This window comes from Vibrio sp. B172a (genome assembly GCF_030248355.1).
GTDB lineage: Bacteria > Pseudomonadota > Gammaproteobacteria > Enterobacterales > Vibrionaceae > Vibrio > Vibrio owensii.
Genome location: NZ_JAHGAC010000027.1, coordinates 115344 through 173014 on the forward strand (window position 1 = coordinate 115344; position 57671 = coordinate 173014).

Annotated in this window: 43 protein-coding genes, 1 pseudogene and 1 riboswitch (1 of these 45 only partly in view); of the genes and pseudogenes, 21 read left to right on the forward strand and 23 right to left on the reverse strand. The window is 46.6% G+C overall.

Annotation, left to right across the window (positions count from 1 at the left end; genetic code table 11):
• Positions 1-154 precede the first annotated feature (154 nt).
• From KIT90_RS21820 to mrdA, 4 genes are all read right to left on the reverse strand, one after another.
• Positions 155-604: a beta-galactosidase subunit beta gene (locus tag KIT90_RS21820; RefSeq protein ID WP_009707487.1), complete on the reverse strand. Its 450-nt coding sequence runs from the start codon at positions 602-604 to the stop codon at positions 155-157.
• A 3-nt stretch (positions 605-607) separates the two neighbouring features.
• Complete coding sequence (gene ebgA / locus KIT90_RS21825) at positions 608-3706, reverse strand: beta-galactosidase subunit alpha (RefSeq protein ID WP_285378690.1); 3099 nt, start codon at positions 3704-3706, stop codon at positions 608-610.
• Positions 3707-4046: 340 nt separating this feature from the next.
• Positions 4047-5033 (reverse strand): transcriptional regulator EbgR, encoded by a 987-nt coding sequence (gene ebgR, locus KIT90_RS21830; RefSeq protein ID WP_264403625.1) that lies wholly within the window; start codon positions 5031-5033, stop codon positions 4047-4049.
• 241 nt (positions 5034-5274) lie between these two features.
• Positions 5275-7173 (reverse strand): penicillin-binding protein 2, encoded by a 1899-nt coding sequence (gene mrdA / locus KIT90_RS21835; RefSeq protein ID WP_020193936.1) that lies wholly within the window; start codon positions 7171-7173, stop codon positions 5275-5277.
• Between the two features lie 453 nt (positions 7174-7626).
• Here mrdA and galE point away from each other — a divergent pair, with 453 nt between their 5' ends.
• From galE to galM, 4 genes are all read left to right on the forward strand, one after another.
• Entirely contained in the window at positions 7627-8646 is a 1020-nt protein-coding gene (gene galE, locus KIT90_RS21840) for a UDP-glucose 4-epimerase GalE (RefSeq protein ID WP_285378693.1), read from the forward strand.
• A 95-nt stretch (positions 8647-8741) separates the two neighbouring features.
• Positions 8742-9794, forward strand: coding sequence for a UDP-glucose--hexose-1-phosphate uridylyltransferase (locus KIT90_RS21845; RefSeq protein ID WP_265988168.1), 1053 nt, complete (start codon positions 8742-8744; stop codon positions 9792-9794).
• A gap of 111 nt (positions 9795-9905) precedes the next feature.
• Entirely contained in the window at positions 9906-11066 is a 1161-nt protein-coding gene (galK, locus tag KIT90_RS21850; RefSeq protein ID WP_285378697.1) for a galactokinase, read from the forward strand.
• 52 nt (positions 11067-11118) lie between these two features.
• A complete protein-coding gene (gene galM / locus KIT90_RS21855) occupies positions 11119-12177 on the forward strand; it encodes a galactose-1-epimerase (RefSeq protein WP_285378699.1) in 1059 nt (352 codons plus the stop codon).
• A 182-nt stretch (positions 12178-12359) separates the two neighbouring features.
• Here the strand turns inward: galM and KIT90_RS21860 are convergent, their stop codons facing one another.
• Together KIT90_RS21860 and ptsG are read right to left on the reverse strand one after the other, a co-directional pair.
• Positions 12360-13358 (reverse strand): substrate-binding domain-containing protein, encoded by a 999-nt coding sequence (locus tag KIT90_RS21860; RefSeq protein ID WP_285378701.1) that lies wholly within the window; start codon positions 13356-13358, stop codon positions 12360-12362.
• Between the two features lie 260 nt (positions 13359-13618).
• Positions 13619-15028 (reverse strand): PTS glucose transporter subunit IIBC, encoded by a 1410-nt coding sequence (ptsG, locus tag KIT90_RS21865; RefSeq protein WP_285378703.1) that lies wholly within the window; start codon positions 15026-15028, stop codon positions 13619-13621.
• 380 nt (positions 15029-15408) lie between these two features.
• On the opposite strand from ptsG, the gene KIT90_RS21870 reads away from it, so the two are divergent.
• The 3 genes from KIT90_RS21870 to KIT90_RS21880 all read left to right on the forward strand — a co-directional run bounded on the left by KIT90_RS21870 (position 15409) and on the right by KIT90_RS21880 (position 18374).
• Positions 15409-17178: an SgrR family transcriptional regulator gene (locus KIT90_RS21870; protein WP_285378705.1), complete on the forward strand. Its 1770-nt coding sequence runs from the start codon at positions 15409-15411 to the stop codon at positions 17176-17178.
• A gap of 121 nt (positions 17179-17299) precedes the next feature.
• Positions 17300-17632, forward strand: coding sequence for a tRNA-binding protein (locus tag KIT90_RS21875; RefSeq protein WP_005436572.1), 333 nt, complete (start codon positions 17300-17302; stop codon positions 17630-17632).
• Positions 17633-17777: 145 nt separating this feature from the next.
• A complete protein-coding gene (locus KIT90_RS21880; RefSeq protein WP_009707477.1) occupies positions 17778-18374 on the forward strand; it encodes an outer membrane beta-barrel protein in 597 nt (198 codons plus the stop codon).
• Positions 18375-18412: 38 nt separating this feature from the next.
• On the opposite strand, the gene KIT90_RS21885 is transcribed toward KIT90_RS21880, so the two are convergent.
• Positions 18413-18964: a gamma-glutamylcyclotransferase family protein gene (locus KIT90_RS21885; protein ID WP_009707476.1), complete on the reverse strand. Its 552-nt coding sequence runs from the start codon at positions 18962-18964 to the stop codon at positions 18413-18415.
• A 200-nt stretch (positions 18965-19164) separates the two neighbouring features.
• Here KIT90_RS21885 and KIT90_RS21890 point away from each other — a divergent pair, with 200 nt between their 5' ends.
• A complete protein-coding gene (locus tag KIT90_RS21890) occupies positions 19165-20349 on the forward strand; it encodes an NnrS family protein (protein WP_285378708.1) in 1185 nt (394 codons plus the stop codon).
• A 320-nt stretch (positions 20350-20669) separates the two neighbouring features.
• On the opposite strand, the gene mltC is transcribed toward KIT90_RS21890, so the two are convergent.
• The 5 genes from mltC to KIT90_RS21915 form a co-directional block, all read right to left on the reverse strand.
• The gene (gene mltC, locus KIT90_RS21895) at positions 20670-21782 is read right to left on the reverse strand and encodes a membrane-bound lytic murein transglycosylase MltC (protein ID WP_005436579.1); all 1113 of its coding nucleotides are present in this window, start codon (positions 21780-21782) and stop codon (positions 20670-20672) included.
• A gap of 178 nt (positions 21783-21960) precedes the next feature.
• On the reverse strand, positions 21961-23520 hold the full coding sequence (glpD, locus tag KIT90_RS21900) for a glycerol-3-phosphate dehydrogenase (RefSeq protein WP_045480425.1): 1560 nt from the start codon (positions 23518-23520) through the stop codon (positions 21961-21963).
• A 179-nt stretch (positions 23521-23699) separates the two neighbouring features.
• The gene (locus KIT90_RS21905; RefSeq protein ID WP_039840211.1) at positions 23700-24491 is read right to left on the reverse strand and encodes a DeoR/GlpR family transcriptional regulator; all 792 of its coding nucleotides are present in this window, start codon (positions 24489-24491) and stop codon (positions 23700-23702) included.
• 190 nt (positions 24492-24681) lie between these two features.
• A complete protein-coding gene (glpK, locus tag KIT90_RS21910) occupies positions 24682-26199 on the reverse strand; it encodes a glycerol kinase GlpK (protein ID WP_005436582.1) in 1518 nt (505 codons plus the stop codon).
• 58 nt (positions 26200-26257) lie between these two features.
• Positions 26258-27112 carry an MIP/aquaporin family protein gene (locus tag KIT90_RS21915; protein WP_005436583.1) on the reverse strand — a complete coding sequence of 285 codons (855 nt, stop codon included), beginning with the start codon at positions 27110-27112 and terminating at the stop codon, positions 26258-26260.
• Between the two features lie 872 nt (positions 27113-27984).
• On the opposite strand from KIT90_RS21915, the gene glpT reads away from it, so the two are divergent.
• From glpT to KIT90_RS21935, 4 genes and pseudogenes are all read left to right on the forward strand, one after another.
• The gene (glpT, locus tag KIT90_RS21920) at positions 27985-29352 is read left to right on the forward strand and encodes a glycerol-3-phosphate transporter (protein WP_005436584.1); all 1368 of its coding nucleotides are present in this window, start codon (positions 27985-27987) and stop codon (positions 29350-29352) included.
• 53 nt (positions 29353-29405) lie between these two features.
• Positions 29406-30461, forward strand: a complete 1056-nt coding sequence (glpQ, locus tag KIT90_RS21925; protein WP_285378712.1) for a glycerophosphodiester phosphodiesterase — start codon at positions 29406-29408, stop codon at positions 30459-30461.
• Positions 30462-30945: 484 nt separating this feature from the next.
• Positions 30946-31119, forward strand: a pseudogene (locus KIT90_RS21930) (YqaE/Pmp3 family membrane protein); the annotation flags it as partial.
• Between the two features lie 93 nt (positions 31120-31212).
• The gene (locus KIT90_RS21935) at positions 31213-31860 is read left to right on the forward strand and encodes a hypothetical protein (RefSeq protein ID WP_285378715.1); all 648 of its coding nucleotides are present in this window, start codon (positions 31213-31215) and stop codon (positions 31858-31860) included.
• 73 nt (positions 31861-31933) lie between these two features.
• Here the strand turns inward: KIT90_RS21935 and dapD are convergent, their stop codons facing one another.
• The 5 genes from dapD to KIT90_RS21960 all read right to left on the reverse strand — a co-directional run bounded on the left by dapD (position 31934) and on the right by KIT90_RS21960 (position 36745).
• Positions 31934-32974 (reverse strand): 2,3,4,5-tetrahydropyridine-2,6-dicarboxylate N-succinyltransferase, encoded by a 1041-nt coding sequence (dapD, locus tag KIT90_RS21940; RefSeq protein WP_285378717.1) that lies wholly within the window; start codon positions 32972-32974, stop codon positions 31934-31936.
• 324 nt (positions 32975-33298) lie between these two features.
• Positions 33299-34282: a GGGtGRT protein gene (locus KIT90_RS21945; RefSeq protein ID WP_285378719.1), complete on the reverse strand. Its 984-nt coding sequence runs from the start codon at positions 34280-34282 to the stop codon at positions 33299-33301.
• Positions 34283-34305: 23 nt separating this feature from the next.
• Positions 34306-34998 (reverse strand): iron-sulfur cluster assembly scaffold protein, encoded by a 693-nt coding sequence (locus tag KIT90_RS21950; RefSeq protein ID WP_005427365.1) that lies wholly within the window; start codon positions 34996-34998, stop codon positions 34306-34308.
• Positions 34999-35130: 132 nt separating this feature from the next.
• Positions 35131-35206: riboswitch (Fluoride riboswitch) on the reverse strand.
• 156 nt (positions 35207-35362) lie between these two features.
• Positions 35363-35662 (reverse strand): YebG family protein, encoded by a 300-nt coding sequence (locus KIT90_RS21955; RefSeq protein ID WP_012128748.1) that lies wholly within the window; start codon positions 35660-35662, stop codon positions 35363-35365.
• 165 nt (positions 35663-35827) lie between these two features.
• Positions 35828-36745, reverse strand: a complete 918-nt coding sequence (locus KIT90_RS21960; RefSeq protein ID WP_005427361.1) for a LysR family transcriptional regulator — start codon at positions 36743-36745, stop codon at positions 35828-35830.
• A 112-nt stretch (positions 36746-36857) separates the two neighbouring features.
• Between KIT90_RS21960 and KIT90_RS21965 the strand changes: the two genes are divergently transcribed.
• Positions 36858-37832, forward strand: coding sequence for a TDT family transporter (locus KIT90_RS21965; protein ID WP_038866047.1), 975 nt, complete (start codon positions 36858-36860; stop codon positions 37830-37832).
• 255 nt (positions 37833-38087) lie between these two features.
• On the opposite strand, the gene KIT90_RS21970 is transcribed toward KIT90_RS21965, so the two are convergent.
• Entirely contained in the window at positions 38088-39911 is a 1824-nt protein-coding gene (locus KIT90_RS21970; RefSeq protein WP_285378722.1) for a DUF3413 domain-containing protein, read from the reverse strand.
• A 365-nt stretch (positions 39912-40276) separates the two neighbouring features.
• Between KIT90_RS21970 and recC the strand changes: the two genes are divergently transcribed.
• From recC to KIT90_RS21990, 4 genes are all read left to right on the forward strand, one after another.
• Positions 40277-43750: an exodeoxyribonuclease V subunit gamma gene (gene recC / locus KIT90_RS21975; protein WP_285378724.1), complete on the forward strand. Its 3474-nt coding sequence runs from the start codon at positions 40277-40279 to the stop codon at positions 43748-43750.
• A gap of 290 nt (positions 43751-44040) precedes the next feature.
• Positions 44041-47679, forward strand: coding sequence for an exodeoxyribonuclease V subunit beta (recB, locus tag KIT90_RS21980; protein ID WP_285378726.1), 3639 nt, complete (start codon positions 44041-44043; stop codon positions 47677-47679).
• The gene (gene recD / locus KIT90_RS21985; RefSeq protein WP_285378727.1) at positions 47679-49856 is read left to right on the forward strand and encodes an exodeoxyribonuclease V subunit alpha; all 2178 of its coding nucleotides are present in this window, start codon (positions 47679-47681) and stop codon (positions 49854-49856) included. Before recB ends, recD begins: the two co-directional genes overlap by 1 nt.
• Positions 49857-50016: 160 nt before the next feature.
• Positions 50017-50397: a hypothetical protein gene (locus tag KIT90_RS21990; protein WP_285378728.1), complete on the forward strand. Its 381-nt coding sequence runs from the start codon at positions 50017-50019 to the stop codon at positions 50395-50397.
• 40 nt (positions 50398-50437) lie between these two features.
• Here KIT90_RS21990 and KIT90_RS21995 read toward each other — a convergent pair whose 3' ends face one another.
• Together KIT90_RS21995 and argA are read right to left on the reverse strand one after the other, a co-directional pair.
• Positions 50438-50623, reverse strand: a complete 186-nt coding sequence (locus tag KIT90_RS21995) for a hypothetical protein (RefSeq protein WP_009707458.1) — start codon at positions 50621-50623, stop codon at positions 50438-50440.
• A 253-nt stretch (positions 50624-50876) separates the two neighbouring features.
• Positions 50877-52214, reverse strand: coding sequence for an amino-acid N-acetyltransferase (gene argA, locus KIT90_RS22000; protein ID WP_285378731.1), 1338 nt, complete (start codon positions 52212-52214; stop codon positions 50877-50879).
• 164 nt (positions 52215-52378) lie between these two features.
• Here argA and KIT90_RS22005 point away from each other — a divergent pair, with 164 nt between their 5' ends.
• The 4 genes from KIT90_RS22005 (at position 52379) to csdE (ending at position 55591) form a co-directional block, all read left to right on the forward strand.
• A complete protein-coding gene (locus tag KIT90_RS22005) occupies positions 52379-52834 on the forward strand; it encodes a DUF2850 domain-containing protein (protein WP_005436607.1) in 456 nt (151 codons plus the stop codon).
• Between the two features lie 282 nt (positions 52835-53116).
• Positions 53117-54229, forward strand: coding sequence for a murein transglycosylase A (gene mltA, locus KIT90_RS22010; RefSeq protein ID WP_285378733.1), 1113 nt, complete (start codon positions 53117-53119; stop codon positions 54227-54229).
• Positions 54230-54331: 102 nt separating this feature from the next.
• The gene (gene tcdA, locus KIT90_RS22015) at positions 54332-55141 is read left to right on the forward strand and encodes a tRNA cyclic N6-threonylcarbamoyladenosine(37) synthase TcdA (RefSeq protein ID WP_005427322.1); all 810 of its coding nucleotides are present in this window, start codon (positions 54332-54334) and stop codon (positions 55139-55141) included.
• A gap of 21 nt (positions 55142-55162) precedes the next feature.
• Positions 55163-55591, forward strand: coding sequence for a cysteine desulfurase sulfur acceptor subunit CsdE (csdE, locus tag KIT90_RS22020; RefSeq protein WP_285378734.1), 429 nt, complete (start codon positions 55163-55165; stop codon positions 55589-55591).
• A 99-nt stretch (positions 55592-55690) separates the two neighbouring features.
• Here the strand turns inward: csdE and csdA are convergent, their stop codons facing one another.
• The 3 genes in view from csdA to panE are tightly spaced (each overlapping or abutting the next) and all read right to left on the reverse strand, a layout consistent with a single transcriptional unit that may run on beyond the window.
• Positions 55691-56902, reverse strand: a complete 1212-nt coding sequence (gene csdA, locus KIT90_RS22025) for a cysteine desulfurase CsdA (protein WP_285378735.1) — start codon at positions 56900-56902, stop codon at positions 55691-55693.
• Entirely contained in the window at positions 56902-57501 is a 600-nt protein-coding gene (locus tag KIT90_RS22030; protein WP_005436618.1) for a DJ-1 family glyoxalase III, read from the reverse strand. Before KIT90_RS22030 ends, csdA begins: the two co-directional genes overlap by 1 nt.
• On the reverse strand, positions 57498-57671 hold the 3' end of the coding sequence (panE, locus tag KIT90_RS22035; RefSeq protein WP_285378736.1) for a 2-dehydropantoate 2-reductase. 717 nt of this gene lie beyond the right edge of the window; 174 of the gene's 891 nt are visible here — the last part of the coding sequence; its start codon lies beyond the right edge, outside the window; it ends in the stop codon at positions 57498-57500. Before panE ends, KIT90_RS22030 begins: the two co-directional genes overlap by 4 nt.

Genomic DNA, 57671 nt, shown 5'->3' on the forward strand with positions numbered 1-57671 from the left:
ACTATTGACCGTTTTATCATCCTTGGGCGAATATTATTCGTAATCGCATGGGATTGCTGAGGTCTACAACTGATCTGTGATCTGAATTACTTTGGGTTTATTTAATTATTTTGTTGTTAGGCCAGACGCGTTGTCTGGCCTTGCCTGTAAGCCGTTATTTATTTAGGAAATAGCCATCTTCGATGGTCACTTTGAGCACCACTTTTCTTACTCGGTTGTCACCGTGGAAGCGGTACGCTTTATCGTTATCAAAAATTGCAACTTGGCCTTCGCAAAGCTCACGAGTCTCACCTTGACCGGAGAGAAATTCGCGGTCAGTTTCATCACGGTATGCTTGCTCTAGGCGTAAATCGGATTTGTCGGCGAACTCCACTGTTTCGCGACCTTCTAGGTAGTAATGCACGTCGAAGTAGCGGCGGTTCCCTTCAAACAGGTCGGTTTGTTTTGTCCCGTCTTCAATCATGTAAACCAGAGAGTCACCAATCGAATACATCACGCCGTCTTTGATGTTGGCGATGTTCTCAATCGCTTCCACGCAGCGGTTCCATTTACGACCGTCGCGGTACACGACTTTGAATTGTTCTAAGTTGTCTAACACGATCATGGATTACGCCTCGTTTGCTGTTTGAGTATTTGGTTGAGTGAAGAACGCATTGTCGAAATCATGGTTTGCCATGGCTTGCGCACTGCAATCGCCTGCTTGAAGTGGCATCAGTGTTAGGCCATAACGGAACTCGTCCATGTACACACGGTATGAATCAAGCACTTCGCTGCCCCATGAGTTCGAGCCCAGTCCCATCACTTGATGGTCAAGGTTGAGCGTGATGTAGCCGCTCTTCTCTAGCTCAATGGTGTGTTGCGCTTCGTGCAGGTTTTGGTTGGTGTAGAACCAAGCGCTGAAGTTGATTTCTTGCTGTGGTTTCACCAACAACCCCGTGCCATGGCGATTCGTCAGTGATGCCCAACGAACGTGTTGGCGGTTGCCGTTGTTTTGTGGGAACGGGTAGTTCTCAAACATGTCGGCTACTGTGCTGTGGTAGACATCAATCAAGTTCGCTTGGCGACTGTCTTGGTAGTTTTCTTCAGGGCCACGACCGTAGTAACTCACTTGGTCAAAGCTGCCGTTGATGCCCAAATCCAAGCCAATCACAGGGATTACGTGCGGGTAATCGCCATAGCGTTCACCACTCAGTTCCACATTCAAATGACCTTGTGTGTTGATTTGGTAGCGGTAGGTACAGCGCATGCCAAAATCGAACACCGGTGGCGCAATGATGCTGGTGGTCGTAATCGAAACCGAGTCGTCCGTTGCTTCGACTTGTAGCGTGCGGAAGTGCTCCTGCATGATTTGTAAGTGCGCTGGGTGCCACAAACCTTCGTACTCTTGTTTGTGGTTATCAATCATTGGCTTGAAGAAGTTCAGTCTAGGCTCAGATTGAATCAGCTCTTCACCATTGACGCGCCAAGAGGTCAGCTTGCCGTTGACTTTAGAGAAAATTAGCGTGAAGTTGTGGCCTTCAATCACATGTTCCAAGCGGCTTTCTGAGGTGACTAACGTTTGTGCATTGTGGCTAACAAATTCGGCTTCGCTTGCTGTGTTCTCTTTCAGTTGGAATTGGTACACCGCGATGTCGTGGTTCGCTTCGCTGTACAAAGTGCGGCTGTCTTTACGCACGGTGAAGTTGATAAAGGCTTCACGCTCGTCCAGTTCTGGCAGATTAATTGTGATTTCACGCGCGCTGTTTGCAGCAAGTTCTTCGACCTTAAACTGCACGCTGCGCAGCGTTTCACCTTCCGCTCGGATATCCGCTGTGATGGTGTAATCATCAAGGTTGGTAAACCACAATTTGTTCTCTACGGTGAAGGTGTTTGTCGTACCTTCTACGGCTTGAATTTTCACTGGAGCGATGACTTGTTTGTACTCTTTCAAGCCCGGTCCAGGTGTTTGGTCTGGGTAAATCAAACCATCCATACAGAAGTTGTAGTTATTCGGGTAATCGCCGTAATCACCGCCGTATTTGTAAAACTCTTGGCCGTTTTCATCACGTGCTAATACGCCGTGATCACACCATTCCCATACGTAGTGACCTTGAATGTGGTCGTGCGCATAGAACACGTTTTGGTATTCCGTTAGACCGCCAGGGCCATTACCCATCGCGTGTGCGTATTCACAAATGATGCGTGGTTTCTCGTGTGGGTGCTCACCAAAGTGATTCATGAGCTGCGCACGTGAGTACATGGTTGAAATCACGTCGACAACTTCTGCATCACGGTCTTCTTCGTAATGCACCAAGCGGGTGTCATCAATCGCTCTGGTTGCGTCGTACATTGCGCGGATGTTGCAGCCGTAACCGGACTCATTACCCAGTGACCACATGATGATGGAAGGGTGGTTCTTTTGGGCGTGAACGTGGCGTTCTGCGCGGTCTACAAACACACTTTCCCATGCGGCATCGTTGGTTATGCGGCTTAGATCGCCAACGTTCGCGAAGCCGTGGGTTTCTACGTCGGTTTCTGCCATTACGAATAAGCCGTAAATGTCACACAGTTCGTAGAAGCGTGGGTCGTTAGGGTAGTGCGCGGTGCGAACTGAGTTGATGTTGTGTTGCTTCATCAAAATCAGATCTTTCTCGACACGCTCCATGCCAACTGCACGACCTTTTAGGTGGTCGTTGTCGTGGCGGTTCACACCGTGCAGCATTACGTATTGGTTGTTGATGTAGAACAGACCATCACGCACTTTGATGTCGCGGAAGCCAACGCGCTGAGGGATCACCTCAATTACATTGCCTTGTGCATCTTTTAACGTGATGAACAGTTGGTATAGGTATGGATTTTCCGCGGTCCAGTGGGTTGGGTTTACTACATCAATGGCAAAGTTTGTTTGGCTGTTGTCTTGGATAGTCAGTGCATCACATTGGCCACTAGCAATCACTTTACCTTTGTCTTGTAGTGCGTATTCCAGTGTGTAACCAGACGCAGCCGTAGTAGACAGGTTTTCTAGCTCAACTTGGCAGCTTAAGGTGGCACTTTGGTAATCGTCGGCGAAATCAGTACGAACAGTCAGATCTTGGACGTGAACGTGCTCTTTTCCGACAAGGTAAACATCACGGAATATACCCGCCGTCCACCACATATCTTGGTCTTCAATGTAAGTCGAATCTGCCCATTGCATAACGCGTACAGACAATAAGTTCTCGCCTTGTTGAACGTAAGAAGAAATGTCGAACTCAGCGGTTAAGCGACTGCCTTTGCTAAAGCCAACGTAATGACCGTTTACGTAAACTTCGAAGTAAGTTTCAACGCCATCAAATTTGATGATGGTTTGTTTGTTGTCCCATTGCTGGCCAAGCGTGAAAGTGCGTTGGTATGCGCCAGTTGGGTTGTCGGTTGGGACAAACGGTACGTCGATAGGGAATGGGAAACCTTCGTCAGTGTATTGAAGGTCACCGTGGCCTTCCATTTGCCACATGTTCGGAACGGTAATGCGTCCCCAATCTTCCATTTTTTGAGAGTAAAACGCTTCAGGCACCAAAAGCGGGTTAGTGAAATAGTTGAATGTCCATTGACCACTCAGCAGTTTAAAGCGGCTGCTCAGCTCGCGTTGGAACGTTTGTGCGTTTTTAACTGAATCGTATGAGAAGAAGTAAGCACGTGGTGCCATACGGTTCTCATGTAGGTGAAGGAAGTTTTCCCAGTTGTTCACGTTTGTTCTCCCCTCGGCTTAGCTTGGTCATTTGACGCGGTATCGTCAGCGTCGAATCTGCCCAAAAGAAATGCAGCCGATGTATTGTGAAAAGGCTTATTAGTTATCTGGGAAAGATATTAGTAAAAGTTTTACTAAAATAAATTAGTGAAAACGTTTAACTTTAACTTGATCACGTTTTAATACGTGATTGGTGAGCAAGATGTGATCAGCGTAAAGGAATAGCATCCCAAGCTTATTTGCTGGGTAAAACGAGTAAAAAATAACGGGGATTTAGAGAAAGGAAATAAAAAAGCACTGAGGATTCAGTGCTTTATAAAATAGGAGTTAAGAGGGAGAACTACTTAGTCGTGCCGCGCAGTTTGAGTTTGCTTGGTACGTGAACTTGCAATGGCAGCGCACGACCATCGCGGTATTTTTCTACCAATAAGTTTACCCCTTGTATGCCCATCATCTCTGAGTGAATGCGCACAGTAGAGAGCGGTGGGAAGGTAAAGCGCGCGGTTGGAATGTCATTCACGCTGATCAAGGCAATGTCTTGTGGAATGTTTAAACCGAACTCATGGATGGCACGTAAAACCCCAATCGCAATCGAGTCTGATGCGATAAAGAGTGCTGTCGGAAAGTCGCCTTTTGCCAACATCGCTTTGGCTAAGTCGTAACCCGATAGGCTAGAAAAATCGCCGCGGTAAATGTCGTTCTCTGATACAACACCTTTTAGGCTGCCGTATTCTACAAACGCGTTTTCACGAATGTCCGCTGTGTTGGGTTCGTCTTGTCCGCCAATAAAACCAATGCGCTGGTAACCTTGTTCGACGAAGAAGTCGACAACTTGCTTACTGATGCGAGCAAGATCGATATCAACACTGTCGTACATGCTGTCGCTGTCTGAGAAGTCGATATAACAAATGCTGTCTGCGAGGCGCTTAGGTAGTTTATTGATGATCGCTTTATCGGTTTTACCAACCAAAAGGATACCGGTGATCTTTTGCGTTTCGACATCAATGACACTGTCGTAGCAGTTGGTTAATGTAATGCCCAATCTATCGCACTGGGTTTCAATCCCGTGACGAATCGACAAGTAGTAGGGGTCATTCACCTCTGCTTCTTGCTTGTAGTTGTACAAGGCTAAAAAGTGGTGTTTTTGTTTCGCTTCTTTGGTGGCTTTTTTCGAACTGCTGGTGCGGTACTCCAGCTTTTCAGCAATCTCTAAGATGCGGTGTTTGGTTTCTTCTTTTACGCTCAGAGTCGGATCGTCATTCAACACGCGTGAGACGGTTGCAAGTGAGACGCCCGCTTCTGTAGCGATATCTTTTAGTGTTGCCATGTTCACTTCCCGTTGGCAAAGCTCACTGTCCCAGTGAGATAAGCAATAATCCCACCATTGTAAACAGCTACTTATGGATGCACAAATTTTTAGTAAAACTGTGCGAGGAATGAAATGAAGCGATCACCGCGAGAAGCGGAATTTTTAAGCAAACAAAAGCCCGAACGGCTAGGACAATCCGTTCGGGCTTTGTTATTTATCATTACCACTTAACACGAGTGGTAGGGCGATAAGGTTAAACCTAAGACTTTTTACCTTTGGTTTTATCTGGGTCGACAAGCAAGTGATCAAACACATGGCGAATGAATGGTGCCCCGACTTTTGAACCACCGTTACCGTGCTCAATCACAACGGTCGCTACGTATTTTGGATGGTCGTACGGTGCAAAGGCAGTGAACAACGCATGGTCAAGCAGGTGGTTAGCAAGCTTTTTCGAGTTGTAGACTTCGTCTTTACGCAAGCCAAATACCTGCGCCGTCCCCGATTTACCACCGCTGCTGTACTCTGCGCCCTTAAATGCTCGGCGGCCAGAACCATGTGCGCCATTGTTTACCAAGCGCATCGCGTTGATTGGAATGTCCCAGTATTTATCTGGCACACCTTCAATTGGCGGCAGATCTTTCGGTGCAACGTCGACTTGGTTTTCAAACTCTTCACCATGTTCAATTACAGCTTTAAGTAGGTGAGGTGCTTTCATTTCACCATGGTTGATAAGGAACGAAGTTGCTTTGGCGATCTGCATTGGCGTCGCTGTCCAATAGCCTTGACCAATACCGATAGGTACAGTGTCTCCCTGATACCAAGGCGTGCGGTGGCGTGCGACTTTCCACTCACGGGTCGGCATGTTCGCACTGCTTTCTTCATAAATATCGATGCCGGTTGGCAAGCCAAAGCCGAACTTGTTCATCCATTTCGAGATGCGGTCGATGCCAAGGTCAAAGGCAGTTTGGTAAAAGAAGGAGTCCACGGATTCTTCAATCGCTTTGGTGACATCAACATTACCGTGACCCCAACGTTTCCAATCTCGCCATGCTTTTGAATTCGGTTTCGAGCCAGGAATACGCCAAGAGCCGTGATCGTTACGCACCGTCGTTGGCGTAATCACATGTTCCTCAAGCCCCGCCACTGCCATGAATGGTTTCACGGTGGATGCCGGAGGGTAAACACCAAGCGTAGTGCGGTTTACCAAGGGGTGAGCAGGATCGTTCAATAGTGATCGGTACGCTTTGCTGGAAATGCCGTTCACAAATGGGTTGGGGTCATAGCTTGGGCTAGATGCCATTGCGAGTACGCTGTTGTCTCGTGGGTCGAGCACCACAGCACTACCTTGGCGATGGTCGAGCTCTTTGTAGACGTATTCTTGTAACTCGATATCAAGGTTTAGCACGATGTCTTTACCCGGAATCGGCGGTACGTATTTGATGGTGCGAATGACACGGCCGCGGCTGTTTACTTCGACTTCTTCATAGCCCTTAGTGCCATGGAGAAGGTCTTCGTAGTAGCGCTCAACACCCAACTTGCCGATGTTTTGCGTTGCTTGATAGTTCTGCGCTTTGCCTTCTTCATCAAGGCGACGCAAATCTCGATCGTTGATGTGAGAAACGTAACCTAGGACGTGCGTCAGCTTTTCACCGTAAGGATAAAAACGCTTAAGGTCGGCAGTCACAAACACGCCATTAAACTCATGCTGATGAACAGAAAAGCGTGCGACTTGTTCGTCATTCAGCTCATTCATGATGGTGACAGAACGAAAGCGGCGAGTGTGCTTGTAGCGTTTTTTAAAAGCGTCGACTTGTTCTGGGGTGATGTCGACGTAATGACGCAACTTTTCAATTAGCGCATCCGGATCGCCTGCTTGCTCTGGGATCATGTCAAGGTTGTAAACCGGGCGGTTCTCCGCCAGCAGTACGCCATTGCGGTCGTAGATCAAGCCGCGTGTTGGCGCGATAGGCAGGATTTTGATTCGGTTGTCGTTAGAGCGAGTCTGATAATCTTTAAAGTGGTTAACCTGCAAGTTGTACAGGTTCGCGACCAATCCACCCAGCAAAATAACCATGCCGAGGAAGGCAACGATGGCACGGTTCTTAAACAACCGCACTTCTTGGTTGTGGTCTCGAAATTCATTTCGCTTGCGTAACATGAGGGCCCTTCAGATTTGTTTTTGTTCTTTGCATGCCCCGATAAAAGGAAAAGACGCGATTCGAGTCTTGTTACAAAAGGTTACATTTGGGGCGGGGCTACTGTAGCGGGCTTTATCTCTCGTTTTGTAAGAGCAATGTCAGGTATCGATTGCGGAAAATCATCTTTCTGGTTTGCGTGAATCACCGTGTTTTTCTTACATTGTGTAAACGTTTATACATGTAAGTGTCATAAATCTTTCTCATTTTTCTAGTTCAACACAACTTTCTTTATTTTTATTGATTTTAAATCGTGATGTAATTTTGTGGAAACGTTTACACTATTTGAGTTTGATCACGGATCTGGATCGGTTTTGATTGGTAGACTTTTAGCCAGTTAAGAGATGAGCGAATTTGCTTGGTGAGCAGGCTCAACCAATTTCCAAGCATCGAGCAGCAAAAGTGGAGAAGCAAAAGTGAAAGTTCTTGTCACAGGCGGTATGGGGTACATCGGCAGTCACACATGTGTCCAGATGATTGAAGCAGGTATGGAGCCAATCATTGTCGACAACTTGTGTAATGCCAAAGTGGAAGTGTTAAGCCGCATTGAAGCGCTAACCGGTAAGCAACCGGCTTTCTACCAAGGCGACATTCGTGATGAAGCCTTTTTGGACTCAGTATTTGCCAAGCATGACATTCAAGCTGTGATTCACTTTGCTGGCCTGAAAGCGGTGGGCGAATCTGTCGCGAAACCATTGGAATACTACGACAACAATGTGAATGGCTCATTGGTGTTGGCGCGCAGCATGCGTAAAGCGGGCGTGAAAAGCATTGTATTTAGCTCATCGGCAACGGTTTACGGCGATCCTGACATTGTGCCGATTACGGAAGACTCTCCAACGGGGGCGACCACTAACCCATACGGTCGCAGCAAGTACATGGTGGAAGAGTGCTTGAGCGATTTGTTCAATGCAGAAAACGACTGGAGCGTGACTTTGCTGCGCTACTTCAACCCAGTTGGTGCGCATCCATCGGGCACTATGGGTGAAGACCCTCAGGGCATCCCGAACAACTTGATGCCGTTTATAGCGCAAGTGGCAGTAGGCCGCCGCGAAAAACTGTCGGTATTTGGCAGCGACTACCCGACGCCGGATGGCACAGGCGTGCGTGATTACATCCACGTGATGGATTTGGCTGATGGCCACATCGCAGCGCTGAAATCGGTAGGTGAAAAAGCTGGCTTGCACATTTACAACCTAGGCACGGGCAAAGGCTCTAGCGTGCTTGAGATGGTAGAAGCGTTCGCAGCGGCTTGCGGTAACCCAGTGCCTTACGAACTTTGTCCTCGTCGTCCAGGTGACATTGCAGAATGCTGGGCAAGTACAGATAAAGCGGAGCGAGACCTTGGCTGGAAAGCGACGCGCAGTGTTGCGGAAATGACGGCAGATACGTGGAAGTGGCAGTCAAACAACCCGCAAGGCTATTCCCCTGCGTAATTGAAGCTGCAGCGTTGTTGATTGACCGCCTAGCTGCAACTCCAATTTCATTGGGAAATGCAGATGAAAGAAATTTTAAAAGTTGAGTAAGTAAGATGTCGAATGTTGAATTTAACCCAGTGGATCACCCACACCGTCGTTACAACCCACTAACGGGTCAGTGGATTTTGGTGTCACCGCATCGTGCAAAACGCCCTTGGAGTGGTGCTGACGAGAAACCTGCGATTGATGAGCTACCAAGCTACGACGAGAAGTGTTTCCTTTGCCCAACCAACGAGCGTATTTCTGGTGATGTAAACCCAGATTACCAAGGCACGTACGTGTTCCAAAATGACTTCGCCGCACTGATGGTGGACTCTCCAGATGCACCTGAGTCAGACAACCCTCTGTTCAAAACGCAAGGTGTGCGCGGTTTGAGCCGAGTGATTTGTTTCTCGCCAGATCACAGCAAAACCTTGCCTGAACTACCGGTCGACAAAATCCGTGGCGTGATTGACACGTGGAATGATCAAATCGAAGAGTTGGGTAAAGACTACGTTTGGGTTCAAGCATTCGAGAACAAGGGTGAGACCATGGGTTGTTCTCAGCCTCACCCGCACGGTCAAATCTGGGCAAACAGCTTCTTGCCAAACGAAATCGAGCGCAAAGAACACAACTTAAAAGCGTACTACCAAGAGCATGGCAGCAACTTGCTGGTGGATTACGTGCAAGCTGAACTTAAAGATGGTTCACGCACCGTGGTTGAGACTGAACATTGGGTTGCTGTTGTGCCTTACTGGGCGGCGTGGCCATTCGAAACCATGCTACTGCCTAAAACGCACATTCGTCGAATGAGTGAGCTAACCGATGAGCAACGCGATGACCTTGCGGTTGCAATCAAAAAGCTAACTAGCCGTTACGACAACCTATTTCAATGCTCTTTCCCTTACTCAATGGGCTGGCATTACGCGCCGTTCTTTGAAGAAGGTGCCGATATCGACCATTGGCAACTGCATGCGTTGTTCTATCCGCCACTGCTACGTAGTGCAACGGTTCGTAAGTTCATGGTTGGTTATGAAATGTTGGCAGAAAGCCAACGCGACCTAACCGCAGAACAAGCGGCGCAGCGTCTGCGTGACCTAAGCGATGTGCATTACAAAGAGCAATAACGCCTCAAAGTAGACTGATAACGAATAACGGGATAGCGCGACTTTACAGATAGAAAGTTAGGCTCAACGCGCTATCCCAATACCAAATTTATAATTTAAGAGAACGTCCCTATGTCTGATCTAATCCAAAATGTGAAAACCTCTTTTGAACAAGTGCTGGGTTACGCGCCAAGCCACATTATTCAAGCCCCTGGTCGTGTAAACCTGATTGGTGAGCACACTGATTACAACGACGGTTTTGTACTGCCATGTGCGATCAACTACCAAACCGTTGTGGCGGCAGCGAAGCGTAAGGACAACCTAGTACGCGTCGTTTCTGTGGATTACGGCAACGCCGTTGATGAATTCGACATCACGCAAGAAATCACATTCCAACAAGACAAAATGTGGGCGAACTACATTCGCGGTGTGGTGAAGTGTCTTCTTGCTCGTGGTTACCAATTCTCTGGTGCGGATATTTCTGTTAGCGGTAACGTGCCTCAAGGTGCGGGTTTAAGCTCGTCGGCAGCGTTGGAAGTCGTGATTGGTCAAACGTTCAAAGTGCTGTTCAATCTTGAAGTCAGCCAAGCGGAAATCGCGCTAAACGGCCAACAAGCAGAGAACGAATTCGTTGGTTGTAACTGCGGCATTATGGACCAAATGATTTCGGCAGAAGGTCGTGAAAACCACGCGATGCTGTTGGACTGTCGTAGCCTAGAAACTGAAGCGGTATCAATGCCGGAAGACATGGCGGTGGTGATCATCAACTCGAACAAAAAACGTGGCTTGGTAGACAGTGAATACAACACGCGCCGTGAGCAGTGTGAAGAAGCGGCACGCATTTTCGGTGTGAAAGCACTGCGTGATGTGACCATTGAACAGTTCAACGAGAAAGTCTCTGAACTTGATGAGCTAGTTGCAAAACGTGCTCGTCACGTAATCACAGAAAACGACCGCACGGTAGAAGCAGCACAAGCACTTCGCGCGCACGACATGAAGCGTATGGGTGAACTGATGGCCGAGTCTCATGCTTCTATGCGTGATGATTTCGAAATCACAGTTAAAGAAATCGATACGTTAGTTGAGATGGTGAAAGAAGTGATTGGTGAGCAAGGCGGCGTGCGCATGACAGGCGGCGGCTTTGGTGGTTGTATCGTTGCTATTGTACCGCCAGCGTTGGTTGACGAAGTGAAAGCAACGGTAGAAGCGAAGTACCAAGCAGCAACGGGCCTAAAAGAATCCATCTACGTGTGCCAAGCGAAAAACGGCGCTGGTTTAGTCGAAGTACTTTAAGTGCAAAATTGCTTTAAGTTCAAAGTGCTTTGAGACGCAGTAGGAGCGAGAGATGACTGAGCCATTAACTATCACGATGACACAGCAGGCCGCCTTTGATGGCGCGCCTGCCAACGTGGTCGAACTGAAAAATAACACAGGCATGAGCGTTGCCTTTATGGATATTGGCGCGACATGGCTGAGTTGTCGTTTACCTTTGGCGAATGGGGAGTTGCGTGAAGTGCTTCTCGGAGTGGGGACGATGGGGAGTTTCATGCAGCAACAGTGTTACATGGGTGTCACTGTTGGTCGCTACGCAAACCGCATCGCCAATGGTCTTTTTGAAGTGAATGGCGAAGTATTTCAAGTGTCTACTAACCAAGCGGGCAACTGTCTGCATGGTGGTGAAGAAGGTTTTGATAAACGTCGTTGGAAGATTGAGTCTCACTCAAATCAACAAGTGACGTTCTCTTTATTGTCTGAAGATGGCGACCAAGGTTTTCCGGGCAATCTAGAAGTGCAAGTGACGTATACGCTGACTGATGATAACCAAGTGAGCATTGCGTACTTCGCTAAGACAGATAAAGCGACACCGATCAACTTGACCAACCATGCCTACTTCAATTTGTTGGGGGCAGAAGCGGACTTAGATTGTCGTTCGCATCGCTTAACCATCGTTGCAAGCCAATACTTACCAACCTCTGAGGTCGGTATTCCGCTGGGTGAATTGCAATATGTGAAAGGCACTGGATTTGACTTTAGAAGTGAAAAACCAGTTTCAGAGCACTTCCTACAAGATGAACAGCAGATTGCCGCCAAAGGGTATGATCATAGCTACCTATTTGATGCTCATCGTGATGTTTCAAAACCGGTTGCGCTGGTGGTTTCGCCAGATGAAAAAGTGCATCTTTCAGTGGTAACAAACAAGCCTGCGATGCAATTGTACACGGGCAACTGGTTAGCTGGCGCACCAAATCGCCGTGGCGGTGAATATAACGATTACGCGGGTCTGGCGTTAGAAACGCAGTTTTTACCAGATTCGCCAAACCATGCTGAGTGGGCGCAGCCAAGCTGTATTCTTGAGCCTGAACAAGAGTACCGCTTCTGCACCACTTATCAGTTTGCTTTCTAGTTAAACTGAGCATTTTCGAGCTTTTGGGTTGCCGTAGGCTTTTTGCTCACAGTAGGTCAAAAGCTCATCGAAAGTTGGCAAAATAACGCTCTCTACAAACACCCCAAAAAGAAAAAGCTCTGTCACTTCGGTGGCAGAGCTTTTACTTTGTAACCTTTCTTGGCACTGAATAGCGCGATATCTTAAAGGCGATCCACCGAGTTACGGCGCACTAAAGTTGGGCTAAAGATGATGGTGTCATCTTCCACTTGTTCATCACGCGATAACGCTAATGCCAAACGCGCGGCACGCTCTGCCATCATTTCGATTGGGTAACGAATCGTGGTCAAACTTGGATTGACGAAGCGAGCAATTAAGCCATCGTCGAAGCCAACCATGGACACTTTATCTGGTACGTCGATACCATTTTGGTCTAACGCCGCCAGCGCACCTGCTGCCATGTAGTCGTTGTATGCCACCACGCCAGTGATTGCGAGTGATTTGGTCAGCAGATTGGTCATGGCTGTTTCGCCGCCGTCACTGTTTGGTTCACCATATTCGACATAGCTTTTTGATAGCTCGATATCGTGATCTTTCAGTGCCGCTTGGTAACCTTGTAAACGCTCGTCGGTATCTTCGATGTCATGGGATGAGGCGATACACGCGATCTTAGTGTGCCCATGACGAATCAAATATTCCGTCGCTAAGTACGCGCCCTTGCGGTTATCAAGAGAGATACAACGTTCTGCCAATTCTGGGATATGGCGGTTGATCAACACCATGCCTTTGACTTCTTTGGCGTAGCCGATCAGTTCTTCATCTGATAGACCTTTAGAGTGAATCACAATGGCTTCACAACGGCTGTTGATCAGAAGTTCTAGCGCTTGGCGTTCGTCTTCTGGGTTGTGGTAGCCATTACCAATCAGAATGTGTTTGCCGTTTTCACGCGCCACGTTATCTACCGACTTCACCAGTGTGCCGAAGAACGGGTCTGAGACATCACCCACAAGCACGCCCATGGTGTTGGTACTTTGGCTGACGAGTGCACGCGCTGCTGCGTTTGGACGGTAGCCCAGTTTGCTCATCGCTTGCGTCACTGCGTCGATAGAAGATTGGCTCGCTTTCGGTGATTTATTGATCACGCGAGAGACGGTCGCGACCGATACGCCGGCTTCTTTCGCGACATCCTTGATTGTTGCCATGAGGGACCTTTCGTGGGCTAAAATACGTTAATTGGAGTATTAAACACCCATTGTGTAATAAGTGCAATCAACACCATTTTTATATTGCGATGAATTTGTTCTTACTCTATGAATTTATTGAATATATGTGATGTGTAAACGTTATCTTAGGTAGAGCATTGTTTAGTCGCATGAAAACAAAAAATCGCGGTCATTGATGTGACCGCGATTTGTCGTTTCTATTTTCTCGTTACAGGCCACAGAGAATGGCGCTCAGAAAGCTAGTTGTTGTTCATCCAATCAACCATTTGGGTTTTGTACACATCGCTGTTGCCGCCAAAGATAGCTTGTACGCCTGTACCGACTCGCACCACACCCGCTGCACCAAGTGCTTTCAATTTCGCTTCGTCGACCTTGTCTTGCTCTGCGACTTGGATTCGTAATCGAGTGATACAAGCATCGGTGCTCAAGATGTTTTGTTTGCCGCCAAACGCGCTAACCAACTCACTGGTAAACTCTGAACTGGTGTCATTGACGGCTTTGCTGCTGTCTTGATCTTCACGACCTGGTGTTTTCAGATCGAACGTTTTAATGAACCAAGTGAACACTACGTAGTACAGCGCTGCGTATGCCAAACCTAGTGGGATGATCATCCAGCCTTTGGTCGAAATACCAAAGAAGGTCACGTAGTCGATAAGACCTGCACTAAAGCTGTAGCCATGTTTAACGCCAAGCATGATACACAGTGGGTAAGCTAAACCCGCAATGATCGCGTGAATCACGTAAAGCACAGGCGAGATGAATAAGAACGCAAACTCGATAGGCTCAGTGATACCAGTTAGGAACGATGTTAGTGCAGCTGAGATCATGATGCCCATAACTTTAGTGCGGTTCTCTGGTTTTGCTGCACGGCCAATCGCAATTGCCGCCGCAGGAAGACCAAACATCTTGAATAGGTAACCACCTGCTAGGTTGCCCGCATTTGGGTCGCCAGCGAAGAAGCGAGGGATCTCACCGTGGAATACTTGGCCAGCAGCGTTAACAAACTCACCGGCTTGAAGCTGGATAATTACGTTAATCACATGGTGCAGACCAAATGGGATCAGAGCACGCTCTGCGGTGCCGTAAGCCCAGAATGCCACCAATGGGTTTTGCTCGGTTGCCCATGTGCCGAACCAATCAATGCCAGAGCCAATTGGTTGCCAAATAAAGGCAATCGCAATGCCCAAAAACAGCATAGAAAATGACGTCACGATCGGGACAAATCGTTTACCCGCGAAGAAGGCCAAATAAGCTGGCATCTTAATGGTGTAGAAGCGGTTAAACATATACGCACCAACTGCACCGGAGATGATGCCGCCGAGCACACCTGTGTCGATATGGTCCACACCTAGCACGCCAGCCATGACTTTTAGCGTCGCGACTAATACGTAATAACCAATACCTGCCGCAACCGCACCAACACCATCATTGTTGGTAAATGAGATAGCAACGCCAAGCGCAAAGATAAGCGGCAGGTTACCAAATACCGCACCACCCGCTTCTGCCATCAATTCAGAAACGACGGGTGGAATAAACCCAAATTGAGCCGAGCCAATACCCAAAAGGATACCCGCCGCGGGCATCGAGGCTATAGGCAACATGAGCGCCTTACCGACCTTAGAAAGGTTGGCAAAAAAGTTAGCAAACATAAAAATACTCCAACTTGTTAGATAAAAATCTTGAGTGGCGCAGTCATGAATAAACTGTGGGAAGCGGGGAGATTAGCGATAGCATCGTGATTATGGTTTGCGGGGGTTGGAGCATAAACATAAAAACTGGTTGCTATCGCTAAAGCTTTATAAGTGGTGTGCTGAGCTAAAAATAGAGGGCCTTAACCAATTGAAGGGCACTGTCTCGATCGCTCAAACATAGGACTGCGTCAGAATCTAAGAGTATTTTGGATAAAAATAAGGCATGAAAAAACAGAGTGAATTTTGTTTTTCTTGTTCCTGATAACTAAGTTTTTAGACCTTTTTGCTTGAATGAAGACATTAAACGCTAATATAAGGAACAGAATTTTAGTTGTGGAGTGCCTGTTTTGGAGAGTATTAATCTTTTTCGCTACTACGAACGTGTAGAGAGTTTTGAGCTGCGAGAGGAATACGCGGTGACGCTTGCCGAGATTGCAGACAAGATGTTCACCAGCCCAAGGCATGCCCGAGCTATTCTCAAGCAGATGAATGCGCTCAACTGGATCGCTTGGATACCCAGAGTGGGGCGTAACCAACGTTCGACCTTAATTCGTAACATCGATCGTACAGAGGTGAAGCGCTCTATTGCTCTGGAGTGGATCAAAGAGAGCAAATACGACCGGGCACTTGAGTTTCTTGACTTCGACCAAGTCGTGTTTGAGCAACTGCTAAAGCAAACTTCCGGCGCCCAAGTGACAGAAGGCAAAGTCAGTGTGCAACTCACCTATAACCGCTCTTTTGCTACGCTCAATCCAATCAAACCACAACGAAATAGCGAGCGTTTCTTAATTCGTCAAATTCACGCTTGCTTGGTTTCTATGACACCTGAAGGTGAGTTAGTCGGAAACATTGCGCATCATTGGCAAGCCGATGAAGAGTGGCGAACTTGGACGTTTTATCTTCGTCCTTCCGTTTGCTTTCATCATGGCGGTAAAGTGGATGCAGAACTAATGGTGAAGCTACTAAACCATTGGCAGCAGCTTCCATATTATCAAAATGAACTCGATCACCTTGAAGCGGTTTCTGTTGAGTCGCCTTATCGATTTTCCGTTCAACTTACTCGGCCAGACAAAGGCTTCGCTGCATTGTTGAGTGATCTAAAATACTCTTTACAGCCTGTCGAGCAACTCAATAACTTATCCTCCGACAGCATCGGCTGTGGCATTTTCTCTCTGGAATCGCACACGAACAATAAGCTTACCTTGGTGGCGAATGAGCGCTTCCACGGATTTCGCTCCCTCACTGATAGAGTAACCATCTGGTCGTTAAACAGTGACAAGAAGGAAGGTGCAAAGGCTTCCAACTACCCCCACGATTTACCTAAGACAGAGCAGTACTCGAAAAAGGTCATCACCAACTCTCCAGATGAAGAAGTGAATGAGCGCATCATTGATGCCAAACACACAGCATCGAAAGATCGCGTGGAAGAAGGATGTTTGTTTATGATTTTCAATCACAATCATCCTAACTTATCACACGCTCAGAGACGTTGGCTGAGTGATGCCTTGAGTGGCGAGAACATTTGGCAGCAGTTAGAACGCAACGAAACCACCTTCGGGGCTGAGATCGCACATAACTTTTTCCCCTTCTGGCACAACGTCAAATACCTGAGAAACGATGAAGTAGCGCTACCGAGTTCAATCCGAATCGCCTGTTATTCCCATCTTGGTATTCAACGTAGTGCGAGAGCCGCTGAGCAAATCTTGATGGGGCATGGCATCAAGGTTGAAGTGAACGTTTATTCGTTTGAAGCATTCATTGAAAAAGCGTCTGGAGAGGGCTTTAGTGAAGAGATTGTCTTAAGCAGTTTTAACTTGGATGACAACCGACAAATCTCGGCTTTACTGTTTTTCCTCAGCGATCCCATTTTGCACGCCACGATCGGATCTGACGTCAGCGACTGGCTGGTGGCTGAGATCAACCAAATTCGACAGTTTAGCGCTCCGGAAGATTACCTCACTAAGTTAGAGCAACTTGGCTCCGTGCTGATCTATGAAGGTGTGGTCAGCCCTATGCTTCACCACCGACAAACACTTAGCTTTCAAGACATCTTCAAAGGTGTAGAGATCACGGCGTGGGGGTGGCCGAAGTTGAGTGAGATTTGGTAAAGGGCGATTGTAACCAGCACGATCTTTGCTCATCAAAATGCGATCTTCACCTCTTGTATTTAAAGTACTAACTGATAATGTAGAGTTTGTTTTAGTAAAATTTTACTTGAGGTTTTAATTAATGGAAACGATCGCTTACTCAGACTTCGCAAAACTAGAAATTCGCACCGGAAAAATCATCGAAGTAGCTCGTCACGAAAACGCAGATAAGCTGTATATTGTGCAGATCGACATCGGTGAGAAAACACTACAAACCGTCACCAGCTTGGTGCCTTACTACACAGAAGAAGAGTTGATGGGGAAACAAGTGGTGGTGCTGTGTAATCTTGCGAAAGCTAAGATGCGTGGCGAAACCTCTGAGTGTATGTTGCTTTGTGCCGAAACCGATGATGAATCAGAAAGTGTTCTGCTAACGCCTGAACGCGCGATGCCTGCTGGTGTGAGAATCGTTTAGTATCTAGTCATATATTGTTTATATAACAGTTATTTATGTTTTAGATCTCATTTTATAAATGAATCAATAGAATCATATTCACCTTTATTTATAATCTCCGCGCTTTTAAAAGCTGTCTAACAGCATGAAAAATTAGGAAATTATAATGAAAAAAGTATTGCCATTATTGGCTTTAGGTGCAGTGGTTGCTTCGGCGTCGGTTCAGGCGGAAGGTAATTGGTACATTGGTGCGGATATTTTAAGTTCAGACCTTAAAGTTGAAGGCGACTCGTCAAGCTCTTCAGCAACGGGTCTTGGTATTGCAGTAGGTAAAGAGCTGCAATACTCAGAAAACTTCAAACTGGCACTAGAGGGCGAATACGTCTACTACGGTAGCTTTGAAGAAAAAGCATCAGGTTCAGGTAACTGGGCAAAAGTGACTGTTGATGGTTACGGCTTCAACCTAAATGCAAAACCGAAATACCAATTCTCTGGTACTGGTTTTTATGTTGGTGCAGTTGCAGGTCTTGGTGTGATGGGTGTAGATTTTGAGTCTAAATCAAACCTTGCAAACCTTAATGTGAAAACTGACGGTAGTGATGTTGGTTTCAACTACGGTGCAGAAGTGGGTTACGAGTTCGCTTCAGGTCTAATTATCTCTGGTGGTTACCGTGTTTCTACAGTAACGATCGATGTTGAAGGCGGTGGTGATATCGACTTTGATTTCGACAGCCTATACGCTGGTATTGATTACAAGTTCTAATCTCACACAAACAGAACATGAATAGCAAAAGGGAGCCACTAGGCTCCCTTTTTAATTAGATTATCAATTAACTCATAATGATGATCTTGTACGCCCGCTAAGTTGCCGTATTTTGGCTGGTGGCGATCGTTTTCTTTGGCATGATGCCAACCAACGGTATGGCGAACGAAGTGCTCAGCAAAGGCATGGGAGACTTCCAAGCATCCAGCGAGGACTGTATCAACATAGCTTTGCATGATGGGACTGAGCGAGCAGGGTGGTAACGGATCGTTTTTCACATAAACCCAAATGCTGTGCTCAGAGTTAAAAGTGGCCTCTGTTTCAATCTGGTCAGGACGGATTTGAATGCGATGGTAGCCACGTTCGCGTCGGTCAAACTCCGCTAGCGCTTGATCGTCGACTTCAAGCAGTACGCCATTGACTTGCCCTTCGCCTTCATTCACAACCAAGGGTGACAAGATATAGCTGTCGTCAACTTTGCCCCAATAGCGCACCAGACCATGAGCGATGACTGGGATGGCTTCTCCCGTTTGACCCGTTAACTTGCGCGAGGCGGCATTGATTAAACTGCCGTAGCCAAATATATACATCTCGATTGCTTCCCTTACTTCGACGAAATCACTGTTACCCGTTATACCTAAACACTACCAACCAAGCAACGCATGAAGCATAGGTTTTACCTCGAAAGGATAGTTTGATTTTATAACATGTATTTTTTATGCATGTTTGTGTTAATATCGAACGCGTAGAATTTTTGAACGGTATCAAATGGGTACTTAAGGGCATCACAATGCTGAATATCACCGATAAAAAAGTGGAAGAAAAAATCCCTGCATGGCTGCGATTAGGGTTTAGACCGTTTTTCCTGTTTGGCTCTATTTATGCCGTTGTCGCAATTGCGGTATGGGTATGGATGTTCCAAACCGGACAGCCAAGTGCGTTGAGTGTTCCGGCGTTGTGGTGGCACGTTCATGAAATGTTGTTTGGTTTTTCAATGGCAATAGTGGTGGGCTTTGTGCTGACTGCAGTGCAAAACTGGACGGGCATTAACGGCACGAAACACTACACCTTGTTAGCGATATTTACATTGTGGCTTGCACCGAGAATACTGCTTTGGACACCAGCACCACTTTGGTTAACCAGCAGCATTGAAGCGCTGTTTTTGCTGTCTGTGGCGTACGAAGTGGGCATTCGTGTTTACCGCGCGAAAGGTTGGCGGAATCTGTTTTTTGTGCCGTTATTCTTGCTCGCCATCTTTGCCAACTTTGCCAGTTACGCAACGGTGAAAGGCATGCCGCCATTTACCTCGTCTGCGGTATGGCAAGCGATGCTTTGGTGGTTCACTCTACTGCTTTCCGTCATGGGTGGACGAGTGATTCCATTTTTCACAGCCCGTCGCTTTAACTTCGAAAAAGCTCAGCCGTTACTGTGGTTGGATTGGCTAGCAAACCTACCTTTGGTTATGTTGTTTGTGTTGAGCTTCTTCCCTGTGACATTTGCAGAACTTGGTCAGCCACTTATGTTGTTTGCCGGAGTGGCGCAGTTGGTTCGATTCCTGCGTTGGAAGCCTTGGCTGACGCTTAGCGAGCCGTTGGTGTGGTCGTTACATGCGGCTTATTTGTGTCTGCCTTTGAGTCTGATTTTACGTGGAAGTTGGGATAATGCGTTTGCGAACCACAACTTAATTCATCTGTTTGCTATCGGCGCATTAGGTGGATTGATCTTAGCGATGATTGCTCGAGTGACTATGGGGCACACAGGTCGCATGATTTACAAAGGCCCAAACATGAGCATCGCTTTTGCTGCCGTGATTGGAGCGGCGTTAGCAAGAAGCTTCGGCGTGATTTTTGACCCTTCACACATGTTACTTTGGATTGATGTCAGTGCAGCCTTGTGGATTCTGGCTTTCGGTATGTTCGTATGGCGATTCGGAATGATGCTGATGAAACCAAGAGTGGATGGTCATCCCGGATAGTCACAGTTCAGAATTGATAAAAGAAGGGCTCAACCAACGGTATGAGCTCTTTTATTTGAGCTTGCTTCCGCAAAAGACCCATAATTAGTAAGGTAATTGTTAAGAATGTGAAAAACGTTGAATTCTAGAGTGGGATTTGAGCGTGCTAGAAGAGCTGGACTCCGCTACTCTGTAGGTGTTATTGCTCGTATGCACATGAGTGATTAACTAGCCAATTGACGTTTTAGACCCATAGGTGTCTTTTCGTGTAATTACATGGCCGCTTAGTTCTATACCTCCGTGGAACTAAGCGGCGTTTTTCGTTTTGTGGCTAGATAAAATTAGATATTCCCTTCGCTGAAGTCTTTTTGGAAATACAGCACTTTCTGTAGGTAGCGCCTTGCTTCCCCTTTTGGGTGTTGAGTGGTCAACGCATCATAAACCTGAGTCGGGTTAAGGCTATTAAGCTCATTCATCGCTCGTTTTCGGTCACTATCGAAGGTAGAAAGCACGCCGCCTGTGCCGCCGTTATAAGCTGAAATCATACTAAAGTGTTTCGAAGTAGGATGTTTTACATCTCGTAGGTAGCGATTCTTCAAAATATAGAAATACGCAGCTCCGGTATCAATGTTATTGGCAGGATCGAACAAGTACTCTTTGGTTGGAATACCCGGTTTGTTTTTCACCAAATTAAATACATCAGCACCGGCGGTTTTTGGGATCACCTGCATTAAGCCGTAAGCCCCAGCATGAGAGACCGCATAAGGGTTAAAGCTGCTTTCGGTTTTGATCACAGCGAAGATTAGATCTTCAGACAAGCCATATCGTTTAGCTGCATCACGTACCAAGCCCGCGTATTGGTATTCTCGCTGCTCTAGGTGATCTTTCACCATGTTGATTTCGACATAATAAGCACTGCCGCGTTTGATGGCTTTCTTCTGCAGTTTATTGTCGAGCAGGTAGTCCGCGTAGCGATTGGCACGCCACTCCCATTCAATCGGCTTTCCATCGTGATCGAGAACTTGCCCCAATAAGAACGGCTTACCACGCAATACCGCTTCTTTATCGCTAAACAACTCTGCATGAGCTGGATCGGCAGGCATGAGTAGCGTCTGTACGATGGCTTTTTGTAGCTTCTCTGTTGGCTGATATTGGGAAATCGTCGAAACATAGATCTTACCCGTTTCGAAATCGATATGTGCTCGGGTGTTGTAACCATCAAGGTACTTCACGTAACGGTGTTTGCCTGCTTCAACGAACTCATCTTCACCCCAGCGATCTTTGGCTTTTTGAGCAATGTAAGCCAGTAACTGTTTGATGTTATCTTCGTTCGAAGCGCTTGGCGGTTTTACGTAGGGAGGAACGTAGTCATCACATGCGCATGGTGGTGTCTCTTCGGGAGCTACAGAACAACCACCGAGAAGGAGTAAGCTCAGGATTAGCGATTTCTTCATCGGATACCGATTTAATTAGAGGTGAGGGCAATTGCCGACTGAAGAAAATAATAAGTAAGAGTACTAATTGCCTGAAATTAAAACTTTTTGTGCTTTCGATAGAAGCGTTTGATGCTGGGTGTTCACCGGAAAAAGAAAAAGCCTGCGGGGTGCAGGCTTTGTATTAGGAGAGTCCAATTTAACTTACTTGTGAGAGGCTAACGACTTTCTGTTGCAGCTTCTCTTTTAGATATTCTGCCAGTGCGATTTTCTCCTCTTCGTTCATGTATAAACCAAGTTTTGTACGACGCCATAAGATGTCTTCATCGGTGAGCGCCATTTCGTGATTCATCAAGTAATCAATTTCACGTTGATATACGCCATTTGCTTGCTCTGAGAAGCAATGACCAAGATCTTCTACGCTGTTAGTGCCTTCCATTAGGTCCCAAGTTTGTGTACCAAACTGAGTCACGTAGCGCAGCAACATCGCTTCTGATGCCCATGAGTACTTCGCATGAATCATCTTCGCCAATTGCTCACGGCTGCAACTGAAGTTACCGCCAGGAAGGGTTTGGTTTGCCGTCCAGTCTTTACCCATTTCAGGTAGGTAAGGTGCAAGTTTCTTCATTGCTGCTTCACCAAGCTTACGGTAAGTCGTGAGCTTGCCACCGAACACTGAAAGTAAAGGTGCGTGGTCGTATTCAGCGTCCAGTTCTAGTGTGTAGTCACGTGTGATCGCTTGCGGTGAGTCAGACTCATCATCACACAACGGACGTACACCACTGTATGTCCATACCACGTCTTCGCGGCTTAGCTGGTGGACAAAGTGTTGGTTAACGATATCGATCAAGTAATCGACTTCATCTTCGGAAATCGCGACTTCACGCGGATCGCCTTTGTATTCCACATCTGTAGTACCAATGATCGAGAACTTATCTAGGTAAGGGATCATAAATACGATGCGGTTATCTTTGTTTTGTAGGATGTAGGCTTGCGGCTCGTTGTGGATACGAGGAACAACGATGTGCGAGCCTTTGATCAAACGAATGTTGCGAGGGGAGGTTTGCTCTAATCCTTCATCAAAGAACTGTTTCACCCATGGACCAGCAGCGTTAACTAAAGCTTTCGCTTTGCGTTCGAAGCGCTGGTCTGTGGTGACGTCATGAATAGTGACATGCCAGATGCCACCTTCACGGTGTGCTTTTTCTACGCGGCAGTAGTTGCGAACTTCTGCGTTATTCTCTTTAGCCGCTAGAACGTTCAACAACACCAAGCGTGCGTCATCTACCCAACAATCTGAGTATTCGAAACCGGTTTTCATTTCAGGTTTTAATAGACCTGATTTTGCTAGGTTGACGGTTTTGCTGCCTGGAAGAGTGGTTCGTTTACCCAAGTTATCGTAAAGGAATAAGCCACAGCGGATCATCCAAGCTGGGCGTAAAAATGGACGATGAGGTAAACGGAAGCGCATTGGTAGAGCCACATGAGGCGCTTTGCGTAAGATCACTTCACGCTCAGCGAGCGCTTCCGAAACCAAACGAAACTCATAGTGTTCAAGGTAACGTAATCCACCGTGGATCAGTTTTGAACTTGCAGAAGAGGTTGCCGATGCGAAGTCGTTAGCTTCGTACAAACCGACGCTTAAACCACGGCCAGCAGCATCTGCAGCAATACCAGCCCCGTTAATGCCGCCGCCGATCACGATCATGTCTAGAGTAGGGGATGAATTCGTCGTGGAAGCATTTTGTTGGATACTCATAAATTTGACCTCTTGGTGAGCGAACGAGCATTTTGGAACATGAGTTTATCCTAGCTTAGGTTTCGTTTGTGGTCATTATTTATTTTCGTTTATGAGCGTTTTGTGTGATTTGGGCACAAAAAAACCTCTGCCTAATTAAGACAGAGGTCATTTATACGCGTAAATAGTGAGTGTAAACGCTATTCGGTTATGGTTCTTTCCATTTGTGTATCAACCACTTCGAGCGGAACTGCGGCTTCTTTTAGAATCGCAAGAATCTCTTCTGGTGGTTGTTTGTTGGTAAATACCATGTTCAATTGCGCGATATTGCCCAGTTTCACCATCGCATTACGACCAAACTTCGAATGGTCAACCGCAAGGAAAACGCTGCGGCTGTTATCGATAATCGCCTGTTTAACGCGAACTTCGTGGTAATCAAAGTCCAGTAGTGAGCCATCAAAATCGATACCACTGATGCCCAAAATACCGAAGTCGAGGCGGAATTGTTTGACGAAATCGAGTGTCGCTTCACCGACAATGCCGCCGTCTCGGTTGCGAACTTCACCGCCCGCCAAAATCACTTTGATTTCTGGGTTCGGTAAAAGAATGGTGGCAACATTAATGTTGTTGGTCACCACGCGAAGCTGTTTGTGGTTTTTATTGAGCGCTCGAGCGACGGCTTCTGGGGTCGTGCCAATATCAATAAACAAGGTTGCGCCATCTGGAATGTGTTTTACGAGTTCTTCTGCAATGACATCTTTTTCATTGAAGTTAAGCGCTTTACGCGTGTTGTATGACGTGTTCTCTGAACTGAGAGGAATGGTTGCACCACCGTGGTAGCGACGAATTTTGTTTTCATCTGCGAGGTCATTTAGGTCGCGGCGAATAGTTTGAGGACTAACATTAAATTTTTCTACCAGCTCATCCGTGCTGACATAGCCTTGTTTTTTCACCAACTCAACAATCTGTTGGTGTCTTGGTATTTGCTTCACTTAGCACTCCCTTGTGCACTGGTAACCGCCAATGCTTCAAAATCGAAAATAGAAACTTGCTCTATTGTGCTCGAATTAGCGCATTGTGAGAAGCTGTGGGAGTGTGGAATCCGCGATCGAACGCAAAAAAAGAGCGCCAACTCGGCGCTCTTTACGATTAATCAGGGGGAAACTAATCGTTTATCAGAAATTAATCGTCTTCGTCGTGAAGCTCAGACCAGGTTTGAGCACACTTAACTGCGCGCTTCCAACCTTTGTAACGACGGTTACGTTTCTCTTCATCATCGTGTGGTTCGAATGTGCGATCAAGCACTGCTTTGTCTTGCAGTTCATCAATGCTATCCCAGAAACCAACCGCTAGACCAGCTAGGTAGGCTGCACCCAGAGCGGTCACTTCAGTCACTTGAGGACGGTGAACTTCGGTATTAAGAACATCAGATTGGAACTGCATCAGGAAGTTGTTCGCTACTGCGCCGCCATCCACACGAAGGTTCGCGAGCTTGATGCCCGAGTCTGCTTGCATTGCATCTAGCACATCACGAGTTTGGTAAGCGATGCCTTCCAAAGTTGCACGGATAATGTGGTTAGAGTTTACACCACGAGTTAGACCGACAATCGTACCGCGAGCGTAAGCATCCCAATATGGTGCGCCCAAACCAGTAAACGCAGGAACAACGTAAACACCATTTGAAGTATCTACTTTGGTCGCAAAGTATTCTGAATCTTCAGCGCCAGCCAGAATCTTCATTTCATCACGTAGCCATTGAATTGAAGCGCCACCCATGAACACTGCACCCTCAAGAGCGTAAGCTGGCTCGCCTTTTGGACCGCATGCTAGCGTAGTCAACAGACCATTTTTCGATGTGACCTTCTCTTGACCTGTGTTCATCAACAAGAAACAACCTGTACCGTAGGTGTTCTTCGCTTGACCAGCTTCAACACACATCTGACCGTAAAGCGCAGCTTGTTGGTCACCTGCAATACCCGCGATTGGGATACGAGTACCGCCTTTACCACCAATGTTGGTTTGGCCGTAGATTTCTGATGAGCGTTTGACTTCAGGCATCATGGATGCAGGGATGCCCATCTCATCCAGCATTTTCTGATCCCAGCATAGGTCATTGATGTTGAACAGCATGGTACGAGATGCGTTAGTGTAGTCCGTTACGTGAACGCGGCCTTGAGTCATCTTCCAAACCAGCCAAGTGTCAACAGTACCGAATAGCAGTTTGCCTGCTTCGGCATCTTCGCGTGCGCCTTCAACGTTATCTAGAATCCACTTCACTTTTGTGCCAGAGAAGTAAGGGTCTAGAACCAGACCTGTATTGTCGCGAACGTAATCTTCTAGTCCGCGCGCTTTTAATTCTTCACAAATATCGGCAGTACGGCGACATTGCCACACGATCGCGTTGTAAACCGGCTTGCCTGTTTCTTTGTTCCATACAATTGTGGTTTCACGTTGGTTGGTAATACCGATACCAACAAGTTGGTCGCTACGGATACCGGTTTTTGCAAGTGCTTCAACCAAAGTAGAGCTTTGAGTTGCCCAGATTTCCATTGGGTCATGTTCAACCCAACCAGCCTCTGGATAAATCTGAGTAAATTCTCGCTGAGCGACGCTTACGATATTCGCGTCATGATCCAGAATGACAGCACGAGAGCTTGTCGTGCCTTGGTCTAGGGCAACAATGTATTTTTGCTCAGTCATGGTAAGAATCCTTTTGTTTCGTTATTTATATTTTAGTAAATGTTCGAATGAGTTGGTTTTAAGCTTGAGCTTGTTCTGCTTCTTCTTCGGTCTCGCACTGGTTAGGGATAGTACAGCCATGACCTTGTTGTGGCAGATATGCAGCAATCGCTTTCGGGTACAACCAACCACCGAAGCAAGCACCTGCGATAGGAGCAAGAATTGGAACAATAAAGTATGGGATCTCACGAGCACCAGTCAGTGCGTAATCCCAGCCTGCAAAGTAAGCAAACAGTTTAGGACCGAAGTCACGAGCAGGGTTCATTGCAAAGCCAGTCAGTGGGCCTAAAGAACCACCGATAACTGCAATGAGGATACCGATAAGTAATGGGTTCATCGCGCCGCGAGGTGCGCCGTTGTTCTCGTCACCAAGTGCAAGAATGGCAAACATTAGCACTGCAGTAATCACGAATTCCACAGCAAAAGCGCCAAAGAAAGAGAGAGAAGCATGTGGGTAAGTCGAGAAAATGCCCGCTGTCGCTAATGCGTCTTGGCTGCTACGAACGAAGTTGTGTGCGATTTCGTAATCCGTAAACAGGTTACTGTACAAGCTGTAAACCAAAGCGGCAGAGCAAAATGCACCGAGCATTTGCGCAATAATATAAGGCACTACTTTTGCCTTATCGAATCCATGGAACATCGCCAGCGCGATAGTGACGGCAGGGTTGATGTGTGCACCGGATACGCCCGCAGTACAGTAAATAGCGATGGCGACGCCAAAGCCCCATACAATACTGATTTCCCATTGACCAAATTGAGCTCCGGTCAACACAAGTGCAGCAACACAGCCTACGCCAAAAAAGATAAGTAATCCTGTACCGATAAACTCGGCCAAACATTCTCCGAGCAGTGAGGGGTGTTTGTTCGTTGTCATGTTAAGAGTCCTTTAATATTTATGCTTATCTAGCACGGTTCTATTGTGCATATATAAACGTTTACGAAAACAAACGAGCGTTAAAAATGAGCGTTTGAGCATAAATTTGTTAATCAAACTCTTCGTTTTTGTTAATTGACGCATCTTTTGCTCAAAAAGGAAACTCGACAAAACGATTCAGAAGCTTCAACTTCGATTTGTCGGCCTAAAACTACCGATGTGAAAATCAATGCACAAACTGGTAAGAGGAGTTTTGTGAAGCTGCTTCGCGAATGGTGGTAAATTGCTCAGATTATTGGTCGAAAACTAACCCTAAAGAGCTAGCTAACACTAATGATGATAAGGGATTGCTGATATTCAGTCGGTAGGTTCTTATCAGCCCGATGTAGGGGTGAAATAAGATGCTGATCCGTGGATGTCGTGCCTTGTTTTACTTTAAAAGTGATTCATCACGAGCGCTAGAAGAGGGGCGTCGTTGTCGTATTCAATTGTTAACACAATGACATTGTTGCAACGTGACTTATTTGGAGTGGTAGAACCCAGTTTAGAGCGCCTAAGTTGCTCAAACATAAATTTTTGTCTTGAATCTGTGGTCATTTGAGCGCTTGATTCGCTTAATATTGCGATGACTTTGTTCGTTTGCGCATTTTATGTTGTATGTAAACAGTAACGAAATCTGGGGAAAGTGGAAGCACAGTCTAACTAAAAGCCTCTAATTTTCTGTATTTACTGAAATTTAATTCTTATGCAACATTTGTCACAGAAATAAAAATCGAATCTCATAGAATGCACTCACTTTCGAACGAAACTCCTTTTTGCTCGTTCGCGATTTAATACTCCCTACCATCGCTCACAATATTAATGAGGTTCCTATGTTTGGAATATTCAAACCTAAGGCGCACATCGATCGCTTATCGTCCGATAAGATCGACAGCACTTATTCCCGCTTACGTTGGCAACTCTTCATCGGCATCTTTGTCGGCTATGCAGGCTACTACCTAGTTCGTAAAAACTTTAGCTTGGCGATGCCTTACCTTATTGAACAAGGTTTTAGCCGTGGTGACCTAGGTGTTGCTTTAGCTGCCGTTTCTATTGCCTACGGTTTATCAAAATTCTTAATGGGCAGTGTTTCTGACCGCTCTAACCCTCGTTACTTCTTAAGTGGCGGCCTATTAATGTCTGCACTTGTGATGTTCTGCTTCGGCTTTATGCCTTGGGCTACGGGCAGCATTACCGCGATGTTTATTCTATTGTTCCTAAACGGTTGGTTCCAAGGTATGGGGTGGCCTGCCTGTGGCCGAACCATGGTTCACTGGTGGTCGCGCAAAGAACGTGGCGAGATCGTATCGGTTTGGAACGTGGCACATAACGTAGGTGGTGGTTTAATTGGTCCACTATTTATTCTTGGTCTTTGGGCATTTAACGACGATTGGCGCACCGCTTTCTATGTACCTGCATTTTTTGCCACGCTCGTAGCTGTCTTTATTTGGTTCACGGTAAGAGATACACCGCAGTCTTGTGGTCTTCCGCCAATTGAAGAGTACAAAGACGATTACCCTGATGATTACGACAAGTCACACGAGAAAGAAATGACGGCGAAGGAAATTTTCTTCAAGTATGTCTTTTCTAATAAGTTGTTGTGGTCAATCGCGATTGCGAACGCGTTTGTTTACCTGATCCGCTACGGTGTGTTGGACTGGGCGCCGGTATACCTAAAAGAAGCGAAGGATTTCTCGGTTGATAAATCTTCTTGGGCTTACTTCCTATACGAGTGGGCGGGTATCCCAGGTACGCTATTGTGTGGTTGGATTTCAGACAAGCTGTTTAAAGGTCGTCGTGCACCTGCTGGTATTCTATTTATGGCGTTAGTAACCGTAGCTGTGCTGGTTTACTGGTTTAACCCTGCAGGTAATCCAGCAGTCGATATGATGGCGCTGGTTGCAATCGGCTTCTTGATTTACGGTCCGGTAATGTTGATTGGTCTGTATGCACTAGAGCTTGCTCCTAAGAAAGCGGCGGGTACGGCTGCTGGTCTAACTGGTTTATTTGGTTACTTGGGCGGTGCGGTAGCGGCAAACGCGATCCTTGGCTACACGGTAGACCACTTCGGCTGGGATGGCGGCTTTATCATCCTAATCGGTTCATGTATTACGTCTATCGTTTGTCTAACTTACGCATTTCTTGGCGAGCGTGCTCACCATGAACAAAAAGCGCGTGAGAAAGAAGCATTGGCGTCATAAAACATTAAAGGGGCGGTGGAATACTGCCCCTTCAATAAGCTAAGGAAAGAACAATGAAAACAACGTCAGTTTGCATGACGGTTCTCGCTCTCTGCATCTCAGCTGGAGCAATTGCACAACCGCTTGTTATCGCGCACCGTGGCGCATCGGGTTATCTACCAGAACATACTTTAGAAGCAAAAGCGTTAGCGTACGCGATGAAACCAGACTACATCGAGCAAGATGTGGTGATGACCAAAGACGATCAACTCGTTGTATTGCATGATCATTACCTCGATCGCGTGACCGATGTAGCTGAGCGATTCCCGGATCGTGCTCGTAAAGATGGTCGTTACTACGCGATTGATTTCACGTTGGCAGAAATCAAATCATTGCGAGTCACTGAAGGCTTTAACATCGACGAGAAAGGGAACAAGGTTGCTAGTTATCCGACACGATTCCCAATGTGGAAATCAGACTTCACCGTACCTACTTTTGCAGAAGAGATTCAGCTGATCCAAGGCTTAAACAAAACGCTGGGTTATGACATCGGTATTTACCCGGAAATCAAAGCGCCTTGGTTCCATCGCCATGAAGGCAAAGACATCTCAAAAGCGGTGCTTAACGTTTTAAAACAGTACGGTTACGATTCGCAAGACGACAAAGTATACCTTCAGTGTTTTGATGCCAATGAGCTTCAGCGCATCAACAGTGAGCTCATGCCTGCAATGGACATGGATTTAAAGCTCGTTCAGCTCATGGCTTACACCGACTGGAACGAGACCATGGAGTACAAAGGCGACAAAGCAACACCATACAGTTATGACTGGATGTTTGAAGCCGATGGTATGAAGAAGGTAGCCCAGTACGCAGAAGGGATCGGTCCTTGGAAGCCAATGTTGGTGGATGACAAATCAACCAAGGATAACATCATCATCAAACCTTTGATGAAAGCAGCAAAAGACGCGGGCTTGCAAGTGCACCCTTATACTTTCCGAGCGGACCCTGGGCGTATTCCTGCGTACACGGATAGCTTCGATGGCATGATGGACATCTTCTACAATCAGGTTAAAGTGGATGGTTTGTTTACAGACTTCCCTGATAAAGCGGTGAACTTTCTGAACAAGTAAAGTTCTAAAAACTGAGTGTTTGAAACGCTCAGTATTACGTCACACGCCATGTCGTAACAATAGGCTCTCATTGAGCAATCATTATCCCTCAACAGTGACTCTCCTGTTGGGGGATTTTTTATATGTATAGAACGCGAGCAACACCGTTTTACTTCTCTTTCATTGTTCCCGCTGTGTATGCATCGCCGTTGTTCTTGATTTATAGATGCTAAATATTCATCCCTCTGACACGGTTACTATATAGCGGTATTGTAAATTGGTGCCCTTTGCTAATGCCATTGTGGAGAAGATTGTGTTCCAGTGGCTTAGTTTACCCTTTCAGCTTGCCGCTTAAGTCTTGCTTCACATGTCGGTTCGTAGCTCCAAATTCTTAGGCGGCTTTTTCTTTTGAACAAAGCGATCTCGACGGCAATCCGTTTGTTGATAAGCCGAGCATCAGTGCGCAATACGATCATGAATAATAAAATACTTAATAGGACATGACATGAGACTAGTACTTGCCATTCTAATTCCTTGGCTTCAATTTTTTACTATTGGCCGTTATTGGGCGGGCGTGATCTGTTTGCTATTGCAGATTACTCTAATCGGTTGGTTGCCTGCGGCCATTTGGTCTGTCTATGCATTGGTTAATTACGAAACGGATAAGAAAATCGAGAAATTGGCTGCAGAGAAAGATGGCCCTGAGACGTTCTCAAACTACGCTCGAAAAGCGCCAGCATCGTCTGATCAAGATGGTGGTGGAGACGAGTAAGTGTTTTCGTCGAATACAAGTAAGCCATATTTCTCTTATTGCTTACTTTTGAGTTGTTTTGGGTTTGCTTCTGGTGCACAGGCAGAGCTCACGATTCAAGAAGCGGTCGATTTATGGATATTAGATGGGGCAGAGTTTCGTCAGATGGTGAAATGCTCCCCGCAAGCGCAGTTGAATAATGGTGTGCAGCAAATCTATTACGATTCGTCATCTTGTATATTGAGCGAACTGGCGACTTACGCTTTGGCTAAAGAATGTTTTGGCGATGCGAAGGCTCAGCACGTCAATATTCTTGATGCCGCAGATAAATCGAAAGTGATGTCTTTTGATATCAACGCTGCCAGCTGTTCGTTATTAGAGAAAAAAGCGGGTCAGAAGAAATCAAAACCGGCGCCTCCGCCAAAACCGTCTCGACCACCGACATCAAATTCTAAGGCTTACGTTGTTCAGCTCTACTCTGGTGTTAAGCCACCGAACAAGGTATTTGCTCAGTGTGCGACTGCACCTTTGTTTGAGCATCACATTCATGGCTCGTACTATTTGTTCAGTGATGTTTACTTCCATTATTCAGAAGCCAAACAATTGATGGATCACTTGCAGTACGAATGCCCTGATTTATCGATGTGGATTCGCCCGATAAAGCGCTAGTTAACTGCTAATAAAAAAATCCCCCAACAGTTGCCTGCTGGGGGATTTTTCGTAGGGCTAATTCACGAATGAATTAGTTGTTTTTATGCAGTTCGCTGTTCAGTTCAACCGCGCTCTTGTTAGCAAGACACTCGATTTGACCTGTTACAGAGTTACGACGGAACAGTAGGTCAGACACACCAGCAAGATCGCGTGCTTTCACAACTTCTACTTCTTGGCCTGCAGAATCTAGCATGCGCACTTTAGAACCAGCGGTTACGTACAGACCTGATTCGATAGTACAACGGTCACCCATTGGGAAGCCAAGACCTGCGTTCGCGCCTAGTAGAGAGTTTTCACCGATAGAAACTACAACTTTACCGCCGCCAGATAGCGTACCCATGATAGATGCGCCGCCGCCGATGTCAGAGCCGTTACCAACCACTACGCCAGCAGAGATACGACCTTCAACCATGCTCACGCCAGTTGTACCCGCGTTGAAGTTGATGAAGCCTTCGTGCATTACCGTTGTGCCTTCGCCAACGTGTGCGCCAAGACGTACGCGAGAAGTGTCAGCGATACGAACGCCAGTTGGTACCACGTAGTCCACCATTTTAGGGAACTTGTCTACACAATCTACGCTTAGTGCACGACCCGCTAGGCGAGCTTCGATTTGACGCTCTGCTAGTTCAGGTAGGTCGATTGGACCTTCGTTAGTCCATGCGATGTTGTGTAGTAGACCGAAGATGCCGTCTAGTACCGTGCCGTGCGGTTGAACTAGGCGGTTAGAGATAAGTTGAAGTTTTAGGAAACCTTCAGCAACGCTTTGTGGCTGCTCGTCAGTTGCAAGAATAACCAGTACAAGTGGTTGTGCTGATTCTGCTGATTCTGCTGCTTTTGCTGCGAAAGATGCGTTTGCCGCATCGCCGTTTGCTTCAAATGCTGCTGCCAGTTCTGCGCTTTGTGCTGCAGAGATCTCGATAGCTTGGTTGCCTTGCTCGTAACCTGCTACTGCTGCTAGTGCGTTAACAAGCGCTTCGCTTGGGTTAAGAACTGGGTTTGGGAAAAACGCTTCGATGATTTTGCCGTCGCGGTTTTTAGTTGCCGTACCAAAGGCTAGAGAGAAGAAAGCCATAGTTGATCTCCATGTGTTGAGTCTTGTGTCTCGTCTGTTCACTGACAAGAAATAATTAAGTTGTCAGTCATCATAAAGAGAGTATTGGGGAGTTTAAAGAGGGGAAATGGAGAAAGTCCGTAGATGGATACCTTTTGTCTTTTTAGAGATATGTTTGTCTGATGAGAAATGTGTCGCAAAAGCCTTATCAGGCCGATTTGGGGCAGAGACACAGTGAAGTGGGAGAAGGGAGCATCGCAAAAAAATAAGGGGAGGACCGAAGTCACTCCCCCTACACTGGGTTTGTTGGATTTACTGCTTTGGGTAGTAAAGCGATAAATCGACTTAGAGGCTTAGCTCACCGACCTCTACTGCAAGTGCAACCGTTGCCCCTACCATTGGATTATTGCCCATACCGATGAAGCCCATCATTGCTACGTGTGCAGGTACTGAAGAGCTACCCGCGAATTGCGCATCGGCGTGCATGCGACCCATGGTATCGGTCATACCGTAGGATGCAGGGCCTGCCGCCACGTTATCTGGGTGTAGAGTACGACCAGTACCACCACCTGATGCCACAGAGAAGTAAGGCATGCCTTCATGGTTACGTTCTGCTTTGTAGATGCCTGCTACAGGGTGTTGGAAGCGAGTCGGGTTGGTTGAGTTACCTGTGATGCTCACATCCACTTGTTCTTTATGCATGATAGCTACGCCTTCACGCACATCATCAGCACCGTAACAAAGGATCTCACCACGTGGACCTTGGGAGAAACGGCGACGTTCTACTTCCACTAACTCACCAGTTTGGTAGTTGTATTGAGTGCGTACGTAAGTGAAACCATTGATGCGTGAGATGAGGTAAGCGGCGTCTTTACCCAAACCGTTTAGGATAACTTTCAACGGATTTTTACGTGATTTGTTCACGTTCAATGCGATTTTAATTGCGCCTTCTGCCGCTGCGAATGACTCATGGCCCGCAAGGAAAGCGAAACAGCCACTTTCTTCATTCAATAGACGAGCCGCCAATGCACCGTGACCGATACCCACTTGGCGTTGCTCTGCGACGCTGCCTGGTTTTGTGCACGCCTGAAGACCTTCACCGATGATGTTTGCAGCTTCTTCTGCTGTTTTTGCACCGCGGAAAATCGCCAAAGCAGTACCCAGTGTGTAGGCATCGGCAGCGCTCTCAAACGCGATAGGTTGAGTGTCCATCACTAGTGCTTTAGGGTCGATACCATGATCCAAACAGTATTGGTAAGCCTCTTCCAGAGAAGAAAGTTGCATTTCGTCTAATGTGCGACGTACAGATTCAGTAATTGGAGTGTTCATAATCTCTTTCCTCTTGGTGGCAATTATTGTTGGCGTGGGTTGATAGTAGTTACTGCTTCGTCAAAACGACCGTAAGTCCCCGTTGCTTTGTCTGCGGCTTCTGCTGCAGGCACGCCTTCGTTGATGGCTTTCATCATCTTGCCTAGGTTGAGATATTGGTAACCAATCACTTCTTTGTTTTCGTCTAGCGCGAGTTTTGTTACGTAGCCTTCAGCCAACTCCATGTAACGCACGCCTTTTGCTTTAGTTGAGTAACTAGTACCCACTTGGCTACGTTGAGTTTGACCAAGGTCTTCCAGTGCCGCACCAATTTCCAAGCCGCCTTCAGAGAAAGCAGATTGAGTACGACCGTAAACAAATTGAAGGAAGATTTCGCGCATCGCGACGTTGATAGCATCACATACCAAGTCGGTATTCAGTGCTTCAAGAATGGTTTTGCCAGTTAGGATTTCTGCGGCCATCGCGGCTGATTGAGTCATGCCTGAACAGCCGATCGTTTCGATCAATGCTTCTTCGATGATGCCGTTTTTGACGTTAAGAGTCAGTTTTGCTGCGCCTTGTTGAGGAGCACAAGCGCCAACGCCGTGGCTAAGACCAGAAATCGCGATAACGTCTTTTGGATTGATCATTGCGCCTTCAACAGGGATCGGTGCAGATGCATGAAGATCGCCGCGTTGAATCGGGCACATTGATTGGATTTCGTGTGAATATTGCATAATGTTTTCCCAGTGTATTTTTATTTTTTGAGAAAACAGGAGCGGGGTTGGAGAAGAGTTGAATTGCTCACTACAGAACTCTTGCTTTCACAACACAGGCGAAAGCATTTCCAACAGGGCTGACCTGTTTTCGTTTCTGTAGGAGTCATTAGCTTTGAAAGCGGTTCGAATCTTTCGATTCCGGTGGCACCCCATCACCGTGCCCATTTAGATTAGATCTAAGTCACACTAATCTGCAACATGAAATTTAGAGCAATTTGGGATATTAAATCGGTTCTTTATATTCTCAGAGATATATGGCGATAAATACAACGCATAAAAAAACGCCGCATAATGCGACGTTTTTTCTAAACAAATGAGAGGCTTATGCAGCGTCTTCTTGCTCGCTTTCTTCTTCAACAGCTTCAAGCTTCTTTGCTTTTTTTGGTGCAGGTTTACGTTTTGCACCCAGAGCGTAAAGCACTTCTTCTTTGTTTTGCGCAAGGTACATTGCAAGATCTTCTTGCTTACCTTCGTCTTCTAGAAGTTCACTCTTACCTAGCAGTGAGAATAACTCGTCCGCCATATCCAGCATTTTGTCGTATGCGTCAGCTTCCGCTTTAGAGGTAAAAGTCATTTTCTCTTCTCCATTGCGTTCTACCACGTACTTGACGATTACAGCCATGGTTGGTCCTCTAAGTTAATTTGTTAAATTTTATACTGGCTTTTTATACAGTTTTTGACCAATTAAGTCTAGCGACAAGCCTCAGAATGAGAGCCGTGTACAACTAAGTGACCAGCATTTGAACTATCTGCCTTGAACTATCTCCCGTGAACGACCCATCTCGAACTAGCCATCTTTAAGATGTGGGTTCTCTGGTCGCTCCCAATCTTGGCAGAATTCAATGAATGTACGCAGGAGCGGGTTTTGATACTTCTCTTTGTGGATCAAAAGCCAGAAGCGACGCTTCATGTCCAGTGGCATGTTGAGCATTTTCACACGACCATCGCGAATTGCAGGTTCAGCAGATAGGCGTGATAAACAACCTAGGCCAAGTCCGGCAGATACCGAATTGATCAGCGCTTCGGTGGTGTTGAGTTGAAAAGCCTCATGCCAGTGTTCTAGACGCGGAGCGATGGCGCGCATAAAGAACTCACGAGAGCCAGAACCCGCTTCACGCAGAATCCACTCTGTGTCTTCGAGTTCGTTTAGGCTGATTGGCCCTTCATCGAAGTTAGGGTAATCCGGCGGGCAAATCACACACATTTCGTCTTCACTGAATTGCGTTGATTCCAACTCTGGGTGTATGGTCTTGCCCTCAATGAGTGCGATGTCGAGTTCGTACGCGATCAACATGTCACAAATCTGGGCTGAGTTGGAGATGAACAAACTCTGCGACTGGTGATTGGTTTCATCACGAAAATCACTTAACAGGTAAGGTGCAACTTGGTTGCCGATGGTGTCACTGGCACCGATGCGAAGCAGCCCTGATAAGGTTTGGTCGCCATCGAACACACTCTCAATATCCCGAGCTCGGTTGAGGAGTTCATCCGCGAGGGGCAAAAGTTTTTGTCCTTCTTGGTTGAGAATTAAGCGGTTGTTCACCCGGTCAAATAGGTGATGACCAATTTGTTTCTCTAACTCAGACAGCGCCATACTCACGGCCGCCTTAGAAAGAAACAGGCTTTCCGAAGCCGCAGTTAGCGTTTTGTGCTGAGTGATCGTAGTAAAAACTTTCAGTTGTTTAAGAGAGATATGACTAGGCATGATATTCCGTTAAGTTTATCTGAACGTTAGTTTTAAATAATTAGATATATTGGAACGAAGTGCAAGAGTAATATACACCCCATAGAAAGTTAGCCTAGATTTTGAGGTCGTAATGATTCAAAGAACAAAAGCAAAAGTAATGGGAGCACCAACCCCAATGGCGGGTCTGGCTCTTGGTATTGCGAGCTTAGGTTGGAGTTGGGAAAACTTCGCCGAATTACATGGCTATGGACAGTGGATTAGCGCAGGTATTGCAAGCGTACTGCTAGCAATCTTGGCGACTAAATTTCTTTTTCACAATCATTTGTTGAGACAAGATCTTGCGCACCCTGTGGTGGGTAGTGTCGTTCCAACTTTCGCGATGGGAACCATGGTGGTTTCAAATTCTCTAGGGCACTTTTTCCCTGTTGCAGGTGACGTGCTTTGGTTAGTGGCGGTAGCTCTACATATCGTGTTCCTAGTGAGCTTCTTGTACCACCGCGCGAAAGACTTCGAACTACACCACATGGTGCCAAGCTGGTTCGTACCACCAGTGGGTATTATCGTTGCAGACGTGTCTTTTTCTGGTAACCCAGTGCTTGCACCTATTGCACACGGTGCGTTGGTCTTCGGTATGGTGGCTTACGCGGTGATGTTGCCAATGATGATCTACCGTTTCATGTTCACTCATGAAATCCCAGATGCAGCAAAACCAACCATGGCAATCATGGCGGCACCAGCAAGCCTATCATTGGCTGGTTACCTAACCGTAACGGCAACACCTTCACCAGTGATTATTGCTCTGTTGTTTGGTATCGCAGTATTGATGACAGCCATCATCTACTTAGCCTTCTTTAAATTGCTAAGACTGCCATTTAGCCCTGGCTATGCAGCGTTTACCTTCCCAATGGTGATTGGTGCAACGGCTCTGTTCAAAACAGCAAATTGGATGGAAGCAAATGGTCTAGCAGCGCACTATGTACAACAAGTTCGCGGCCTGGCAGGTATCGAATTGATTGTGGCAACGATTGTGGTGACTTACGTAGGTTTGCAATACATCAATAACTTACTAATCCAACCACGCTTGATGACGACACATCACGCATAAGTCTTACTCGTAAAGCAAAGCCTCTTGGTCTCTCTCGCCAAGAGGCTTTTTTTGTATCGGTAGGATCGGGACTAAAGCTAATCTGAAGATAAAAAAATGCCACCCCAAAAGGGTGGCAGGAAAAATAGATACAATTTTAATACATCAAACTTTAGTAACCGCGGCCATTGTAGCGAGAGTTCTCATGCAGAAGATGGCAATTCGAAACTTACCTCTCTTCACTATGCCTACCTGTCTGATGGGCGTGCGTTCTTTTTATCCTTTCTTATAGAAGCGCGACATTTCATCGAGAGAGTCCTGAATCACGTTCACTGGTACTTGGTGTTCCGTATCCACTTTAAGTTGATTATTGAGTTGCTGAGAATGCCCTCCTGGGTTTACCACTAACATGGTTTCTTTCCCTACCAGCGCATAGTTGTAATAACTGCCCGCAATGAACCAATCACGTGGAACACAATTATCAAATAGGTCTCGTCCTACGCTATACGATTGGGTGCCGCTTTTAACGTCGAATAGCTCGTTCATTAGAGTTGGCACAATGTCATAGTGTGTGGTGCGGTAGTTGATCTGCTCTGGCTGATGATCCGGAAGATAAACGTATAACGGCACATGCACTTGAGTGTCACTGTAGTTGCCCGTATGGCCCCAGTAATTCATCTTATGGTCGTTAAATTCCTCACCATGGTCGGAAGTAATCACCACAATGGTGTTCTCTAAGTCGACATTCTTCAGCACTTTTGCGATCAAGCTGTCGATGAAATTCAACGAGTTTTTATAGCGGTTATGATAAAGCGAGGCATCGAAATCGTTGTTCAGAAGAATATGATCGACACGTTCCCAATAAGGCTTGAATTTAGCGAACTCAGGTTCTGGAAAACTGGTGCCATGAGCCGAATCGTAAAACAAGAAGCTAAAATACGGTTTGTCGCTATCTTGCTTTTGAAACTGAATAAACTCATCGGTGATCTGCTGGTCACGCTTGATTTGTGTTTCGCCAGTTTGTTTAAGGGTGAGATCTTTCACCTTTTTAAAGACGGTGCGCGACAAGGGGGGGCTAGTTAATGGTGCTGAACCAAAAATACCCATTCGATAGCCTTGGTTTTGTAGGGTATCCATGAAGACGGGGGATTTCTGACTCGCATAAAAGCTGTCCCAGTAAGTTGCTGGCAAGCTATAGAACAGACTAAAAATGCCCGCTTGAGTAGAGTTACCACCGCTCATGTGTTGAGAAAAATTGACCGTTTTTTCGGAGAACTTGCTGACATTTGGCATGATCTCTGGTGTTGCATCACTGTAGCGCCAAGCATCAACCAGAATGAACAACACATTCGGCTGTTTAGATTTAGGTTCTACATTTACAGGGGCGAGTGGGTAGTTCAGTGAACTGCTTTCAATGTTTTTCAGCTCCACTCGGTTTTGTGAGGCCATATTTTCATCCACCAAGTGATGACGATAGATAAACTTACGCGTCGTTAATGGGTAGTAAAGAGGCCAGTTATTAGAGAACTGACTGACTTCGTCGTCATAGAGTGCGTTCTTATAGGCGTGGATAACCTGAGTGCTCAGCAACAAGCCAAACCAAACCGCAACAATCAAGAACTTTGCTCGGCTATGAGCCAGTTTATTGGCTAACCAAACGGTGCATGCCAAGCCAATGGCGAGCAGTGCAATGTCGCTAATAAAGATCAGCCAACTCATCCAAGATATTTCAAATACGTCACGACCGCCTTCGAAGAACATGCGGATCAACAGGCCATTGATGTGTAGTTTGTATTGCTGGAAAACGAGGATATCGACTTTCAACATGATCAAGAGCGTGATGGCAATGGTGATCACAACGACTTTGAACATGCGTGTCGGCAAAAAGGACAGCAATAAACAACCCAGCATCAGCGGAAGAGCAATTAAACCCAACCAGCCAAATTGTGTAGCAAGCAAATAATATTCTTGCAGAAAGGTGAGCGGTTCTGCTTGGTTGTTTGACAGCAAAAATGGGTAACAAGCGATCGACAGATAAAGCGCAAAGCAAGCAAAAAATGCAATCAGCCAAGCGCTATTTGAAGAAAATTTGCGCAACATAGTTTTGGTATTCCAGTGCTTTTTCATCCCTATCAAATCAAGAACAAAGTGCGGCTCGGCGTGAAATCAAAATGACTGAACCCCGTGATTCTTCGCCTTCAACTCAATATTCAATTTGATGGGTATTGTTATAAAAATTTGCGTGAATTATAAAACAATGTTTTTTATCATGAAATAGTTGTGACTGATGTCACGCTTTGTATTTGCGTGTAAGACGTGACTTACAAATGTCAGTTGCTGGTTATTTGCGCAGAGTTTGAGTGTTCTCTAACCTTTTGTTATTTAAGCTATCGAGATCGCTCTAGGAATAAATGTGGCTGTGCTAAGCTTGCAAGCAGTTTCCATTGGCATGCGGTGCTCCTACTTTGTTTACTGTCTATCATTCCAATCAGGTCGATGTTCTCAAATCACTTCTTGTTGAACTGATTCGCATCAATCCATTAGAAAACCCATTCGAAAAAGAGCAAATTCTGGTGCAAAGCCCGGGTATGTCTCAGTGGTTAAAAATGGAAATGGCGAAAGAGTTTGGTGTTGCAGCAAACTTAGAATTTCCGCTGCCAGCGACTTTCATTTGGGACATGTTCACCCAAGTATTGGCTGATGTGCCTAAGCGCAGTGCCTTCAACAAAGAAGCCATGACGTGGAAGTTGATGCACTTGCTTCCGGGTTTACTTAACGAAGCGTCCTTCGAACCTTTGGCTCGTTATCTTCAGGACGACAGTGACAACTCCAAGTTGTATCAATTGGCAGAGAAAATTGCCGATATTTTCGATGGTTATTTGGTGTATCGCCCAGAATGGATTGCAAGCTGGGAAGCAGGACAAACGGTGCCTGAACTTGAAGACGAACACCCATGGCAGCCGATTTTGTGGCAGGCATTGTACGACCACACGGTTACCCTTGGGCAGTCGCCTTATCATCGTGCCAATTTGTACGAACACTTCATTGATACGCTCGAAAACTTCAACGGTGACTTTGACCATCTGCCGAAACGTCTGTTTGTGTTTGGTATCTCTTCACTGCCGCCACGTTACATGGATGCGCTCAAAGCCATTGGTGAACACATTGATGTGCATCTGATGTTTACCAACCCTTGTCGTTATTACTGGGGTGAGGTACGCGACCGTAAATTCCTAGCTCGCTTAGCAGCAAAGCATCGCCAGCACGTGGTGTGGCAAGAAGACCATTCTGAAGTGCAAGGTGAGAGTGAGCAGTTAAAAGGTTCGCTAGAAGAAAACGTGGTGGATGAGCTGCATACCGATGTGGTGGGTAACAGCTTGTTGGCATCGATGGGTAAACTTGGACGCGATAACATGTATCTGTTGTCGCAGCTCGAATCCCATGAGATTGAAGCTTTTGTTGATGTCGAGCGAGACAGTCTGCTCCACCAACTTCAAGCAGATATTCTTAATTTAGAAGAACACCAAGACGACGAGCAAATCGACAGCAGCCAGCACAAACAAGTGGTGAGCTTGGGTGATAAATCTCTGAGCTTGCATTCTTGCCACAGCCCAATGCGAGAAGTGGAAGTGCTACACGATCAGCTTTTGGCAATGTTCGATGCTGACCCAACACTGAAACCGCGCGATATTATTGTCATGGTGGCAGACATCAATGCCTACAGCCCTGCGATTCAGGCGGTGTTCGGTAATGCGCCGGGTGAGCGATTCATTCCTTACTCGATTTCAGACCGAACGGCCGATCAAGAAAGCCCAATTTTGGCGGCTTTCATGCAACTTGTTAATTTACCGAATACACGTTGCTTGGCTTCTGAATTACTTGAGCTGTTAGAAACGCCGGCGATTTTGAAGCGATTCGATCTCAGCGAAGATGATTTCCTTCAAGCCAAACAATGGGTGGAAGAATCCGGCATTCGCTGGGGGCTAGATAGCCATACCGGCAGCGAATTTGAACTGCCAGAAACACGCCAAAACACATGGCAATTTGGTATCCAGCGTATGTTATTAGGTTACGCGATGCCAGAGTCTGCTGGTTTGTTTGAAGCACAAGAAGGCAGCCTCTCACCATACAATGAAGTGCAAGGCATGGGCGCAGAACTTGCCGGTAAGTTAGCTCACTTTATCCAACAAATTAGCCAATATCGCCGCAAACTTTCCCATGTTCAGTCGATTGATGCATGGCGTGAAACCTTGGTGGCGATGTTGGATGACTTCTTCTCTGTTGAGCTAGAAGGGGAAATGGCGCTTAAGTCGATTCGAGATACCTTAAGCCAACTGAAAGAACAGCTAACCGATGCAGCATTTGATGATGCCTTGTCGCCTTCTATTGTTAGCCAGTATCTGCAAAACAAGCTGTCAGGAACACGGGTTAGCCAGCGCTTCCTTGCCGGACAAGTGAACTTCTGTACTCTGATGCCAATGCGCTCTATCCCATTTAGAACCGTGTGTCTGCTTGGTATGAACGATGGCGTTTACCCGCGCTCAATGCCACCAGAAGGTTTTGACTTAATGACGGGGCGCACTAAGCCGGGCGACCGTTCACGCCGAGACGATGACCGTTACCTATTCTTAGAAGCCATGTTGTCTGCGCAGCAAAGTTTGTACATCAGTTACGTTGGGCGTTCTATCCAAGATAACACTGAGCGCGTGCCGTCTGTGCTGGTATCGGAGTTGATGGAGTATTGCCATCAGAATTACTGCCTAGATGGCGATCAAGACCAGCCTGTTGATGACTCGGGAGATAAACTACTCAACGAGTTAGTGAACGTACATGCCATGGTGCCATTCAGCCCAAGCGCATTCCAAGGCTCTCATTCAAGCTATGCCAAAGAGTGGATTCCAGCGGCGTTGACCCAAAGCAATCAATCGCAAGGTCATGCGCGTGGCGAGTTTAACCGCGCATTGGATGATTACTTACTTGGCGCAACCTTCCCAATCGAATTGGATTTGGTGGAATTACAACGCTTCTGGCGTTTGCCTGTTCAGTATTTCTTTAACCGCCGTTTGAAAGTGATGTTCGAGCCGCCATTGCCTGTGATGGAAGATGATGAGCCATTCGTATTAGGTGGCTTAGAAAGCTATCAAATGCGCGATGAGCTACTAGAAACCTTGCTCGAAACCGCCATTACTCAACCATCCGCAAAAGCAGACGTGCTCAAGCACTTTATGAGTGAGCAACGCGCGCAGGGCAAATTACCGGTTGGCGCATTTGGTGATATCGAGTTTGAAACCAACCGCGTGCAAGCGGAAGAGCTGGTGGATAAGTTGGCGTTTTTATCCGGCGCACCGCAAGACGATTTAGAAATCGACCTTACCTTCGATGTGCTTGGTGAAGGAAAAAACATCCGTCTAACCGGTTGGCTGACTCAATGCTATCAATCTGGTTTGATTCGCTACCGCAGCGGTAAAATTCGTGCGCAGGATTATCTTGCTGCATGGATTGATCATCTTGCTATGTCTGCCTCTGGTCATGCTAGAAAGACCCACGTTATCGGTTATGACCGCAAGGAAGGCGCGGTGCATTTGGTTTACCCTGCAATGGCAGACGCTGTGCAAGCGAAACAGCTACTTGCTGAATTAGTACGTTTGTTTTTTGAAGGCATGACCAAACCATTACCATATTTCCCGAAAACAGCACTGGCGTGTGTCGAGGCGGGCTTTAGTCGTGGCCACTGGGCTGATGACGAAGAGAAATCGCTGAAGAAAATGGCGGACGCATTCAATGATGGTTACATGAGCCCAGGCGAAGGAAACAATGCGTATATTTCGCGTATTTGGTCTGCTTGGAATGACGGGCTGGCAGCAGAAGTTCGCACACTAACCGCATTGGTTCTTCAAGGCGCAAGATTGACGGCGATGGATGCCGATGATGAAAAGTAAGTTGGATTATTTAGATAAAAAAGAGAGTAGGGTGGCCGCCAGAAAATCATTATTTTTTGTAGGGCGTTCGCTGTACGGCCACAAGGTCAGAGGGACCATGATTCGTTTGAGTGTAGCCGCCTGAAAGGCTTGGCTTATCTCGTGAGGCGCATACTAACGGTACTCCGTAATGATAACCGTGAGTGAGATCCCACAAAGGTCTAAATATTCCAACCTATTAGACATATTAATAGAATTTTTAACGATAGATCACAGTTCGATCAGTCGATAATCCGGAGAGATTCAGCGTTATGGCGCAAATGTCAGTTCCAACTCCACTGCAAACCATGACTTTTCCACTGCATGGTGCAAGGCTAATTGAAGCATCGGCGGGTACGGGTAAAACCTTTACCATCGCGGGTTTGTATTTGCGACTCCTACTAGGGCATGGCACTGCCGATACGAAGCACCGCGTGCCGTTGACCGTGGATCAAATTCTGGTGGTGACCTTTACTGAAGCTGCAACGGCGGAGCTGCGTGATCGTATTCGTGTGCGTATTCACGACGCGAGGATCGCATTCGCTCGCGGGAAAAGCTCAGATCCTGTGATTCAGCCTTTGTTGGAAGAAATCGAAGATCATAAACAAGCCGCTGAGATCCTATTGCAAGCAGAGCGCCAAATGGATGAAGCCGCGGTGTACACCATTCACGGTTTCTGCCAACGCATGCTGACGCAAAACGCATTCGAATCCGGTAGTCGTTTCAATAATGAGTTTGTGACAGACGAAAGCCATCTTAAAGCGCAAGTCGTTGCTGATTACTGGCGTCGTAACTTCTACCCTCTGCCATTCGCTTTGGCTGGAGAAGTTCGCCAACTCTGGGGCTCGCCATCGGATCTGTTATATGACATCAGCAATTACCTCACAGGCGCGCCGCTAAGTCTCTCTGTTCCTGCAATGCAAGGTAGTCTTGCCGATTTGCATGAGCAAAACTTAAAGCAAATTGATGCTTTGAAAGCCCAATGGCGTGATAACCAAGAGGACTTCCTCGCACTGATTTCTGATTCCGACGTCAACAAACGCAGCTACACCAAAAAGTCTTTGCCGACATGGTTAGAAGCGGTAAACGCATGGGCTGCGACAGAAACCACGGGCTATGACTATCCAGATAAGCTGGAGAAGTTCGCCCAGAATGTGTTGTTTGAGAAAACTCCGAAAGGCACTACGCCACAGCACCCTGTGTTTGAGGCGATTGAAGCTTTCCTTGCCAACCCAATCAGTTTAAAAGCGCCGCTATTGGCTCACGCAATTGAGCATTGTCGCGTGATGCTGGCAAAAGCAAAAAATCAAAAACAATGGTTGTCATTTGATGACTTGCTGACTCAGCTTTCTGCCTCGATTGATTCCGATGAAACCGCACTACTGACAGAGCGCATTCGCACGCTTTATCCGGTTGCGATGATCGATGAATTCCAAGATACCGACCCACTGCAATACAGCATTTTCAGCCGCATTTATTTAGATAACCCTGAGTGCGGTTTGTTTATGATCGGTGACCCGAAACAGGCGATTTACGGTTTCCGTGGGGCGGACATCTTCACCTACATCAAAGCTCGTAACCAAGTTAGTGCTCACTACACGCTTGGCACCAACTGGCGATCAAGTGCCGATATGGTATTGGCAGTGAACCAGATTTTTGCTCTGCCAGATAGTCCGTTTATTTATGACTCCGACATTCCATTCCATTCTGTGGATTACAGCCCAAGTGCCGACAAACGCGTTTGGACCATGGGTGGTCAAAAACAACCTGCACTGACTTATTGGCTGCAAGAAGCTGAAGGTAAACCTCTGCCAAAAGGTGAATATCTCACCACTATGGCAGAGGCGGCAGCGAGCCAAATTCAAACCATTTTGACCGCAGCGCAACAAGGCCAAGCGTGTCTGGTTAATGGCGAAAAGCAGAAACCAGTCAAAGCAGGCGACATTGCAGTATTGGTGCGAACGGGGAGCGAAGGTCGCATGGTCAAACAGGCGTTAGCAGACCAAGGCATTGCTAGTGTGTATTTGTCCAACCGCGATAGTGTGTTTACCAGTTCCGTCGCACAAGACTTACAGCGTTTGCTGCAAGCGGTGTTAACGCCAGAAAATGACAGAGCATTGCGAGCCAGCCTAGCGTCAGAATTGTTTGCTCTGGATGCAGCCAGTTTAGACGCCCTCAATAACGACGAAACCGTGTGGGAAAACGCGGTTAATGAGTTCAAAGAATACCGCAAACTTTGGGTGCAACGTGGTGTGCTTCCTATGCTTCGAGCAGTGATCAGCAAACGCCATATTGCTGAACGTCTGCTAGAAGAAGGAGCGAGCTCACAAAGCGAAAACGGTGAGCGAGTACTTACCGATCTGATGCACATTGGTGAGCTATTGCAGCAAGCAAGTAACGAATTAGACAGCGACCACGGTTTGCTACGTTGGTTAGCGCAATCCATCAGCGATGCAGAACATGGGCTAGGTGGCAGTGATGACCAAATTCAGCGTTTGGAATCAGAGCGTAACTTGGTGCAAATCGTCACCATTCACAAATCCAAAGGTCTGGAATATGACTTGGTCTTCCTACCATTTGTGTTTGGTTACCGAGAAGCAAGTGAAGCCAAATACTACGACGCTGAGAACGATCGTACTGTACTTGATATCACGGGCAATGATGCGTCGTTAAAACAGGCAGATAAAGAACGCCTTGCTGAAGATTTACGCCTCATCTATGTAGCGCTAACGCGTGCCGTGTATGCCTGCTTTATTGGTGCTTCACCGCTGCGTAATGGTCGCTCAACCAAAGAGCCAACCGGCGTGCATCACAGCGCAATTGGTTACTTGGTGCAAAATGGTCAAGAGGGTGGCATCAACGACCTGTTTGTTGGGTTGAAGAAGCAACAAGAGAATCTCGATAACGTGGTGATTTGTGACCCTCCAAAGCAGCACGACGATATCTATGTTGCGGAGCAAACCGAGTTAGAAGCGTTGACAGCTAAAGAGCTGCAAAACCCAATTGATAGAAACTGGCGAATCACCAGTTACTCGGGCTTGGTTAAGCAAGGTTCTCATCATGCTGAACATGACGCGACGATTGAAATTACTGGCTTTGATATCGATTCTTCAGAAGAGCAAGATGAAGCGGAATTGGTTGAGCCAGAACGCTCTATCTTCAACTTCCCGCGTGGCGCACGTCCGGGTACTTTTCTGCACAGCTTATTTGAGGAAATTGAGTTTACTCAACCAGCGACAACGGAAGAGAACACCCAAATTATCCTCGGTTTAATGGAAAGTGAGCAGCTTGATGAAGAGTGGCTGCCAATCCTGCAACAGTTGATTGATACCGTGCTGGCAACGCCTTTGGATAGCAAAGCACTACTGCTCAATCAAAAAGGTCCGGCGCAACGTTTGGTTGAGATGGAATTCTTACTGCCGATTGAAGTGTTGTCTGCACCTGCATTGAACCGCGTGATTCAACGTCATGATCCGCTGTCTGCTAAAGCGGGCGACCTGGGTTTCCAAACCGTGCAAGGCATGTTGAAAGGCTTTATTGACTTGGTGTTTGAGCACCAAGGCAAATACTACGTCCTCGACTGGAAATCGAACCACTTAGGTGATGATGTATTCCATTACCATGGCGATGCGTTGAAGTCGGCGATGGCGGATCATCGCTACGATCTGCAATACCAAATCTACGCTTTGGCGCTGCATCGTTTCTTGCGTAGCAGATTGCCAAATTATGATTATGAACAGCACTTTGGCGGCGTTTATTACCTGTTCTTGCGTGGTATGGATGGGCAAAGTGATCATGGTGTTTTTTCTGCCAAGCCAACCTTTGAATTTTTACAAGAGATGGATCATTTGATTGATGGTCAAGCACCTGACACGCGATCCAGTGAATTGGGTCAGATGGAGTTAATTTGATGAAAACCAATGATCTTCTTTCTGAGCAAAGCAGCCCTCTGGCAACAAAAGATCTAGCGGCAACACGAGATCTATTGGCAACTTTAGAATCGTTGGCAAACAAAGGAGCGATTCGCCAATTGGATTTCCAGTTCGCGCGCTTTATCTATTCGCAAGTTGAGCAACAAGCGAACAGCCAAGAACTGGCATTTATTGCTGGCGTGGTCAGTAGTGAGTTAGGCAAAGGACACATCTGCTTGCCTCTGTTCGATAGCCAAGGGCAACCAACAGACCTTGCCAGTAAGCTCGGTCTGTTTGGGGAGTCTGCGTTAGCGCTTAATACTCAGCTGCAAGGCGTTAATTGGGTTGAGCTTCTGCAAGCGTCGCCTTTGGTTGGTGCTCAAGGTGAAGCTTTGCCAATGATGTTTGATGGTGAACGTCTCTACTTGCATCGTTACTGGCACTATGAAGTGACGTTGGCGGACAAGCTCAATCAACTCAGTGCGGCTGTAAATCTACAGCCTCAAGAGTTCACACGTTTGCCTGAGTTGCTGCATCATTTGTTCGCTCGTCAGTACCACTTTCTGTTCAATGCATTAGCCAAAGCGACAGAGTCGGGAACCAGCAACCAAGTGCTACGCCAGCAATTAGTCTGTGACCATTTGGATGTGGTTACTGTAGACAGTCTCGATTGGGCTGCCATTGATGCGGCAGTCTGCCAAGCGAAACAAGTTCACGATCTGCAAGTGCTGGACAAGCTGGTACCGTTGTCAGCTTGTGTTAACTGGCAGAAGGTCGCTGCTGCGGTAGCACTGACGCGTCGTTTTGCGGTGATTTCTGGTGGGCCGGGGACGGGTAAAACTACCACGGTAACCAAATTGCTTGCCGCGCTGATTGAGCAAGCAGGACAAGAGAAAAACCTCACCATCAAGCTGGTGGCGCCGACGGGTAAAGCGGCAGCACGTTTGACGGAGTCGATTGGTAAAGCGATTCAAGAGTTGCCAGTGGAGCCTGAGCTTAAAGCGAAAATTCCAACCGAGTCGAGCACTTTGCATCGCCTGTTGGGCGCGATTCCAAACAGTGCAGAGTTTCGTCACAACAAACAAAATCCGCTGCACCTCGATATTTTAGTGGTGGATGAAGCTTCCATGGTCGATTTGCCGATGATGTACAAAGTTGTTGATGCGCTACCAAAACATTCACGTTTGATTCTTCTCGGAGATAAAGATCAATTGGCATCGGTAGAAGCGGGTGCGGTGCTCGGTGATATCTGTTCGTTCCACGCATTTGGCTTTGGCAAAGAGCAGGCGTCTGCGGTCGCGAAGTTAACAGGCTTTGACACCTTGGCGTACAGCACCAACAGTAATACTTCGATTGCCGATAGCTTATGTATGCTGCAAAAGAGTTACCGATTCGATGCTCGCTCCGGTATCGGTCAGCTAGCGAAAGCGGTCAATGCTGGCTCAGCCGCAAAAGTAGACGACGTTTGGAATCGTGATTTTGCTGATATCGAGCATTTCGCACTGAGCAGCCAAAACTACAATCAGATGATGCAGACTTTGGTTGCCGAATATGGTCGTTATTTAAAACGCATCGGACAGCAAGAGATTGACCAAAAGACAGGGGAACCAGAAACACTGACCCACAAAGCTAAAGCCGTGTTGGATACCTTTAATCAATGCCGATTATTGTGTGCTATCCGTGAAGGTGATTTTGGTGTGACCGGTTTAAACCAACGCATTGAAAAAGCACTAGCTGCACGTAAGTTGATTCAAACCCAAGATGAACTTTGGTATCAAGGCAGACCTGTGATGGTCACGCGTAATGATCATGGCTTGGGATTGTATAACGGTGATATCGGCATTTGTATGCGAGACGACAGCGAAGGTGAGCCGCGCCTTAAAGTGTTCTTCGAACTGCCAGACGGCAGCGTGAAGTCGGTGCTGCCAAGCCGAGTCCCTGAGCATGAAACCGCATATGCGATGACCATTCATAAATCACAAGGCAGTGAGTTTGAATACACGCTAATGATTTTGCCGCCAGATTTCAGCCCAATCCTCACTCGCGAGCTGATCTACACAGGTATTACTCGTGCAAAGAAACGTCTTGCGATGTACGCCGAGATGAATGTCCTCAAGCGTGGTATTAAAGTGAAAACAACTCGAGCAAGTGGATTGGTTGAGCGACTAAGAAATTGAGTTTACTCATTCAAAAGTGAGAAGTTTTCATGAACTGAATATGTTTTTATGTGGCGGGTCGTAATCCCGCCATTTTTATGTATGAGTAGTTCGACCTGCATTGAACCCTATGCTTTTTCGACGATATTGTTTGAGCTTTGATGTCGAATGAGGTGTGACCGTGGACTTTGCCTGGCTTCTACATATCGCATTTATCGCTTTTTTTGTATCAGGTGCTGCGTTGTTTATTTGGTTTGTAGTGCTAGGTGCTTTTCTCGTATTCTTTACACCCAAAAATGTAAAACAGTACGCTTTCAACGAGCGACATTTTTCTGAAGTTGAGCTAGCCATCAGCTCCGGTTTTCATTTTGGCTCTCTTATCTATGGCACCGGCCTGCTTGCGACCATCGCGTTTCCTCGACTTGGGAAAAAGCGGGGACTGAGCGATGTACGCAACATAAGCCCTCAATGGCTCATTAAGGTTAGCGTGGTTTATTGGTTGATACTTCTAATCATTCTATTCGTTATATTTTCGACGTTATTAATTATGACCTTTCACTGAGCATACGTACAAAAAGACCGAGCGCGATGCTCGGTCTTTTTTAATTTTGTGTAAACGCATTGGTAAATGACACGCTGCGAATTTTGTACTGCTGTTGGTAAGCCAAGATAAAATCTTTAATGGCGTCATTGACGGGGAATACGCAATGAACGTCGAGCCCTTCTAGAAAATGGTTATCCGCCATATCCCAAAAGCTTTGAAGTGAATTGCAAATAATGGTTCTCATAACAGTGCTCATCTTATTCATTTTAAGAGTAACAACTGTCCTTGATGCGTCATGCGGCGCGATGAAGCTCGCTCTGCACTTTAGGGTGAACAATATTCACCTAGATCCATTTGTGAGTTGATTAAAAACCAACCGTTTGTCGCGCAGAGTATAACCAACCATGTGTATATTGAAAAGGTTAAATTGCGACCAGTGTCAATGTAAAGCTTTGCATAATGATATAGTCACTGAATAAATAACGTTTCGTTATTCTTCAGAGGTCTAATGCCAGAATCTTCGATTTACGTTGGAAGTTGTACAGCCCTTGTTTTGCTCCCGGAAGGTAATCAACATTCACTTCATAGAAGCCTTGTTCTCTAAACCAATGCAGGCTGTGTGTGGTCAACACAAAGATCTGATTGATGTTGTCTGATTTTGAACGATGCTTCATATAGTTCAGTAGCAATAACCCACGGTTTCCATCACGATAGTCTGGGTGGATCGCCACACAAGCCATCTCCGCTTTTTGCTCTTCGATATATGGGTACAAAGCGGCGCAACCGATGATCAAGCCGTCTTTTTCAATAATGGTGAACTTATTAATTTCTTGCTCAAGCTGTTCGCGAGAGCGTCTTACTAGCACGCCTTGTTCTTCTAATGGGCGAATCAGATCTAAAATACCGCCAATATCATCGATGTCCGCTTCACGTACCTGTTCGGCACTGGCCATTACAACCTGTGTACCGATACCATCGAAAGAGAACAATTCTTGAATGAGTGCGCCATCAACTTTGTAACTGATTAGGTGGCTTCTTGGCACACCTGCACGGCAAGCAGAAATCGAACCTTTGAGAAAACGTAATGTTCCGGAGTTGTAGTCGGAATCTGGTGAGGTGTCTGCCATGAGTTTCGTGATGACATGTTCGGCTTCAATAGGGAACAATTCCGCGACGGCGTTACCATTATCATCAATAACCCCTTGCTCAGAGCAGAAGCCAATCAATTTATCCGCACCAAGCTTAATCGCTAGTTGAGTCGCGACTTCTTCTGAGGGAAGGTTGAAGCATTCCCCTGTCACTGAGCTGGCGATTGGGCCGAGTAATACAATTGAACCTTGATCGAGTGTCCGGTGGATTGCATCGGTATCAATTCGACGAATGCGTCCACTGTGGCAATAGTCGACGCCGTCATCCACACCGAGTGGCTGAGCAATGACAAAGTTGCCGCTCACAACGTTAAGTTGAGTACCCGCCATCGGCGTGTTGTTGAGGCTCATGGATAAGCGTGCGGTAATCGCCAGTTGAAGCTGTCCCGCGGCTTGCATAACTACCGAAAGCGCGGTTTCATCTGTGATTCGAACGTTTTTGTGGTATGGCGTAGTAAGATCTTGTTTCTCTAGTAGTTGGTTGATCTGTGGCCTGGCACCATAAACAACAACGACTTTAATGCCAAGGCTATGCATTAAAGCAATATCATTGATAATGTTACCAAAGTTTTTATCGGCAACCGCTTCACCTCCTAGCATTAGTACCATGGTTTTTCCACGGTGAGCATTCACATAAGGTGTGGATTGACGGAATCCTTTAACCAGGGCAGTACTACGAATTTTCACTACAGCCATTCCTTGTGTTTATTTATGCTTTAATATTGTCTTTTTATTCAAATGTTGGCAAGGTAATTTTTTGGAATAAAGCACAAACATCGTGAGCGTGATGCTTGGTTGTGTTTGACTGATGAGGGTACAATGCTCCCGTCTAGTTCAAACACGTGAGCCTCATGTCTTCAGTTGTAAATAAGAATGCTGCTATCGCTGCTCAATCAGAGCAAAATATCTCTACAAAATCGCCACTTCGTAAATGGATCGAACGTTCGCTAATGCTAACGGCGATCGTAGGTACGATAGTCGTATTTATGATGTATGGTGATTTGATCACGCGCTATATAAACCCACCAGTTTCCAAGTCTGTGATTTATGGCAAGTGGGTAGAGCAAGATGTGGCGCCATATGCTCGTGAAGAGTTTATTCTTAGTGAGCGTGGTGTAACGGTGAGAGGGTCTACCGTGGCGACGGATTTCGAATTTGATGGTGATACGCTTTCTTATAAGGTCGGCTCTACAGTGCGTCGATTTGACTTCCTCGATCAGCATCATTCTGAAATGAAGTTGGATTCAAATGCCCACTATCTGCCCGTTTTTCACCTAGAAGGTCATTCGAACCTAGCTATTCGCTAGCGCGTCATATTCGTAAAATTCTTTCTATAACTGCTCGCTGGGTCTCAGTGTGAGAGGGCCAGCGTTTTCGGGTATCTTAAAATTCCTGCCACTTCCATCAGACATTTTTCGGACAATCGTTTGATTCCATTGCTGTTATTATCCTCAACCCAGTTTAAATGGATAAATTGGCAGCAAACCAAGTCTTTGCCTTATCGCTGATACACTTTGTCGCAGCTTTTCAATTGCGTCGTTTGCATTTGTTTGCCATCCTTTTGCTATCTTCTTTTATGGAAAAAACACGTGTTTAAAAAACTCCTTCCTATTGTCGCTTTAAGTCTGCTATTTGGTTGTGCGACTGAGCCAGAACAAAACCTACTTGCTAAGCAAGATTACGATGGCGAGTTTTCGCATATCTTGAACAAAGCTGATGTCGTTGAATCCAACAAGCCACAAGATTTCACTGAGTTCAACAAACAAGCAGAACAGGTTGTGACTAAGTCGCCTTCAATGGCAAAAATGTATCAGCCACTTTACGAGAAGTTGAGTGAATGGGCATTGCAGAGTGGTGACACGACTGCGCTCAGTGCTTACGGCATCCAAGCCGCGCAGCTTGGTGGTGGTGATAAGAAGGGCAACGTGTTGTTCACAGGCTATTTCTCTCCTGTGATGGAATTGCGTCATCAACCGAATGAAACATATAAGTACCCGGTTTACGGCAAGCCAAAATGTAGCTCTGATTGCCCAACTCGTGCTGAAATTTATAACGGTGCGCTTGAAGGGCAAGGTCTGGTATTGGGTTACGCACCAAACCGTATTGATCCATTCATGATGGAAGTGCAAGGTAGTGGCTTTGTTCATTTCGAAGATGACGATACGCTGGAATACTTTGCTTACGCAGGTAAGAACAATAAAGCGTACGTGAGTATTGGCCGAATTCTAATTGAGCGTGGTGAAGTGCCACGTGAAGAAATGTCACTCAAAGCCATCAAAGATTGGGTGATGAAGAATGATGAAGCAACAGTTCGTGAGTTGCTAGAGCAGAACCCTTCTTATGTGTTCTTTGCTCCACAAGCGGATGCGCCAGTAACGGGCTCTGCAGGTATTCCACTATTACCAATGGCATCGGTAGCAGGCGATCGTTCGATTCTACCTATGGGTACGCCAATTTTGGCGGAAGTACCATTGCTTAATAAAGACGGTACATGGAGTGGGGCGCACCAGCTTCGTCTTCTAATTGTGTTAGACACTGGCGGCGCGGTCAAACAAAACCATCTTGACCTATACCACGGCATGGGACCACGTGCCGGTACCGAAGCGGGTCACTACAAGCATTTTGGTCGAGTGTGGAAACTGGGCTTAGAAAACACGCCAACGCAAGCACCTTGGGCTTTGCCGCCAGAGAAGTTACAATAGCCGCCTAGCGAGAGGAATCACCTCTCATCATCTAGACATTTCCTCAAAGAGTGCGTATAAATCGCACTCTTTGTTTTTCTATCGATCATCTGGAACTTCAATATGCGTGAACTCGATACTCCGGCATCTGACAGCTATAACCAACGTTTTGGTGGCACTCGTCGTCTCTACGGCAACAGCGAAGTAGAAATTCTTCGTGCTGCACACGTGTGTGTGATTGGTATTGGCGGTGTTGGTTCATGGGCGGTAGAAGCGCTGGCACGTACTGGTATTGGTGAGTTGACGCTTATCGATATGGATGACGTGTGTGTGACCAACATTAACCGTCAAATTCATGCGATGACTGGCACGGTTGGTCAAAGCAAAATTGAAGTGATGGCAGAGCGCGTTAAGCTGATTAACCCAGAGTGTAAGGTCAATTTGATTGACGATTTCATCACGCCAGATAACCAGCATGAGTATTTGAGCAAAGAGTTCGATTACGTGTTGGATGCGATCGATAGCGTAAAAGCAAAAGCGTCTCTATTGGCTTACTGTCGTAGCAACAAGATTAAAGTGATCACAACTGGCGGTGCTGGTGGTCAAATCGATCCAACCCAAATCATGGTGGCGGATCTGACCAAGACTATCCAAGATCCACTGGCTAAAAAGATCAAAGACACATTGCGTCGTCATCATAACTTCCCGAAAAATCCAGCGCGTAAGTTTGGTATCGATTGTGTGTTCTCTACGGAGCAATTGAAGTACCCACAAGCCGATGGTTCAGTATGTGGCGTGAAATCGACAGCAGAAGGTCCAAAACGTATGGACTGTGCGAGTGGTTTTGGCGCAGCGACGGTTGTAACCGCAACGTTCGGTTTTGTTGCGGTATCACGCATCGTTGAAAAGCTGATCCAAAAGCATAAGAAGTAATTCAGAGAAGAGAGCATACCAATGACTGAGTTTCCTGTTTCGCCGTTTGGCACTGACATCACCAGTGAAGACATCGCCGCAACCATGCAGCAATTTAAAGGTTGGGAAGACCGCTACCGTCAGGTGATTCAATGGGGTAAAAAATTGCCTCAAATGCCTGAAGAGCTTAAATCAGAACAAGTTACGGTATCTGGTTGTGAAAGCCTAGTATGGCTGGTGAGCAAAGAGCAAGACGGTGTATGGCACTTCTGTGCTGATTCTGATGCGCGTATCGTTCGTGGCCTGATTGCCTTGGTGATGGCGGCTTACGACGGTAAAACAGCAGAGCAAATTCAAGCGTTTGATATTGATGCTTACTTTGAAAAGCTGGGTTTAATCGCTCACCTAAGCCCATCGCGTGGCAATGGTTTGAAAGCGATTGTTGAGCAGATCAAAGCACAGGCTCAGTAGTTGCCGTTAGTTAAAACCGCACAAAGAACAGAATAAAGAAAAGGGTTGAAGCCAAACGGCTTCAACCCTTTTTCTATATCTATAGTGGTATTCTTATTATTAAAGCATATCGACCGCTTTCTCGACTGCTGCAATCAGCTTTTCAACATCTTCTAACGTATTGTAGATACCAAAAGAAACGCGCACCGTGCCTTTGACGTTAAGTGCATCCATCAGAGGATGAGCACAGTGATGCCCAGCACGAACAGCGATACCTTGTTGATCAAGTAGCGTGGCAATGTCTTGGTGGTGAACGCCGTCCATAACGAAAGTAAGCACTGAAGCATTCGGCTGATAACCAAGGATTTGAATGTCATCCAACTGGCTTAACGCTTGGTAAGCTTTGTCTTGTAGAGAATGCAGATGTGCCTCCACTGCGACGTGATCGAAACCTTGGTACCAATCGATGGCTTTCGCTAGAGCAATCGCGCCTGCGACGTTCGGTGTTCCTGCTTCAAACTTACCCGGCAAGGCAGAGAAGGTGGTTCTCTCGAATGAGACTCTTTCAACCATTTTGCCGCCGCCGTGCCATGGTGGCATCGCTTCTAAAAGGTCAAGCTTGCCATACAGTACGCCAATCCCAGCGGGGGCGTATAGCTTGTGACCAGAGAAGACATAGAAGTCGACATCGAGCTCTGCCAAGTTCAACTGTTCATGAACAATACCTTGTGCACCATCGACAACAACAACAGCGCCTACCGCATGTGCCATGGCGATGATTTTCTCGATAGGTTGACGAGAGCCCGTCACATTGGTGATTTGTGCACACGCTACGATTTTACAGCGCTCCGACAACACTGCTTCAAACGCATTGATGTCGAATTGGCAATCGGAGGTCATCGGAACCTTAATGATTTTCGCGCCCGTTTGCTCCGCGACAATTTGCCAAGGCACGATGTTGGCGTGATGTTCCATTTCACTGATTAAGATTTCATCACCCGATTGGAGTGTGCTACGAGCATAAGTTTGCGCGATGAGATTTAGTGCTTCGGTTGCGCCTCGAGTCCAAATGATTTCTTTTGAAATGCTCGCCCCAATAAAATTCGCAACGGTTTCACGAGCGGCTTCAAATTGGCTGGTCGCGTTGGCTGTTAAGCTATGACTGCCACGGTGCACGTTAGCATTTTGTGCACTGTAGTAACGGCTAATCACATCGATCACGCACTGTGGTTTTTGCGTTGTTGCTGCGCTATCAAGGTAAACCAAAGGTGATTGGTTTACGTCTTGATTTAGGGCGGGGAACTGTTCGCGTACAGCGTTTACGTCAAACATTATTCGTCACCGAATTCGTGGTAATGCAGTGTTGGGATGGTAACTAGTGGCTCTGCAACCATCCATCCATGCTCTTTACCAGAAAGTTTGATAATGATTTCCATCGCGAACTCAAGTGCGGTTCCTGGTCCCTGACTTGTCAGTAGGTTGTGATTCACATCCATGGTGACACGTTTAGCTCGCCATTTGTCTTCAGGAATATGAGATTGGAAGCTTGGATGGCATGTCATCAAGGCTTCAGGGTAAAGGTTGTGATGTTGCAAAACCAAAGCAGGTGCAGCACAAATTGCCGCAACCAGCTTACCTTCGTACATGTGCTGTTTTAGGATCTCGATCATGATGGTGCTATCACGGAAGGTTTCTGCACCACCTACGCCACCAGACAGAACAATCGCATCAAACTCGTCATCGGCAATATCAACCAGCTTGCAATCCGCGGTAAGTGTCACGCCTCGAGACGCTTTCATGGTAAGTGCACCATCGAAATCTGCGCTTGCGACGGTTACGTCATAGCCAGCTCGAACCATCAAGTCGATAACGGTTACCGCTTCCATTTCTTCTGTGCCCGGCGCGATAGGTACTAAGATCTTTTTATTCATTGTTCTGTCCAGCTTTGTTCAATCTGTTTGATGCGTTGATAGAGTTTGGTGTTCTCTGGCGTACTAATGTGATGCTTTTCAGCAGTTTTCAGCAAATAGCCGGTAATAAAATCAATTTCGGTGCGACGTTGGTGAAAAACATCTTGTCTCATTGAAGAGTAGTTGGCTGC

What these genes read in the sequence shown, in the direction of transcription:
- dapD (WP_285378717.1), bottom strand. Translation starts at nt 32,974, where the DNA reads ATGGCTTTCTTCTCTCTAGCCTTTGGTACGGCAACTAAAAACCGCGAC.
- glpK (WP_005436582.1), bottom strand. Translation starts at nt 26,199, where the DNA reads ATGACTGAGCAAAAATACATTGTTGCCCTAGACCAAGGCACGACAAGC.
- KIT90_RS21845 (WP_265988168.1), top strand. Translation starts at nt 8,742, where the DNA reads ATGTCGAATGTTGAATTTAACCCAGTGGATCACCCACACCGTCGTTAC.
- KIT90_RS21950 (WP_005427365.1), bottom strand. Translation starts at nt 34,998, where the DNA reads ATGCAATATTCACACGAAATCCAATCAATGTGCCCGATTCAACGCGGC.
- csdA (WP_285378735.1), bottom strand. Translation starts at nt 56,902, where the DNA reads ATGTTTGACGTAAACGCTGTACGCGAACAGTTCCCCGCCCTAAATCAA.
- galK (WP_285378697.1), top strand. Translation starts at nt 9,906, where the DNA reads ATGTCTGATCTAATCCAAAATGTGAAAACCTCTTTTGAACAAGTGCTG.
- KIT90_RS21880 (WP_009707477.1), top strand. Translation starts at nt 17,778, where the DNA reads ATGAAAAAAGTATTGCCATTATTGGCTTTAGGTGCAGTGGTTGCTTCG.
- mltC (WP_005436579.1), bottom strand. Translation starts at nt 21,782, where the DNA reads ATGAAGAAATCGCTAATCCTGAGCTTACTCCTTCTCGGTGGTTGTTCT.
- KIT90_RS21820 (WP_009707487.1), bottom strand. Translation starts at nt 604, where the DNA reads ATGATCGTGTTAGACAACTTAGAACAATTCAAAGTCGTGTACCGCGAC.
- KIT90_RS21970 (WP_285378722.1), bottom strand. Translation starts at nt 39,911, where the DNA reads ATGTTGCGCAAATTTTCTTCAAATAGCGCTTGGCTGATTGCATTTTTT.
- ebgR (WP_264403625.1), bottom strand. Translation starts at nt 5,033, where the DNA reads ATGGCAACACTAAAAGATATCGCTACAGAAGCGGGCGTCTCACTTGCA.
- KIT90_RS21860 (WP_285378701.1), bottom strand. Translation starts at nt 13,358, where the DNA reads ATGGCAACAATCAAGGATGTCGCGAAAGAAGCCGGCGTATCGGTCGCG.
- glpD (WP_045480425.1), bottom strand. Translation starts at nt 23,520, where the DNA reads ATGAGTATCCAACAAAATGCTTCCACGACGAATTCATCCCCTACTCTA.
- KIT90_RS21945 (WP_285378719.1), bottom strand. Translation starts at nt 34,282, where the DNA reads ATGAACACTCCAATTACTGAATCTGTACGTCGCACATTAGACGAAATG.
- glpT (WP_005436584.1), top strand. Translation starts at nt 27,985, where the DNA reads ATGTTTGGAATATTCAAACCTAAGGCGCACATCGATCGCTTATCGTCC.
- recB (WP_285378726.1), top strand. Translation starts at nt 44,041, where the DNA reads ATGGCGCAAATGTCAGTTCCAACTCCACTGCAAACCATGACTTTTCCA.
- csdE (WP_285378734.1), top strand. Translation starts at nt 55,163, where the DNA reads ATGACTGAGTTTCCTGTTTCGCCGTTTGGCACTGACATCACCAGTGAA.
- recD (WP_285378727.1), top strand. Translation starts at nt 47,679, where the DNA reads ATGAAAACCAATGATCTTCTTTCTGAGCAAAGCAGCCCTCTGGCAACA.
- KIT90_RS22005 (WP_005436607.1), top strand. Translation starts at nt 52,379, where the DNA reads ATGTCTTCAGTTGTAAATAAGAATGCTGCTATCGCTGCTCAATCAGAG.
- KIT90_RS22030 (WP_005436618.1), bottom strand. Translation starts at nt 57,501, where the DNA reads ATGAATAAAAAGATCTTAGTACCTATCGCGCCGGGCACAGAAGAAATG.
- tcdA (WP_005427322.1), top strand. Translation starts at nt 54,332, where the DNA reads ATGCGTGAACTCGATACTCCGGCATCTGACAGCTATAACCAACGTTTT.
- KIT90_RS21885 (WP_009707476.1), bottom strand. Translation starts at nt 18,964, where the DNA reads ATGTATATATTTGGCTACGGCAGTTTAATCAATGCCGCCTCGCGCAAG.
- KIT90_RS21955 (WP_012128748.1), bottom strand. Translation starts at nt 35,662, where the DNA reads ATGGCTGTAATCGTCAAGTACGTGGTAGAACGCAATGGAGAAGAGAAA.
- KIT90_RS21995 (WP_009707458.1), bottom strand. Translation starts at nt 50,623, where the DNA reads ATGAGAACCATTATTTGCAATTCACTTCAAAGCTTTTGGGATATGGCG.
- galM (WP_285378699.1), top strand. Translation starts at nt 11,119, where the DNA reads ATGACTGAGCCATTAACTATCACGATGACACAGCAGGCCGCCTTTGAT.
- ptsG (WP_285378703.1), bottom strand. Translation starts at nt 15,028, where the DNA reads ATGTTTGCTAACTTTTTTGCCAACCTTTCTAAGGTCGGTAAGGCGCTC.
- KIT90_RS21890 (WP_285378708.1), top strand. Translation starts at nt 19,165, where the DNA reads ATGCTGAATATCACCGATAAAAAAGTGGAAGAAAAAATCCCTGCATGG.
- glpQ (WP_285378712.1), top strand. Translation starts at nt 29,406, where the DNA reads ATGAAAACAACGTCAGTTTGCATGACGGTTCTCGCTCTCTGCATCTCA.
- KIT90_RS21965 (WP_038866047.1), top strand. Translation starts at nt 36,858, where the DNA reads ATGATTCAAAGAACAAAAGCAAAAGTAATGGGAGCACCAACCCCAATG.
- KIT90_RS21915 (WP_005436583.1), bottom strand. Translation starts at nt 27,112, where the DNA reads ATGACAACGAACAAACACCCCTCACTGCTCGGAGAATGTTTGGCCGAG.
- KIT90_RS21960 (WP_005427361.1), bottom strand. Translation starts at nt 36,745, where the DNA reads ATGCCTAGTCATATCTCTCTTAAACAACTGAAAGTTTTTACTACGATC.
- KIT90_RS21875 (WP_005436572.1), top strand. Translation starts at nt 17,300, where the DNA reads ATGGAAACGATCGCTTACTCAGACTTCGCAAAACTAGAAATTCGCACC.
- mrdA (WP_020193936.1), bottom strand. Translation starts at nt 7,173, where the DNA reads ATGTTACGCAAGCGAAATGAATTTCGAGACCACAACCAAGAAGTGCGG.